Here is a 57671-nt window from a genome sequence, read left to right as displayed (position 1 = left end):
TGGCGGTGGTCATATTTATGACATATTCTTACCTTATGCTCAGCGGCTCTATTTGACCTTCATTGATTTAGAAGTTGACGGGGATACTCAATTTCCTGATTACGAGCAAGTTGCCGAATGGGAAGTGCTTGAAACTGAGTGTAACGAACCTGATGAAAGAAATAACCATAGTTATAAATTCGTAACTCTGAACAAAAAACTATGAGTTTCTTGCTAACAATTGTTTAGGTTGCTAAAATATAGCCAGTTATATGCTACGAATAAAGTATTAAAGGGTCTGTGTAATGAAATTAACTACCGTGCTACTGTCAGCTACTATCGCTGTTGCAGCTTTTTCTTTTAGCAAACCAGTAAGTGCAAACGATCAGTTGGCGCTTTCTATATGTGAATATATCGCTGCGGACGATAAAAATCGCATTCGTAACGTGTTGAAAACATCGCGCCTTAAAATGCGTAATGTTTACGATGCAATCCAGTGCAACGGTAACAACCTACTAAGACATGCTATTGCTAGCAACGCAAGTGATGCTGGTGAATACATTATTAAAAGTATTCCAAAAAGCGCATTAGAAGACGGTAAAGATTTAGCATGGGCTGAATCAAACCACGGTGGTTCAGCATTGATTGCTGTTATTAAAGAGCGTGCAGGCCTTTAATTGTAAAGTTTATGCAATATGAAAGAGCCCTTATTAGGGCTTTTTTTATGCCTGAGTTTTCTAACAATCCTAATTAGCGTGTAATTTTTCTACCTCTCTATTTTTTGATTAGAGTCAGCTTCCTTCCAATTTTTGTAATAAATTTCTGCTAGGGCTCTTGAGAAATCGAGCAATCGTGCCAATACTATTGTTAAGGGTAAACGCAAAAGAAGGATTGCATATGAAGATTAATTTATCTGGCCATCACGTAGATGTAACCGATGCTGTTAAAAACCACGTTCATGAAAAGTTTGCCAAGATCGCTAACCATTTCCCGTCGTTGTTATCCCTAGACATCATCGTCAGTAAAGAACACAAACAATTTTACACGGAGATAAGTACAAACTACGCAGGTAGCCGAATATCGGTAAAAGGTGAAGACGAAGTGATGTATCCTGCTATTGCTAAAGCGTCTAAAAAGCTCGATGCAGCGTTGAAGCACCGAAAAGGCCAGTTAAAAGCCAATAAACATCAGAAGCCGGTGAGTACAACGCCACCTATTGCGCACGAGATTATTCAGGAAATGGAGCTGAAATAATCTTAGTTTCAGATAAACATCAGGCCCTACGGGGCCTTTTTTGATACACTTCCTCAATCATCCTAGCTAGCCTTAATTACGAGCATATGCCAAATTACCAAGAAATTTTAGAACAGGCTGCGCAGCGAGTTCAACCGTTGTTACGCCAAGGCAAAGTTGCTAACTATATTCCCGCTTTAGCTGAGCAGCCATTAGAACAATTTTCTGTTTCACTGCATACGGTAGATGGCGAAACTTATAGTGCCGGAGATACTGAAGCCAAATTTACGATTCAATCAGTATCTAAAGTAATGACATTGACGTTGGCGTTACAGCGCTATGGCGACGAGCTTTGGAGTCGGGTAGGGAAGGAGCCTTCGGGTACTGCTTTTAACTCGTTAACTCAGCTTGAGTTCGAAAATGGTATCCCAAGAAACCCCTTTATAAATGCAGGTGCTATTGTAACTTGTGATGCACTTTACTCTCGTTTATCCGCTCCAATTCATACCATGCTAGAAAGCTATAGAGCGATGTCTGGTAACGACAAGCTGTGTATTAATAAGGTTGTGGCGCAGTCTGAGTATGATCACAGGTATAGAAATGCGGCGATGGCTTATTTGATGAAGTCATTTGGTAATTTTAATAATGAAGTTGAGGACGTGTTGTGGTCATATTTCAACTTTTGCGCAATTGAAATGAATACCACTGAGTTGGCGAAGTCATTTTCGTATCTGTCTAGTCAGGGATATTGCAACTTATCAAAACAGCGGATACTTACCAAAAAACAAACCAAGCAAATGAACTCGCTGTTATTTACAAGTGGTCTTTACGATGCCGCAGGTGACTTTGGTTATCGAGTAGGGATGCCTGGTAAGTCGGGTGTCGGAGGGGCAATAATCGCTATCGTACCTAACCGTTTTACAATTTCGGTATGGTCACCTGGACTTGATAAAGTTGGTAATTCTTTGGCTGGGATTGCAGCATTAGAGTATCTATCCAACGAACTTGGTACTGCTATTTTTTAAAGCCAAGGTATTTATACCAGCCAAGTTATAGAACATAAAAATAGCGACCGAAGTCGCTATTTTTACCAATCTTAAACGGTCTAAGGAGCGTTATTGTTCCCAGTATGATTGCTCTAGTGAGTCTTCACGCTCAGGTAGGCCTCTAGATAGCCTTGGTGAATGCTGAACGAGTACCTCATAGCTTGCACGGTTTGCATATTTACTTATCTGTGCCAGCGATGAATAAGTAATTGCACTTTGTTCATGTTTTGCTGAGTTTGGTACATTCAGCTTATGGTATTCATTGGCACAAATATCATGCAGAACAGCGGCAAGAGCGCAGTCACCTGCACCATTAGTATTCTTGATGATGTCTGGTCCACCCATATAAGGAGCTGTATGGCTGTATGCTCTGATAGGGTTCTCACACTGGGCTTTTTTCATTGCGCGTGAGAATTCGTAGCGATTAAATTCAGGAATAGCACCAGGCAGCAATGGGTATTCAGTCACACGCTTGCAGCAGTCATCAACATAACCCGCCATAAATAGCCCCTTGGGGCCCGCAGTACAAATGACCATATCAACCCAGTCCAATGCTTTATCCGCGGCGAGAAGTGGATCGCTAAAGCCTGTTATCGCCTCCCCTTCTTCTTCGTTCATCGCAAGGATATCAACATGTTTAGCAACGAAGTCAGCCCACCATTTTGGGTCTTGTTCAATTAAGAACTTAGTGCCAAGTGTTAATACAACGGGTACGCCAGCATTATTGGCATACTCAACCGCCTGCATCGTCGCTTGTGTCATGGTTTCGTCGCCACTCGTACGCATCAAGTAAGCGCTGATCACTAATGCCGAGGACTCTTCGATAAGCGTTTGGCAAATAGACTCAGGACGTAGGTGGTTCATTAACCCTGCGCTGATAGCAAAAGTACGCTCACCACTGTCATCAATAAGTGTAAAGCAACGACCAATGGGACCATCAACTGGCTGCAAGTAGTCCAGATCCACTCGGCTTGAGGTGTTACATAAAAATTTATAGGCGTAGCTGCCAATCTTTATGTTTTCACTCATCACCCCAAGTAGGACTGAGCGATCATCTGCTAGCACCGAATAGTTGTGCATGGTGTTACCTATGGTACCGCCGGCAAATTCATAGTCGATCATGTCATCACGTTTTAGCCTATCATAAAGGGCGTTGGTGACATCATTGTCTATCACTTGTGACATACCACGCTGTAAGTGGAACTCATCAAGAAAAGCTTGATCCACTTTCGCTTCGATATCAACGACGATTTGATCTATACCACAGATATAGCTCCTTTTTAGCCGATCATCAGCGTGTAACTGGTTAATAAGCGGATCTTTATCTTCCACCGGAAAATAGTGTTTATGCCTACGGCGTCCCGGAAATTTCATATTCTACCCGTGTGTTTTTGAGCTTACGAAATAAAAAAAGCGGCGAATTATAGCGTAAATCCAACCCTGTGAGCCACGGCAAAATTGCGAAAATTATCAATAATGTCCGCAAAATATTAAAAAGATGTTGGTAACATCCTGAGTTTGCTTATAAAAGCAGCTGTATTGGTGACTATGATTATTTAAGAATAGCAGCTTAACCAGAGCTCTGCTGGAGGTGATATACTCCAATTTAGATGAGGAAGATAATAAAATTACCATGTCAGAAGTAAAAGATGATCAATATTGGATGAAAGTGGCGTTAGCTTTTGCTGACAAAGCTGAAGCCGAAAACGAAATTCCTGTCGGCGCTGTTGTAGTGAAAGATGGTGAAATGATAGCTGCGGGTTGGAACCGTTCGATTACCTGTCATGATCCTTCGGCTCACGCTGAAATGATTGCCATTCGAGAAGCTGGCAAAGTCGTTGAAAATTATCGGCTGATAGATTGCACTTTATATGTGACGCTTGAGCCATGTCCTATGTGTGCCGGTTTACTGGTCCATAGTCGCTTAAGCAGAGTGGTGTTTGGGGCATATGACGCAAAAACGGGCGCTGCTGGTTCGATAATGAACCTGTTACAGCATGAAAAGCTCAACCACCAATTAGAAGTTACATCGGGCGTATTGAGTGAAGTATGTGGCGAAAAGCTGTCTGCATTTTTTAAGCGCAGACGCCAAGAGATTAAAGCGGCAAAAAAATTGAAAAACGGTAGTACTTAGGGCTGTACTACCGCTGTGGCTGCTTTTGCATCCCTTTGCTCTTCCATTTGGATTAGCGCAAAAATACGATGGCGCAGGAGCATTTTGCGATGTGCATTTTTCATCATTACACGGCGACGATTTGGCGACGTATACTTAGTGTTACGTTTAAATTGATGATTCCGACGTCTTCTCAACATAGAACCTCCGAATGTGAGAGATTAGTTGGGGAAACTCCCCAGATATTAATTTAGTATAAATACGCTATGCTTGTGACAGATTTATGACCTTTTGAAGCATTTATCAAGCCAGCTTAGTAAATATTAATTACTGTTGCTTTTCGACTTCTCTGACTTTGTCTGGATTATCAACAGGAGTCGTTTGCGAAGAGGCTTTACTGCTGTCAGGTAGGAGTGCACCGTTATCTTCCAACCACACAAGTGCATCATAATAGCGGCGGATATTATCTACATACGTTACCGCGACATCACCACGAGCATATCCATATCTTGTATTTCGATAGTAGCGCTTTTTAGTAAGTAGTGGTAGTCGTTTTTTAACGTCTGCCCAGTTATTCGGATCGCCTCCTTGATCTGCAGTAATGCTACGCGCATCTCGCACATGTCCCCAGCCCACATTGTAAGAAGCAAGGGCAAGCCAAGTACTATCGGGCTGCTGTATTTCTTCAGGCATACGGTCAAATAAAATACGTAGATATTTGGCGCCACCTTCAATATTTTGCTGGGCATTAAGACGATTTGTCACGCCAACTCTTTTAGCTGTGGGTTGCGTTAACATCATGATACCGCGGACCCCTGTAGGAGACTTAGCTCTGGGATCCCACATCGATTCTTGATAGCTGACCGCAGCAAGTAGACGCCAATCGATATTGTGCTGTTTCGAATAACTTTTAAACCACTTGAGATAGGTTGGTAGGGTGCTATGTACAGCTTCGACAAACGCTAAGGTGTTTACATAATTAAACTCTTCGATATGACCAAAATACTTCTCTTCAAGCGTAGCCAGAAAGTTGTTTTGTTGTACTCGAGCGAAAAATGCAGGTAGCAATGCATATAACGAATCGTCTTTTTCGTTACGCATCATCCACGCCACATGTTCATCTTTTGTAACTGAAAACGCAATACTGACGGTCGGGTGGTAGCGCCTAAATAGGGCCAGTGAATGTGAGTCTGTAATAGTGTAGTCAATCTCTCCATCAATGATAGCCTGCAGCAGCTCTTCCTCACCTTTATCTGAGACAACCTCCCAACTCAAATGAGGATGGCTTGTTTTAGCCTCTTCAAGCGCGATAACATGATTGCTGTGTGCAAGTACTGTAATTGGCGCTTTAATATCATCAAAGTCTCTTGGCCACTCTCTGCCTTGTTTGTACACGAGCTTTTGACTGATCATTCTATACGTTGGGCCAAAACGATATTTCGCTGTTCTTGATGGGTGAAAGCTCACCGCGGAGGCAACGATATCTAGGTCTCCGGCATCTAGCCGTGCAAATAACTCATCTAGATTAAAGTAAGGAACGATGTGTAATTCAACACCAAGCTCATTGGCAAATTCACTCGCCAGTTCATATTCAAACCCTTGTTCTCCAGTAGTACCTTGATAGTAGTTTCCCGGGCCCGCAAGCGTGCCAACACGTAATACCTTATTTTGTTTTACATGTTGCAACTGATTAAGAGGGGCTTTGTCGCACCCAACTAAACAGATGGCAACAAAGCACATAAAGACGTATTTAAACATGACCTAGGTTCTCTTTTGCGCTTGAAATCTCAACTTACCGCAGCAAAATCATAATTGCAAAAGCCGAATTAACTTAAGGTAATGATAGATTTGCATGATATTTTCTAGTTTTGGCAAATTAGTGTTAATTCCGCGCGCTATTTCCACTATAATGAGCGCCCAAAGATATCGTTCAATCCTTAACCCCGGATGAAAATACCTATGTTAATCCTACGTGGTGCACCTGCACTTTCAGATTTCAAAGTCCAAAAGATCCTTAAAACCTGCGCTGCAGCTCAATTACCAGTTACCAATGTTTATGCCGAGTTCATGCATTTTGCTGATCTAACGGCTGAGCTTTCAGAGGCTGAGTTAACTAAGCTCAACAGCCTGTTAAAGTATGGACCAACTATTACGGAGCACACGCCAGAGGGCAAACTGATCTTGGTAACACCAAGGATCGGAACTATCTCTCCTTGGGCTTCTAAAGCGACAGATATTGCAAACAACTGTGGTCTTACGCAAGTACACCGTGTTGAGCGTGGTATTGCTTATTATGTTGAGGGTGAACTAACACAAGCTCAGTTCGACGAAGTTGCACAGTTACTTCATGACCGCATGACCGAATCTGTTCATGCAGAGCTTGATGATGCAGCTAAATTATTCCGCACGGAAACGCCTCGTCCAATGTCTTCAGTGGATATTCTTGGCGGCGGCCGTGAGGCACTTGCGGTTGCGAACGTTGAGCAGGGCTTTGCACTTGCTGATGACGAAATCGACTACTTAGTAGAGAGTTTTGAAAAGCTTGGCCGTAACCCTAATGACATCGAATTGTTCATGTTCGCTCAAGCAAACTCTGAACACTGTCGTCACAAAATTTTCAACGCTGATTGGACTATCGATGGTGTAGAACAGCCTAAGTCGCTGTTTAAAATGATTAAAAACACCTACGAAACCAATAGCGACAACGTACTTTCGGCGTATAAAGATAACGCCGCGGTAATGACCGGCTCTAAAGCGGGTCGTTTCTTCCCAAATACTGACGGCGAATACGCTTACCACGAGGAAGATATCCACATTCTTATGAAAGTGGAAACGCACAACCACCCAACGGCGATTGCCCCATTTTCTGGCGCATCAACAGGTTCAGGTGGTGAGATCCGCGATGAAGGTGCAACCGGTCGTGGTTCTAAGCCAAAAGCGGGTTTAGTTGGCTTCACGGTTTCTAACCTTCGTATTCCTGGTTTTGAGCAACCTTGGGAAACTAACTTTGGTAAACCAGGGCGCATTGTTAATGCACTAGACATCATGCTTGATGGCCCACTTGGTGGCGCTGCATTTAACAACGAATTTGGTCGTCCAAATCTATTGGGTTACTTCCGAACTTACGAAGAAAAAGTAGAAAGCCATAATGGCGCTGAAGTACGTGGTTACCACAAGCCAATCATGATCGCTGGTGGTTTAGGTAACATCCGTGAAGATCACGTGCAAAAAGGCTCAATCCCTGTAGGTGCTAAGCTAATCGCACTTGGTGGTCCTGCAATGAACATCGGGCTTGGCGGCGGGGCTGCTTCATCAATGGCATCTGGCCAATCAAACGAAGATTTAGACTTTGCTTCTGTTCAGCGTGAAAACCCTGAAATGGAACGTCGTTGTCAGGAAGTGATCGACAAATGTTGGCAGCTTGGTGATGATAACCCAATTGCGTTTATTCACGATGTGGGCGCGGGTGGTTTATCAAATGCATTTCCTGAGCTTGTCGACGACGGCGGCCGTGGTGGTAAGTTCCAGCTGCGTAACATCCCGAACGATGAACCAGGCATGGCACCACACGAAATCTGGTGTAACGAGTCGCAAGAGCGTTATGTATTAGCGGTTGCAGCTGAAGACTTTGCTCGCTTTGAAGCAATTTGTAAGCGTGAGCGCGCACAATATGCGGTAATTGGTGAAGCGACAGAAGAGCGTCACCTAACAGTCGCTGATAGCCACTTTGATAATAATCCTGTGGACCTGCCACTAGACGTATTACTTGGCAAGCCACCAAAAATGCATCGTGACGTTGAGTCAAAGCGTGTAGTAGGTACAGCATTAGATACTACTGGTATTGAGCTTGAAGATGCAGCTAAGCGTTTACTTCGCCTACCAACGATTGCTGAGAAAACATTCCTTATCACGATTGGTGACAGAACCGTAACAGGTTTGGTCGCACGTGACCAAATGGTTGGCCCTTGGCAAGTACCAGTCGCTAACTGTGCGGTAACGGCGGCAACTTACGATACTTACCACGGTGAAGCGATGTCGATGGGTGAGCGTACCCCAGCGGCACTGCTTAACTATGGAGCATCGGCTCGTCTAGCAGTAGCAGAAGCGTTAACTAATATCGCTGGTGCTAATATCGGTAGCCTCAACAACATTAAGCTTTCTGCAAACTGGATGGCGGCTGCGGGTCACCCAGGTGAAGATGCAGGTCTTTACGAAGCGGTTAAAGCGGTTGGTGAAGAATTATGTCCGGCATTAGGCCTTACAATCCCAGTTGGTAAAGACTCAATGTCGATGAAGACTCAGTGGGATGAGAATGGCGAAGAAAAGTCAGTGACTGCGCCATTATCACTTATCATCACTGCATTTGGTCGTGTTGAAGATATTCGCAAAACAGTCACGCCTGAGCTTCGTACAGACAAGGGTGAAACCAGCCTATTCTTACTTGACTTAGGTGCTGGTCAAAACCGTCTTGGCGCGTCAAGCTTAGCGCAAGTGTATAAGCAACTTGGCGACAAGACACCTGATGTTGACAGCCCTGAGCTGTTAAAAGGCTTCTACAATGCGGTACAAGCATTAGTTGAGTCTGGCAAGCTTATCGCTTACCACGACCGCTCTGACGGTGGTCTATTCACCACTGCTGCGGAAATGGCGTTCGCAGGCCACACAGGTGTGAGCATTGAATTAGATGCGCTTCAAGGTACAGACTTAGAAGTGCTATTCAATGAAGAGCTTGGCGCAGTATTGCAAGTTCGCAATGACGATATCGCTGCGGTTGAAGCGGTGTTTGCTGAGCACGGTATTGCTGATATTGCACATCGCATCGGTACGCTAAACAGTGAAGACAAGGTTATCTTTACTCGTGGCGGTCAGGCAGTACTTGAAAATACTCGCACAGAGCTTCGCACTATCTGGGCTGAGACAACTTACCAGATGCAAGCACTACGTGATAACCCAGATTGCGCGAAGCAAGAGTTTGATGCTAAGTTCGATGACAAAGATCCGGGCCTAAACGTTAAACTAAGCTTTGATCTAAACGAAGATATCGCAGCGCCTTACATTGCAAAAGGGGTGAAGCCGCAAGTTGCTATCTTACGTGAACAGGGTGTTAACTCACATATTGAAATGGCAGCAGCGTTTAACCGTGCTGGCTTTGCGGCAATTGACGTACATATGAGTGACATCCTTGAAGGTCGCTTAACGCTAGAGCAATTCAAAGGCCTAGTGGCATGTGGTGGCTTCTCATACGGTGACGTTTTAGGTGCTGGTGAAGGCTGGGCTAAATCAATCCTATTCCATGACTCAGCACGTGAGCAATTCCAAGGTTTCTTCCAACGCCAAGATACCTTCAGCTTAGGTGTGTGTAATGGTTGTCAGATGCTTTCTACATTAAAAGAGCTGATCCCTGGCACGGAAAACTGGCCACGTTTTGTTACGAACAAGTCAGAGCGTTTTGAAGCGCGTTTCAGCTTAGTTGAAGTACAGCAAAGCCCGTCAATCTTCTTTGATGGTATGGCTGGCTCTCGTATGCCAATCGCGGTATCACATGGTGAAGGTCATGCTGAGTTTGCAAGTGAAGCAGCGGTACAAACTGCACTGAATTCAGGTTCAGTTGCTGTGAAGTTTGTTGATAACTACGGTGATCCAACCACTCAGTACCCAGCTAACCCGAATGGCTCTCCTGCTGGTATTACGGGCATGACGTCAACAGACGGCCGTGCAACTGTGATGATGCCGCATCCTGAGCGTGTATTCAGAGCAGTAGCAAACTCTTGGCACCCTGATGAGTGGCAAGAAGATAGCCCTTGGATGCGTATGTTCCGCAATGCGCGTAAGCTAGTAGGCTAACACGACATATATTTGAAAAAGGTCACTTCGGTGGCCTTTTTTATTCATGGCTCGATAATTATCTATCGGGTACACTGAAAGGGAAATAGCAATCATGTTTTAGGGATACGAATGAAAAAATGGCTTTGGAGCTTAGTGTTGATACTCAGTGTTTTAGTGGGTGTTTACTTTGCCAGAGTTCCTTTGTCGCTCTGGGCCATTAAACATTTTATACCAGTTAATGAACTTCAGATCAGTTGTCTTGACTGGCGTTTGTCGAGCTTCAATCGTATCCATATTACAAAAGCATGTGTGCAGACAGATGCGTTTAATGCCCAGCTTTATGACGCACAACTCAGCATGCAACAAGTCAATATTGAAAAAGCGGACATGCAACTTCTTCCGCCCAAAAAGTCAGGTGCAACTAAACCACAGCGCCTTGCGTTGCCACTCGACATCACCAGACCCAAAATGCATGTTGCTGAGCTGTCTATTTCTGGCAAGCCATTACCAAAGCCATTAGTTGTGTCGATTTCGGAGTCCGAACTGAATCAATTTGTAGTTTCAGGTGACATTGCTGCAGAAGTTACGTTGCAGCCAGAGCGTATTGCTGCAAATATTGACCTAAGTGGCAAGTACCTCAGTGCTTTGTTACCTCCTCAGATCCAAGCCCTTTCAGGAACTAGCAAACTTGAATTCGATGGTCTAGCTATGGACGCAGAGCTAGAACTTGAGACTTTAGTGGCGCTCGAACAGGATGAGTGTAAAGGTAGTGCTGCGTATATTGGTGCTGTGTCAGGGCGGTATGATTTAGCCTCGCAGCAGGGGAAGATAGCACTTGCCGAGCCGATTTCAGCGAAATCAACGCTTAATTGTCTTACTTCTGAATATAACAAACTGTTACCGACCACTTGGCAGCTCCGTTTACCGAGTGAAATTACTATTTCTGCCGATTCAATCGCGACAGATTTACTTGAAGTGACAGGTAAAGATAAACCGTTACAGCTTGAAGTGAACGAGTTGGCAGTCGACTTAACTGAGCCTTTCGTCAATGGTGATATTCGCCTTGAATTTGCCGATGAAAAGTGGGGCGCGCATACACTGGCGGGAGCGCTTAGTGCGCGGCCAAATTTTGTTGATATGAGCGGGGAAATCACAAGTGACCTTCAAAAGCTTACACTGCAAGATGTTATTGCTGAGAACCTTGAGCTCAATAGCCGCTTCAAAATATTGGGTGATCCAACCGAGCTAATTACAGTTGAGGCTCAGCCGAGCATATTCTCAACCCAGTTATCGACATCAGATTTGGTGATTGATAATCCATCTTTGACGCTTGACTTACATGCGCAGCTAGATGTGCCAAAACTCAAAAGTGGGCATTTACTACACAGAGTCTTACCTGAAGGAATGAGTTTTGCGATAACGCTTGATTCAACACTGCAAAACCTGAGTGTTGAGAATGTGACAGCAAAACAGAGTGCGTTGAGCGGGCGAGTTGTGCTTGAGCCTACACACGATTTTGATATCAACCTCACCTTAACCAGTACACAAATACAACAGCAGAATTACAAACTAAATGAGTTAGCGCAGACGCTCCACTGGCAAGGCTCAGTCGCGACAGGAGAAATCTTTTCAACCCTGTCTGGCGATACCAAGGTAGCAGAAGTTAACTTAGCCGATTTCAGTTTGAAAAACGTAAGCATTGATAGCAAAGGGCAGCAAAGCCGTGGATTGATGGCGTCACATGTGATTAATATTGATGGTGTAAAGGTGTTGCTTGAGCATCAATATTCAAGCTTAAAACATCCAGCACAATTACACGTGCCCAAGCAGCAGCTCACTCAACTTCAGCCATATATTGACGCGCTTTTACCGAACTTAAAAGTTACCCATGGTAACTTCTATGCAATACTCGAAGGGGATTTATCCACGCGCATATTTACCTTAGACGGGAGCGTTCAAAATGGATCTGCGTTATTTAATGAACGGCTTATTCAAAATGCAACGATTGATGTCTTTGGTCTATTAAGTTCAGCAGATATTCAACTCAAGCCAACCACACTGAGCGTTGAAGAGTTGAGAGCTGGTGTTATCGTTCAAGCAATAACAGGCCAACTGCTCAGCGAAGCAGGCGTGGCTAAACTAAAAGATATTAACGCACAAGTTTTTGCCGGTAACGTGGGGGTTGATGAAGTTAGTTTGGTCCCAACGCCGCAGGTCGTTCGAGTATCGCTAGATAAACTGAGTTTAGATCTTATTGCCGCCTCTGGGCATGATGCAGGCGTTGAGCTGAGAGGGCTGATCTCAGGCAAGTTACCAGTACAAGTGTCTTCATCTGGGGTACGTATTGAATCTGGTCATATCCATAATGTTGGTGAAGGGCTGTTAAAGGTTGAAAACAATGCATCAATTAATGCGTTAAAAGAGCAGCAACCTAGCTTACAAACGGTGATTGGTGTACTTGACGAGTTGACCATTGAGCAATTGAGTAGTGGCGTAAATTTAAATGAAGACGGCTGGTTGGACTTAGATGTTAAAATTACAGGAATTAACAAACTCCAACAACAACCAGTAAACTTTAACTATACACACTCAGAAAATGTGTTTACCTTATTACGAGCCCTACGCTTGAGCGACGAGATCACGCGCGAAGTGGAAAATGCGTTAAATAAAGAGGAGCGTTAGTGAATGAAATGGATGCTAGTGATATCAGCTTTATTGGTGTTGAGTGCTTGTACTCATAAGGTGCAAGTGGAAACCAAAGAGCCCATAACGATCAACTTAAATGTAAAAGTAGATCACGAGATCCGCGTGAAGGTGGATAAAGAACTCGACAACTTATTCAGCGAAGACAGTGAGCTATTCTAAGGAGGATTTATGAAGCTTAAAGCAATCTCTACCCTAATAATTGGGCTCAGTATGAGCTTCGCCGCATTCGCAATTTCTATTGACGATGCTAAATCACAGGGTTTGGTTGGTGAGACTACATCAGGCTATCTTGGTGTAGTAAAAAGTGGTCAAGGCGTACAGCAGCTAGTTGATGAAGTGAATGAAAAGCGCAAACAGAAATACCAGCAATTAGCGAAAAAGAACGGGATCACGCTTGAGCAAGTAGAGGCTTTAGCGGCTAAAAAAGCGTATAACAAAACGCAATCAGGTCATTATATTCAAGTAAATGGCAGCTGGGTGAAAAAGTAATACTTCCAAAATCTTACAAGAAAAGGCTGGCTAAACCAGCCTTTTGACTATTTAGGCTTGTGGCATTGCTGAAGCAAATGCTGCCAAAACGCTTCCCCTTTTCGTCTTGCCAGACGAATATTATTTTCCGGGATCTGCTCCGGGTCGTCATATTCAGCTAATGCTTGAGCCATGCTTTCTTCGCGGATCAAGTGGAGTGTAGGATATGGTGCTCGGTTAGTGTAATTTGCCGCATCATGCTCATCGCTATCAGCAAACACATAATCTGGGTGAAACGTAGCAATTTGATAAGTGCCTTCAAACCCTTGCGCGACTAATAAAGCGTTTGCTAGGTCGACGAGATCCAAAAAGTCGTCAAAATTGCTAAAACCCTTATCAAATATAACTAGTGTTGTTTCTCGCTCTGGCTCATGGTTTAACTCTGAGCACTGCTCTAACATATCCATCACGGCATCGTCGTGGCTTATCGCTTGAGACACGAAATAATGAATGCTGTTACTTTCAACTTCCTGTCGAGCAAACGGGCAAAAGTTGTATTTTACAATGACTTGGCTAACCCAGTTTTGCATTGTAGAGATGACTGTATTCATGAATTATTCCAAGCTCTTATTGATTAGTTTCATGGTTTTAGCAATAGCCCCGGTATTTTCAACTAGTACCGATTGAGCGTTAGCACCGATTTGCATTCGAAGCGATTTATTTTCAAATAGCGTAATAATTTGAGCGGCAAGCTTGTCCTCATCATCGATTATGATGGCACCTTGTTGCGCGATAAGTTGAGGGTATATATGCGCAAAATTATAGGTATGTGGGCCAGTTAAAATAGGTACGCCGTGAGCCGCCGCTTCTAGCGGGTTATGACCGCCGCGCTCAATCAAGCTACCACCAATATAGGCGATATCGGCACTGCCAAATAGCCACTTTAATTCCCCTAAAGTATCCGCTAACAAGACCGAGGCTTCTGTGTTTATGTTGTCGCTGCTCTTTCTGGTAAAAGCGATCTCTTGCTCACTGAGGTGGTCAGCAACTGCTTGAAACTGCTCGGGATGACGAGGCGCGATAATGAGTAACGCATTACTTACTTGCTTTAATACTCGCTGATGTGCAGCGATGACTTGTTCATGCTCCTTAGGGTGCGTAGATCCAGCAAGCCAAATTAACCGCTCGGGGTAATTTGCTTGAAACTGTTTTGCCTTTGCAGTTTCTTCTCCAGTGACTGAAATATCAAACTTGATTGAGCCGGTAATGTGAAGTTTAGATTGAACAAGCCCAAGCTTGATAAAACGCTCGCCGTCTTCTTCATTATGGGCTGCAAGCAGATCTATGTTGTGCATTAAGTCTTTCGTTAACCAAGCGTGCTTTTTATAACCTTGGTATGACTTTTCAGAGAGTCTGGCATTGACTACCAAGGTTTTACATTGGTTTTGTTTGGCATAATGAAAAAGATTAGGCCACAGCTCAGTTTCCATCACAATAAGGAGTTTGGGCTTCAAGGTATTGAAAAATTTTCTGACCGCAAAAGCAAAATCTATAGGTAAATAACAGACATGTACTTGTATATTGCTGTGAAAAGCTTTTGTTATCTCTTCTCTACCTGTTGGGGTGTTACAAGTGACAATGATTGGAGCAGCAGCTTGTTCTTTAAGTACTGATTTTATGAGAGGTGTGGCTGCAAGCACTTCACCAACAGAGGCGCAATGGATCACAACAGCATGTGGCGGCAGCTTGTTTAGATTAAAGCCTAAACGCTCTGTAAAATAAGCTCGATAGTCAGGGTTTTTCCTACCTCTAATAAAATACAGATAACTCAATAAAATAGGTGCTAATACTAGCAACAATAAGGAATATAGTCGCGCGCCATAGGAGTCGCTTAAGCTCAAAAATCAGTATTTTACCTTGTTCCTGGGCGAAATTGAATGAACAACACAATTTTACACAGTTCAACAGATGCCTATGGGCTTTTGGTTTGGTAGTATTTAGCGCATTAAAAGTAATGGAATAACAAAATGAATTTAGCTCGAGTACTCGCTTGCTGTAGTTTATTAGCTTCGAATCTCGCTTTTGCGAGCCCAACAGCCTATTTACCCATTGGGCAAGATCCGCTGTTGGAATATCAAATCGATAAAATGTTTGCGTTGACCGTTGGTACGCCTATGGCAAAGCCTTACCGTATCAGTGAAATCAAGATGCATTTGATGAAGCTTAGGCATATTGACGCCACATTACAGCAGAGTATTAGTCAGGGAATTGCACCTTATTTGCAGGATGATGCGTTGACGCAAAGGTCGATAACACTACGTGTTGATAGTGGTGAGGAAAAACAAATTGCCAACGACAGAGGTAATTACAGCGGTGAGTATGCTGAACTGGGGCTCGGTGGTGTTTGGCGAGGAGGCGACTCGAGTATTCTACAAATTGGTGCTGAGTATCGAGTAGATGCAAACAAACTTGTTCCATACAATACTTTTTATGGCATGTCCTACGGTAATTTGCAGCTTAATTTAGGATATAAAGAACATTGGTTTTCACCATTTAAGCATTCGGCTCAGGTATATTCTAATAACGCTAGACCTTCATTATCAGCTTCTTTGGGTTTAGTTGTGCCTATTCGAAATTGGTGGAACTTCGATTTTGAGTTGTTTTATTCTGAACTTGAGAAAGTCCATGACGGGATTCGTTTTCAAGGCACGCTTCACGATGGAACACCTAAAATAGCGGGTAGTCACTTTAGTATAGAGCCATTAGCTGGATGGAAAATCGGTCTAAACAGAGTCATGCAATTCGGAGGCGGGCCTAGAAAAGTAGATTTTAAGGACTTTGTTAAGGCATATTTTGACCCTGTTGGAAACGATAATAAGATAGGTGATCTCACTCAAGATGATGAACTGGGCGATCAATGGGCAACTATCACGACCAGCTTTACCACAAATTACGGCACTCAAGCACAATGGTATTTAGAATACGGTGGTGAGGATAGCAATAACCATAAAAACTATTTGTTTGGTAATACGGTTGTCAATGTTGGCGTTTTTCTCCCTCAAATGACTTCAACGACTTCATTACGCTATGAGTTTACTGATATGGAAAGCTTATGGTATGTAAACGAAATTTACGATACTTATGGCAATACGATCGACGGATTTGGCGTTGGGCATTTTGCTGCAAACCATCGCCAGTTCGATGATGGTGCACCGACGCAAATTCACGTTTTAGAAGGTACTTACCAATCAGATTATCGTTCATTATGGAGAGCTAAGCTTTCAATTATCGATAATGAAAGTAATTATTTGAATGAACTTGGTGAGCTTGGTGCTGAGTATGAACGAGGCTACGAGTTTGAGTTGGCGCATATTGGTGAAGCCTATAGCAAGCAAGTCGAAACGAAATTAACCTTGGGTAAAGATGTCTTCGGTGAGAATTACACTTGGTTATCAGTCCATGTATACTGGTAAGTATCACGCGGGACAAGCATAGAATAGTTTAGGAACAAATATGTCATTGAATGAACAAGTAGCACAAAGCTACTTCGCAAGCTTACAGCGCCATGTTGATGTTTTTGAAACAATGGCAAACTATCACCAAGAATGTGTCGAGCTACTTGAAGCATGCCAAAGCACGTTAGCAGCCGGTGGTAAGGTCATTTGGTTTGGTAATGGTGGCAGCGCGGCAGATGCGCAGCACCTAGCTGCAGAATTTGTGGTGCGTTACAAATTAGAGCGTGGTCCTTTGGCTTCGATTGCATTAACTACCGACACTTCAATTTTGACTGCGCACAGCAATGACTATCACTTTGACTCCGTATTTGAGCGTCAGGTTCAGGCACTTTGTAAACCGGAAGATATGGTGATTGGGTTAACCACATCAGGTACGAGCCCTAATATCAATTTGGCGCTTCAAGCCGCAAATGAAATTGGCGCGTTTACCGTGGCACTGACTGGTAGAACTGGTGGCAAAGTGAAGGATATTGCTAAATTACCGATTATTATCGCAAACGACGAGACAGCGCGTATTCAAGAAGCGCATATGTTTATTGGTCACTGGCTATGCGAAGCGGTCGATATGCTGGTTGCGGCGGAGCAAAAGGCATGAAGTTAACGGCGCTTCAACAGCTAAATCAAGCCAAGGTATTGGTGGTTGGCGATGTGATGTTGGATAGATATTGGCATGGAGATACCGGGCGCATTTCTCCTGAGGCTCCAGTGCCTGTGGTGAAAGTCAGCGCATTGGAAGACAAAGCTGGTGGTGCGGCGAACGTTGCCAAAAACATCGCTCACCTAGATGGTAAAGTGGGTTTGCTTGGGCTTATCGGCGAAGATGATAATGGCAAAACGCTTGAGGCTATCCTTACCAAAGAAAACATTGAATCTAGCCTAGTTAACGTCGTTGAGCTGCCGACTATCGCAAAAATGCGTGTGATCAGCCGTCATCAGCAAGTAGTCCGACTCGATTTAGAAGAGCCCTTTCAGTTATCTCACAGTCAACTCCTGCTTGAGCGTCTGAAACAAGAAGTTGATAAGTATGACTTTGTGTTGTTTAGCGACTACAACAAAGGCGCTTTGTGCGCCATTTCAGACATGATTGCGGTGGCTAAAGGTGCCGGTAAAACGGTACTTATTGACCCTAAAAATAGTGACTTGAGCCTCTATCAAGGTGCTGATTTTATCACGCCTAACTTAAACGAATTTAAACTTGCTGGTGGAGATATAAGCAGCGAGGAGGCACTCACCTCTAGTGCGCGTGAACTGCTGAAAACATCGGGGATCGGCGCTATGTTGCTGACGCGCTCCGAGCAAGGCATGTCTTTGATAACCAATACTGAAAAGTTTGATTTCCCAGCTCAAGTACAGGAAGTAAGTGATGTTACGGGAGCTGGCGATACCGTGATCGCCACGCTGACGACGATGTTAGGCGCAGGAATGTCAGCTAAAGACGCGGTGGAAGTTGCAAATATTGCCGCAGGCATTGCCGTGAGTAAGTTAGGTGCTGCAACGGTGTCACCGGAAGAGTTGAGTCGCAAACTGGGTCAATATCTTAGAGAAACGGGCGAGCACTACCAAACACCGTTTGAAGAAGTGCTTAAGCATATTACTTTTGCCAAGCAAAACGGCGAAACCATTGTGTTTACCAACGGCTGCTTTGATATTCTCCATGCAGGCCATGTGCGTTATTTAGCGCAAGCTAAAGCGATGGGCGACAGGCTCGTTGTTGGGTTAAATAATGATGAATCGATCTCGCGTCTTAAAGGACCTGAACGCCCAATCAATCCATTGAAAGAGCGAGCTATGGTGTTATCCGCACTCGCTTCTGTGGATTGGGTTATTCCGTTTGGCAGTGTTGAAGAAAATGACACACCAGCTAAGTTGATAGAAATGGTCAGCCCTGACATTTTGGTCAAAGGTGGTGACTATAAAGTGGAAGATATTGCTGGCGCAGAGCATGTGCTTAATCAAGGTGGAAAAGTCGAGGTGTTAGCATTTTTGGATGGCTGCTCGACTTCCAATGTGATTAAAAAGGCACAGTTACAAAAAAGTTAACGTGCGCTGCGATAGGCTTGCATTAATACTTGCCACTGATTTTCATCAAAATAAAAGGTCGGCCATTTGCCGGCCTCTTTTTTAAATGAACGTTGCAAACGCTCCATGTTTGCGTGCTGCCAACTTGAGTTTGGCTGCATGATTTTGCCCTTATCAAAATCAATTAGAAATACTTTGCCGTTGGCATCAAACAAAATATTGTTGATGTTCAAATCATCATGATAGGCTCCGGCTCGATGAAACTGAGCAATGGTGTGGCCGATACTTTCCAGTTCATTTGCACTAAGCGCTCTTGCTTGCAAAACTTCGCAAACACTGGTGGCTTCAGGCACCGCTTCGGTCAAAATATCTGCACGATAAATACCAAAATGAAGCGAAATTCTTGCGCCAAGTGGTGTTGGAACTGGTAAACCCATTAGCTGTAATTGCTCTAGCAAAGCAAACTCTTGATATACGCGAGTATTTTCTAGTTTGGTGAAAATATACTGATCACTCAACAGCTTGCCGATTAAGCCACCGCGATAATAGTGTTTGAGTACCGCTATGCCTTGATTAAACCGTACGAACCACGCCGTTGCTCGGCCTTCTTTCGAGCCGACAATCGCATTATTTTTCTGCCAATATTCAGGGTTAAACATTTCTTCTGAAATATCATAATCTAGGGCTGAAGGCGTTAGTAAATAGCTATGCGGCTGTTTGGTGATTTGCACAATATAGGATTCTTAAGAGTCAATTGTGACATTCTAACGATTTTTCACCCTCAGTGAAACTTGCAAACTTGTTTGATTAATTTAAGATCAAGCGCTTGTTACTTTCCATGAGAACTATTGTTTTGAGCAAATCCTTGACCTCTATTTGTATTTTGCGACTTTCTGCGATTGGCGACGTGTGCCATGCCGTGAGTGCTGTACAGGCGATCCAACGTGCACATCCGCAAGCGAAAATTACGTGGGTGATAGGAAAAGTAGAAGCTATGTTATTGGCTGACTTACCCGGTGTTGAGCTCGTCGTATTTGACAAAAAACAGGGTAAAGCCGCGCTCAAGGCGTTAAAGGCAAAGTTCAAAGGGCAAAAGTTTGACGTATTACTACATATGCAGGTTGCGTTAAGAGCCAATCTTGTTGCACGAGTTATTCCTGCAAAGCAAAAAATAGGCTTTGATAAAGGGCGCTCAAAAGAGTTACACAGCTTGTTTATTAATAAGCGGATCGCACCTCAACAGTCGCCACATGTGCTCGAAGGTTTCCAAAACTTTGCCCGTGCAATTGGGGCTGAGTGCGGTGAGCCGACATGGCAGATGCCAGTGACGGCAGCTCATCAAGCTGCGGCAAAATCGCTATTACCTGAAGGTAAGGTGTTTGTAATATCCCCCGCGGCAAGTAAAGCTGAGCGCAATTGGCTTCCTGAGCGGTATGCTAGGGTTGCAGATCATGCTGCTGCATTAGGGTTTCAGGTGGTGATAACGGGTGGTCCAACGGAGCTTGAGCAAAATTTAGCAGCCGAAATTCAACAACACAGCCAAGCTGAGTTATTAAACTTAGTGGGAAAAACTGACTTGAAAACCCTACTTTGTGTGTTGGAGCAAGCCGAATTAGTGCTAGCACCTGATACCGGACCTGCTCATATGGCAGTGACAGTCGGAACGCCGGTGATTGGTTTGTATGCTCACTCCAATCCAACTCGCACAGGGCCATACCTGTATCAAGACTATGTGGTTGAGGTTTATCATCAAAACCTCATTGCGCAAAAGGGCAAAACCGCAGACCAATTACCCTGGGGAACACGGGTAAAAGGTAGCGAACTCATGTCTCAAATTTCCGTTGATGCTGTAATTACGATGTTTGAGCGGGTAATAGAAGAACAGGGGATTGTGACAAATGCATAAGGCTGTATTTTTAGACAGAGATGGCGTTGTTAATAAAGATCACGCCTATGTTCATAAAATCGCGGATTTTGAGTTTATTGACGGGGTATTTAGTGCCTGTCAAGCATTTAGCAAAGCCGGTTATAAAATTGTGATCGTGACGAATCAGTCGGGCATTGGTCGAGGTTATTATGATGAAGCACAATTTCACGCCTTAAGCGAGTGGATGTGCGCGCAGTTTAAGGCACATGGTGTTGACATCGCTGGTGTTTATTTTTGCCCTCACCACCCTGAAAAGGCACAAGGCCGATATAAAGTAGAGTGTGACTGTCGTAAACCAGAACCCGGAATGCTGCAACAAGCGATAGCCGAGCATGACTTGGATCCCAAGCAAAGTATTATGATTGGTGATAAAGTCTCAGACATCAAGGCTGCCCGCGCTGCTGGCGTAAAAACAGCCATTTTAGTTGAGTCTGGGCAGAGTTTTAGTCAAGAGCAACAACAGCTCGCGGATAAAGTATGTGGTTCGTTGGCGGAGGTACCAGCCGCACTATGTTTGTCTGAGTAAAATAAAGTTTGCTGCCAGTTGTCGCAAATCGTGCATTTATTGTGTGAACCTTTTAAAATAAAGATATCTTTTTACGTACTAGGTATGATTGAATTGGTACGTTCCAATTAACTTGAGCTAATAAGCTTAGGCGTTAACTTTTGATAGTGAGAATGACATCCGCCTATGGCGATGCGTAGCTTACTATCACCGTGCAAAAAATGGAGACTCCCAGATGAGAGCATCGGCCTTCTACAGCCAGCTTCAGCAACAAATTGAAGAAGTAAAAGCTGAAGGATTATATAAAAAAGAGCGTATTATCACTTCTCAGCAGCAAGCTGAAATTGCAGTATCGACTGGCGAAAGTGTAATTAACTTCTGTGCTAATAACTATCTAGGTTTGGCGAATCACCCAGAGCTAATTAAAGCGGCGCAAGGCGGCCTTGATGATCATGGTTTTGGTGTTGCATCGGTGCGTTTTATCTGTGGTACGCAAGATATTCACAAAACGCTTGAAGCAAAGATCAGTGAGTTTCTAGAAACAGAAGATACTATCCTTTACTCTTCATGCTTTGATGCCAACGCTGGTTTATTCGAAACTATCTTAGGCCCTGAAGATGCGATTATCTCGGACTCATTAAATCACGCTTCTATCATTGATGGTGTGCGTTTATGTAAAGCTAAGCGTTTCCGCTATGCTAACAACGATATGGCTGATCTCGAGCGGCAGTTAATTGCTGCTGATGAAGCTGGTGTCAAAACCAAGCTTATCGCGACCGATGGCGTATTTTCAATGGATGGCGTTATTTGTAACTTAAAAGCGGTTTGTGACTTAGCGGACAAGTATGACGCATTAGTGATGGTTGATGATTCACACGCGGTGGGTTTTGTTGGTGAAAATGGCCGCGGAACACCGGAATACTGTGGTGTATTAGACCGAGTGGATATTATTACAGGAACGCTTGGTAAAGCACTTGGCGGTGCATCGGGCGGTTATACCTCTGGTAAGAAAGAGATCGTAGAGTGGTTACGTCAACGTTCACGTCCTTACTTATTCTCAAACTCGCTAGCGCCTTCAATTGTTACAGCTTCAATCAAAGTACTAGACATGATGAAAGAAGGCGATGCCCTACGTGCTAAACTATGGGATAACGCAGCTTACTTCCGTACTAAGATGGAAGCTGTTGGCTTTACTTGTGCGGGTAAAGATCACGCGATTATTCCGGTTATGTTAGGCGATGCCAAAGTGGCCTCAGAAATGGCTGACAGACTGTTAGCTGAAGGGATCTATGTGATCGGTTTCTCTTATCCTGTCGTGCCAAAAGGCCAAGCTAGGATCAGAACACAAATTTCAGCTGCGCATACGACTGAGCAGCTAGACAAAGCAATCGAAGCCTTTACCCGTATTGGTAAAGACCTAGGCGTCATTTAATTTTGCCACCGGCATTAAGCCGGTGCAGCTAACGAGCGAATACTATGAAAGCATTATCCAAGTTGAAAGCTGAAGAAGGAATTTGGATGGCGGATGTGCCAAAACCGGAAGTAGGGCACAACGATCTATTGATCAAAATCCGTAAAACAGCAATTTGTGGTACTGACGTACACATCTACAAATGGGATGAGTGGGCACAAAACACAATCCCAACTCCAATGGTTGTGGGGCACGAATACGTAGGTGAAGTGGTCGATATGGGCCAAGAGGTACGTGGTTTTAGCATTGGCGACCGAGTATCTGGTGAAGGTCATATCACATGTGGTCACTGTCGTAATTGTCGTGCTGGTCGTGTTCACCTATGTCGTAACACCATTGGGGTAGGCGTTAACCGCGAAGGTTCATTTGCAGAATACCTAGTTATTCCTGCTTATAATGCGTTTAAGATCCCCGACAACATTTCTGATGAACTCGCTTCTATCTTCGACCCATTCGGTAATGCAGTGCATACTGCATTGTCATTTGACTTAGTTGGTGAAGACGTACTAATTACCGGCGCGGGCCCAATTGGTATTATGGCTGCAGCAGTGGCTAAACACGTCGGTGCGCGTCATGTGGTGATCACAGATGTAAATGAATATCGACTTGAACTTGCCACTAAAATGGGTGCTACGCGAGCAGTAAATGTTGCCAACGAAAGCCTCGAAACGGTTATGAAAGACCTTGGCATGACAGAAGGGTTCGATGTTGGACTTGAAATGTCAGGTGTTCCTTCTGCATTTAAGGGCATGTTAAACAGCATGAACCATGGTGGTAAGATTGCAATGCTGGGTATTCCTCCTTCTGACATGGCGGTGGATTGGAACCAAGTGATCTTCAAGGGTCTTGTGATCAAGGGGATTTACGGCCGTGAAATGTTTGAAACTTGGTACAAAATGGCAAGTTTGATCCAGTCAGGCTTAAACCTTGACCCAATCATTACACATCAGTTCCATATTGATGACTTCCAGACTGGCTTTGATACGATGATTTCAGGGCAATCAGGTAAAGTTATTCTGAATTGGGATTAATGCTCAACTTTGCTTAGTGCATGAATGAGTAGTTATAATAGAAGGCGGCTAGGTCGGTACGGCTTAAGCCGTCTTTTGTTTTAGTATTAAATAGGTAACACATGTCTTTTAAACATATTTCAGTAGCAGATACGCAAGCGCTTTTAGGCAATGATGATGTAGTGGTAGCAGACATCCGTGATGAAAGTACTTTTGCACAAGGGCATATTCCAGGTGCTGAACATTTATCTAATGCTAATCTTGCGCACTTTATGCAGGAGAAAGAATTTGACCAGCCCATTGTAGTGGTGTGTTATCACGGTATTTCCTCTCAAGGCGCTGCTAACTACCTAGTTGAGCAAGGCTTTGAAGATGTTTACAGCATGGATGGTGGTTTTACGCAGTGGGCAAGTGAGTTGCCTAACGAGATTGAAAAGTGAAGTTAATAGCCCATTATCACAATGCACGACTAGCACAGGGTGCGGTCGATTATTTTAAGACGCAAGGGATCTATTGTGTTTTGCAAAGTCACGATGGGCAACAAGTTGAAGTTTGGCTAGAACGCGGTGACGAAGCTCTTGCTATGCGTCTTTGGCAAACGTTTTTGGAGCAACCCGACGCAGAATTATACCAAGCGGCTTCTTGGCAAACAGGAAGTACACAAGGGTTATTTAGCTACCAAGGCCAAAACTTAAACTTAGTAAAGCGCTTTTTGAGATTGAACTGGTTATTACAGGGCGTTTTTGGTGTCAGTATTATTGTTTTTGTCGCCATGCTATTTGGCGACGCTAGTGGCATCTTTTCTGCGCTACGTTTTTCCCTAGATAAACCTTGGACTTGGATAGCGCCTACACTCATACATTTTAGCGCCATACATTTAATTTTTAATTTAAGCTGGTGGCTTCATTTAGGGGCGCAAATCTCAGAAAAATTAGGGCTCTGGGCGTTAGTCTGTATTTACCTTGTAACGGGCTTAACCAGTAATTTTATGCAGTTCCTATTCGTTGACGCTAATTTTGGTGGGCTAAGTGGTGTGGTCTATGGACTACTGGGTTTTTGTTGGGTAATTGGTCATCGAAATCCTGCCGGAGCTGCTTTGGTTTCTAAGCCTGTAATTGGTTTTATGCTGCTTTGGATGTTGTTTGGGTTTACGGATATGTTTTTCATCAACATGGCTAACTGGGCGCACTTGTTTGGATTGCTATCAGGTATGTTGGTTGCGGTATTTTGGCCTATCAACAGGCAATTCAAAGAGAATAGCTAGTTACTTCGAACTCGGGAGCAAGCGCTTCCGAGTTCTTGTAAGAGTTGGCTCGCTTAGTGGTATAAATATTTAGTAAAAAGCACATCTCGAACAATTTCCTGCCCAGTCTCTTCTTTTAACAGTGTTTTTAGCTTTTCAGCACAGCGCTTCCTGATTTCTTCTCGGCCAGTTAATGACTTAATGGTTTCTTCGTTTTCTTTACTTAGGATCTGTACTATTGCATCTCTTAGTAAAGGTGTATGGTGTTCAACCACAGCGATATTTGCGACATCATTCAGCATTAGATCAACAGTGACTCGGACATAGCCAAGCTTTTTATTAGATTGGCCTATATAATTCGTGATGATATCTGGCTCAAACCCGAAATACCCAATAGTCGAATCCGCTTTTACAGGGGAAGCCGCGGTTAATGCAATGCACAAAGTGAGTACAACAGCCAACAGTCTCATGTTTTATCAGGTATCCTAATGCAAATTACTTTTTACTTAGTTTATACATAATTGCGTTGATTTTACAGCTGGCTTCAGCACAAACATAAACTTTTTAGAAAGCCTCGGCTCTGCTATGATGACGGCGAATTTTTAAAACGGAAATAGAACGTTGCCTTTGCTATTACCTTTAGAGCGCTCATGGCTGAAGAACACGCAGTTGATAGATATTGAGCCTGCACTTTCTCCCTATTTATTAGAGACCCAGTCTCTGACCGCAAGACTAAAAGAAACTTGTGAAAGATTTTCTGTGACTGTACTTGCTAATGAGTTCAGATGCGCCCCAGATGCGCTACGTACAGAGCTTTCTGAACAGGCTTGGTGTCGAGAGGTTACGTTAAATTGTAACGGTAAAGCGGTTGTATTTGGGCAAAGTTGGCTTAATGAGGAAGCATGTATTGTTGGTATGGATGCAATTGGTGAAACGCCGCTGGGTGAATTACTGTTTACTGATTTAAATTGGCAGCGCGGCGCACTCGAATACTTTCGCTTATCTACTTCTGACTATCCAGCGCTTATTGAGCTCATAACACCAACTCGCAATATCCCTGAGAGTTTATTTGCAAGAAGAAGCTGGTTTAAAAATGGCAAAGCAAAAATTTTAGTTTGTGAAGTCTTTATATCGGAAAGCTTTTATGATTAATAATCAGAAATGGCAGGCTTACAGCCAACTTATGCGATTAGATAAGCCAATCGGGACTTTATTGCTATTATGGCCCACGCTTTGGTCACTGTGGTTTGCAGCTGGAGGTGTTCCAAGTATCTGGCTTATTGCTATCTTCGCGTTGGGTGTATTTATAATGCGTAGTGCGGGCTGTGTTATTAATGATTTTGCTGATCGTAAGGTTGATGGTGCGGTGAGGCGGACCGCGACAAGGCCGCTTGCAAGGGGCGCTGTGACAAGTAAAGAAGCGCTAGGTTTATTTGCTATTTTGGTTGCAATCGCTTTTATTCTGGTGCTTTTTTTAAACTGGCAGACCATCGCATTATCGTTTGGAGCACTTGCATTGGCCTCTGTCTATCCCTTCATGAAACGTTATACAAATTTACCGCAAATCGTACTTGGCGCTGCCTTTAGCTGGGCAATACCCATGGCATTTATGGCAGTAAATCAGAATGTACCTATGCTCGCTTGGGTACTGTTTTTTGCTAATTTAATTTGGACGGTTGCTTATGACACTATGTATGCCATGGTGGATAGGGATGATGATTTGAAAATTGGGGTGAAGTCTACAGCGATTTTATTCGGCAAATGGGATCTTTGTATTATTGCGCTGCTCAACATCACATTTATCGCGATGATGGCGGCTGTTGGTGTAACGTTTGAATTGAATCTCGCTTTTTGGGGCGCCTTACTCGCCGCTTCTATACTGCTTATTAGGCAACAATATGCCATACGTAATAGAGATAGAGAGAGGTGTTTTTGGGCCTTTTTAAATAATAATTATGTTGGCTTGGTGATTTTTGCAGGCGTTGTGCTGGGGTTTTTACCGCTCTAAAGCAAGTTATTAAAAAACGGGCAAATAATTGAGATTATTTGCCCGTTTTTTTAGCAACTAATAAGTTACGGTCTGTTTGCTAGATGAAGATGCAGCATCTTCAATTAGCTCAAGCAAGTGGTTTATATGTGCATTCGAACCAATTTGGTGGTTGGTTTGTACAATCAATTGCTCTCTGTCCAATGCTTTATTGGTTTTTAAGAAAACTAGGTTAGGGTCTTGTGCGATTGTCTTTGAATGTTCAATACTCGCAATCGCAAAGCTATTGCTGTTCTTCAAGCCATCAATTACTTGCTCAATATTACCAATCTTAACGTTTGTTGATTTATTTAATGAATCAACAGCTTCATTTAGCATATTTTGAACTTGTTTTGACTGTGAGAAACAACCATACATTGGGTAATGGGTTAATTCAGCTTTTCGGATGCTATCTTGATTTGCGAGAGGGTGGTTTCTCGAAACGAACAAGACTAGTTGATCTGGTAGGTGAATATCACTCACTATGCTGTTGGCGCTCTGCAGATACACGCTGATATCAATTTCACCCAGTTGTAGCTTACGAGTAAGCTCCAACTCATCTTGCAACTGCATTTCAATCTTAACATTCGGATACTGAGCTAAAAATTGACCGCAAGAAACCGGTACGATGCTGCTAGCTTGAGTTGTGTAACCAATAATTAACTTTTGATTATCACGACCAAATAAGCTTTGCTTGATGGTTTTCTTGGTTAAATCCAGTTCAGATAAGGTTGTTTTGCAATACTTTAAGAAAAGCTCACCTTGTTCAGTGAGTTTTACTGAACGCGTAGAGCGTTTAACGAGTTCACAACCAATTTCATCTTCAAGGGTTTGGATGCTTCGAGTAAGCGCTGAAGTACTGATCTGGGTTTGTTCTGCGGCTTGTCTAAAATGTCTAAGATTGCCTAATGCTACGAACTGCTCGAGTTGTTCAAATCTCATGTGAAATTCCTTTTAATTTCAACTAAAACACATTTATTACGTCTTTTCCCAATAATAATACACGAAGTGGGAAAAAGAAAGTGAAGTTTTTACATTCTGATTACAAAGCTAGTCAGGATACCTGTCACGTATCTCAATAAATTGTTCCAGATTCTTTAGAAAAAGGTCAACTAATTTGGGCTCAAATTGTTTACCTTTCTCTTTGTTGACCAACTCAATCACTTTATCCAGTGGCCAAGCAGGCTTGTAACAGCGCTCGCTTCCTAGTGCATCAAAGACATCAGCCAGTGCTGTGATCCTACCAACAATGTCTATTTGCTCTGCTTTTAAGCCGTTAGGGTACCCTGAACCATCCCACTTTTCATGATGTTGATGAGCGATTAATGCGCCACATTGCAAAATTTCATTTGTTGAATTTTTTAAGATTTCAAACCCTTGCTGCGCATGGGTCTGCATAATTATCCATTCTTCATCAGTGAGTTTTCCGGGTTTATTTAGGATTTGATCTGGAATACTGATTTTGCCAATATCATGAAGTGGAGAGGCCAATTTAATGATCTCTGCTTGGTAGTTAGAAAGCCCATATAACTGCGCCAGCAGCATACTATAATGTGCCACTCGTTTTACATGGGAGCCCGTTTCTTTTGAGCGTTTTTCAACGGCTTCTCCCAGAATGTAAGAAAGCTCTTTTTGAGAGTCTTTGACGGTTTCACGCAACTTTAAGTTGTCGTAGGCTAGTGCGATATTGTTTGCAAAAAATTCAAGTAGCTGAAAGTCCATACTCTGAAGATCGCTATCCTTACTCACATAAAGCATCGTTTCACTTCCTTCTCGTGACGGGAAGTAACCAATATATTCGTTACGGGTTTTGAGCGATGCTTTTTTATTATGTGTTTCGATAAACAGGTTTTGTACGTTTTCAGGCAACGTAACGTGACTTGGCTCTACGCCAGCTCCTGAGGCTGCAAGTAGTTTAAACTTTGTCGGTTCGTTGGCTTGGTGATTTACCGCTGCTGCACAGTATATTTCCGAGTCAGATAATCCCATTACAGCGGATACATGGGATAATATAGTTGATGCAAAATCCTGAATATTGCTACACTTCAAAAAATTAGAGGATGCATCAATAATGCGTTCAAGTCCCATTTTGTGCTTTTCTATGGTTTGAATATCCCGATGAGCGCGTAAAGCGGAATAGAGTAGTGTTTTGAGTTTGACGGCTGTAAGCTCAGTTTTGTTTTTATAGTCATTAATATCGTAGTCACGAATGACTGATTCTTCCGGGGCTTCACCTGGCTGGCCTGTGCGCAGGACTAGTCGAATATCAAAGTTTGCTAACTCATTGCGAATATATCGCACCAAATCAAGTCCTGCATGATTACTTTCCATCACGACATCAATGAGACCTACAGAGATATTCTGCTCGGCAGCTAAGATGACTTTTGCTTCCTGTGCGGAGTAGGCGTGATGAAATCTCAGCGCCTTATTCTCAAATTTGAAGCCAGATAATACCAATTTGGTCACTTGGTGAATATCTTCTTCATCATCTACAACTAGAATATCCCAGTAGGTATCGGCCATTTTATTTGTAGGGCTTTCTTGCACTTCATCTGAGAACAAAAATCCGCTCACAGATCGCTCCTCTTTTTTATGCTGACTCAACGTTAGTATAGTCGGCAGTAACAAGGCCGCTAATCTTGTTGAGGTTTTTTCTCGATATTTTGCAATTCTAGTTCGATTGCATCGCAAGAAATGTGGATTTCATAAAGAGAAAGTAGCAATGACAGGGTCAAGCTACACAGGCTCGCACCAAATAATGTAACGCCAAGTAGGGATATTTCAAGAAATAAGGCAAACATTGAAGATGTGCAAAGTAAAAACGCGATTACGCCCCATACTTGCATTCGTCTGATCAGTCTAATTCGTTTTCTTAAATTTTCGATTTGCGCTTTAACCAAGGTTCTTATGGTGTCGCCTTCTCGGGCGTTTAATTCACGGATCAATTGTGCGAGTACCAAAAAACGATTGGTATAGGCGAGTAGCAATAAAGAAATTGCTGGGAATAATAGGCCCGGTGTTGTTAGAGTCATAATTGTATTTTAATGAAGTAGCTTGATGTTTAAGTGTGATGACAATGAATGATTTTATCAAGAAACAAATGAGCACATTGAGTGCGAATTCAATAGTGAAGATAATGCAATGAGTGAACAGTCTTTTCATTGGGTGCAATTGTGCGCTATCAGTGGCTTTGTTGAAGCGCATTTACTCAAAGGGCAACTAGAGCAAGCGAATATTCAGGTTCGCTTACAAGGTGAGCATTTATTAGGTGCAATTGGTGAAATTCCAGCAGAGCAAGCTGCTATCAAGCTCTTTGTTTATGCAATAAAATTACCCGAGGCTCAGGAAATATTGGTAAACTATAACAAATCACGTCATCGCAGTGCTGCCGAACTGTCGGATTGGCTATGTAACCACTGTGCAGAATTAAATGGACCAGCGTTTGAATATTGCTGGCAATGTGGAAATAAGCATGAGCAAAGCAAATAACTTTCAAAGAATTAGAGAGTTAAATTATCTTCAAAAGGCAGTCCTAGGTGCTGCCATTATTGAGCGTATGTTGCCAAATTACTCGCTATTTAGTGAGGCAACAGGTTTTGGCGACGAGCAAGTACTCAGAAATGCGTTGAATTTAATCTGGGAGAAAATATTACTGCCAAAGAGCAAAATTAGCTTAGAAAAGCTGGTTGAAAAGGTAGAGCCAAATGTACCTGAGCTCAGTGAGTTTGATATGTTTGGTACCTATCCCGCAATCGACGTAGCGACAGCGTTGTTAGGCATGTTGCAAGGTCTGATGACAAAAGATGAACATGAGTTTGTAAGCGTTGCCAAAATTTCTCAGGCAACGGTAGCTAAATACATCGAGTTTATGTTGATGGCGGAAGATATATCTCCAACGAATGAGTTAGTGCGTGAGCACCCACAGATGCAGTATGAAATTGAAATCCTCGCTGAGCTTATCGAGCATGTGGAAAATATGGGTCGTATTAGCAGCGAATCGGTGAAGTCGCTAAAGGCCTTGGCACTAGCTGACGGCCAAACAAATATTGGTTTGGAACTTGAGTAGTTGATTTCGTATAATCAGCGGCTGCAGTAAAGAGTTTGGAGAAAGTAACTTGCGTATTTTGGGTATAGAATCCTCATGTGATGAGACGGGTATTGCTATTTATGATGATGAGCAAGGTCTGTTGGCACATCAATTATATTCTCAGGTAAAAGTACACGCCGATTATGGTGGGGTAGTGCCTGAGCTTGCTTCTCGTGATCATGTACGCAAAACAATTCCCCTTATTGAAGCTGCTTTCGCGCAAGCGGGTTGTGGTCCTGAAGACCTTGACGGCATTGCTTATACCGCAGGGCCGGGCTTGGTCGGTGCTTTGTTGGTTGGCACCTCAATTGGTCGCTCGTTAGCGTTTGGTTGGGGGATCCCAGCCGTTGCCGTACATCATATGGAAGGCCATTTGCTTGCCCCAATGCTTGAAGACGATAAACCAGAGTTCCCATTCGTTGCGCTGCTAGTCTCTGGTGGCCATACCATGATGGTCAAAGTCTCAGGTATCGGTGAGTATGAGGTACTTGGTGAGTCAGTGGATGATGCCGCTGGTGAAGCATTTGATAAAACTGCCAAGCTACTCGGTCTTGATTATCCTGGTGGTCCAATGCTTGCGAAAATGGCGACACAGGGCCAAGCGGGGCGATTTACTTTTCCAAAACCGATGACAGACAGACCAGGTCTGGATTTTAGTTTCAGTGGATTAAAAACCGCAGCGGCAAACACGATTCGTAATGAAGGCGATGACGAGCAAACGAAAGCAGATATCGCCCATGCCTTTCAAACTGCGGTCGTCGAAACGCTAGCGATTAAATGCAAGCGGGCACTGAAAGAAACAGGCATTAAAAGCCTAGTGATTGCAGGTGGCGTCAGCGCCAATACTGAACTTAGGCAAAAGCTTGAGCGCATGATGCTTGGTATGAAAGGGCGAGTTTATTACCCGCGCACTGAATTTTGTACAGACAATGGGGCGATGATAGCTTATGCAGGAATGCAGCGCCTAAAAGCAGGTCAGCATGCGCCACTTGATATGAAGACTAAACCGCGTTGGCCGCTGGATAGTCTAGAAAAAGTCTAGTCTTTAGACTTTTTCCCCACCTTGGGCTCTTTACCACTTAAGAGCCTTTTAATATTTGCCCTATGACGAATAATAATCACCACAGTTAAAAAGCTTACCGGCACCGTATAAAGCGGTTTTATCCACCACGTGTAGAGTGGAGCAGCTGCGACTGCGACAATCGCTGCGAGTGAAGAATAGCGTGTTAGCGCTAGCACCACGAGCCAAGTACTGATCAATAACCCACCCAATGACAAGCCGATGGGTAATAGCGCGCCGAATGCTGTTGCTACTGCTTTACCACCGTTAAAGTGGAAGAAAATAGGATAAATGTGACCAAGGCATGCGCTTACGGCTATTGCACCTAGCCATACAGGCTCTATTTTCAGAAAGTAGGCTCCCCACACTGGGATGGTTCCCTTTAGAATATCGAAGACGAGCACCAGCGCAGCTGGGATCTTTCCTCCCAACCTTAATACATTGGTTGCGCCCGGATTATTAGAACCATTAAAGCGTGGATCTGGTAGGTTGAATAACCGACACACCAGAATCGCTGAGGAAATCGATCCCAATAAATAAGCACATACGCACATTAAACTGATTAACACTGTCTTCCTTATTTTTTATTGCGTTGTTTTGGGCTATGATCGGCGGTCTTAAGTCCTGCACAGATCGCGAGTTGCGATTAGAAAATGCGGGTGAATTACAGCGATAAACATGTTTGGAGTTTACATGGATAAAGTCTATATCTCACAGCTACACGTCGAAGCCATAATAGGAGTGTACGACTTTGAAAAAGAAAGTAAACAAAGCCTTTACTTTGATGTTGAGATGTTGACCGATATTAGCGCTGCTGCTCGTCATGATGATATTAATTTGGCGGTTGATTATGCCAAAGTGAGTGAGCGTATTATTGCGCATACCCAAGCAAAACCAGTTGAGCTATTAGAAACCTTAGTTGAACAACTTGCTGCAATGATCCTAAATGAATTTAATGTACAACAAGTGCTTATAAAAGTGAGTAAACCTGCTGCCGTGCCACAAGCACAAACGGTTGGTGTAGAAATTGTGCGTAAGAAGTAGAATTATCATGGCACAAATTTTTATCAGCCTCGGCTCAAATATAGAAAAAGAAAAAAACTTGCTGAGTGGCTTGAGCGTATTGATAGAACACTTTCCCGATTTTCAACATTCAAGTGTTTTTGAGAGTGAAGCCGTCGGGTTTGCAGGAAATAACTTCTATAACTCGGTCTTTGCGGCACAAACACCGCTGTCTTTAGATGAAGTGTATAAACTGCTCAAGTCGATAGAATACGATCATGGTCGTCGCTGTAGTGAAAAGAAGTTTAGTCCACGCACATTAGATCTCGATATTCTCTTTTATGACCACCTTATTTGTTCATCACCCGCTCAGTTGCCTCGGGATGAAATAACCAAAAATGCCTTCGTGCTTCAGCCATTAGCTGAACTAGCTCCTGATTTTATCCATCCTGTTGAGGGTAAAACCATTGCTCAGTTATGGCAGGAGTATCACAACCCAACTCAAAAATTATGGAAAGTGGAGTTTCCCAAGCAATGAGCTTTATTGAGATTGTCGTCCTTGCAATTATTCAAGGTCTCACTGAATTTTTACCTATTTCGAGTTCTGCCCACTTACTGCTACCTTCTCAGGTACTAGGTTGGCAAGATCAGGGTCTTGCCTTTGATGTTGCTGTTCATGTTGGGACTTTGTTGGCTGTTGTTATTTATTTTCGAAAAGACATTGTCAGCCTACTGGCAGGATGGTTCAAGTCGTTCTCAGGTACGCATTCGAAAGAAAGCCGGCTGACTTGGTGTATTGTGGTTGCCACCATTCCATTCGTGATCTTAGCCCCACTACTTAAAGACATCGTAGAAGTTTATTTACGTAGTGCATGGGTGATTGCAACATCGACGATAGTATTTGGTTTACTGCTTTGGTATGCCGACGTGAAAGCGAAACAAATCAAAGACGAATTTGCCTTAAACTGGAAAAGCGCGCTGATATTGGGACTTGCGCAAATTACCGCTGTTATTCCCGGCACATCGCGTTCAGGTATTACCATCACCGCAGGTTTATTACTCGGGCTTGATAAGAAAAGCGCGGCGCGCTTTTCGTTTTTAATGTCTATTCCGGTCATTTCAATGATGGGACTGTATTACAGTTTTGAGCTTGCTACAGGCGATGAAGTGGTTGATTGGAATGCGCTATTAAGTGGTGCGGCACTGTCGTTTATCTCAGCTTATGCCTGCATCTTCTTTTTCCTGAAAATCATAGAGCGCATGGGCATGATGCCATTTGTCATTTACCGCTTGTTACTTGGGGTAGGGCTAATCGCTTTCTTGAGCCTAAGTTAATCTGGGCTTTGGATAAGTCAGCAAGGTTAACAGAAAAGCCAGCTTGATGAAGCTGGCTTAGACTGCATTAAGCAATTTGCTTTTCCGCAAGGCATAGTTCCATGGTCGCCTTTAATAGCCTATAAAGGTTTATCGACGCGTCAATTTCTTCTTTGCGGTTTGTTAAGCTCTCAATATTTAAGCCCAGCGAAATATCTAGATGTGAGCAGCTTTTTAAGATTTGATCTAGATTCTCTCTACAAATACGAATTGACTCACTTAGTGTGTTTTCTGCATCTAACATGCGCCATTTGGTTGCTTCAGGTACTGAGATCCCCAGCCACTCCATAAACTGCAAGGTCTTTTCTCCACCACATGGAGTAAAGGTAAGAATAATGCGTTTTGGTGTTTGCCCTTGCTGTTTACAAGTGCGGGCATAACTTGTGATTAGATCTATGGTTGCCTGAGCGTCATACACCGCTTGTGATACAAAGAACTGGCAGCCTTGCTCTGTTTTATCAATTAATCTTTCGTGTTCATTGCGCTTACTGGCGTGACGTTCTGCGATGGTTACACCACCCAAGAAAAAGTCATCTTGGTGATGCTTCAATACATCATAGGCTTCAGAAAGCGGTAACTTAATATCGCCTTGTGAAGACGGACTGCCCACTAATACTAGATTGTTTAACCCATATTGCTGTTTGGTGCTGCTTAACCAATTGCCAAAAGCTTCACTATCGCGCTGTGCCACACTTTTATACGTAATTACATCAAGGTGTGATAATTCGCGGATCAACTGGCTATATTCACACGGATCAACGGTGTGCTTAAAAGGAAATGGACGTGGTACTTGAGTACGGCTGCTTTCATCTTGAATGTCATAGATGATCACGCCGTCGTATTCAATCTCATGTAAACGACCCAAAAGCTTAGCGGCAATTGATTTTAACTGCTCTGGGTCAGTGCCAATCTTAGGTGGTGTGGTACCAATTAAATATACCCCTTGGTTAGGGTCAATGATTTTCTCTTGAAGCGTTAAAGCCATAATCCTCATTCCACAAAAGCATTTCTGTATCTCTTTATTAATATAGCAGCCATTTAGACGTCTAGATAGATTTTTTAATGAAAGAATTTCAATAATTATGAATTTATCTCAAGCACTCTAATCAAAATTTCATATTTGTTTACACATTAGGATGGTAAATCACCTTGGAAATTAGCGAATTAGTATGGCTTTGGGGCATAATCAGGAGGTTTACTAACGTAAGTGAACACGACTTACTTAGAATAAAAAATATGATTAGGACCAAATTCATGAAATTCAAATTACTAGCAACCAGCTTTGCCGTAAGCTTAGCGCTTAGTGGCTGTGCAGCGACGAATTCAGACCAAGCTCAACAGTCAGCTGTAAGTACTCAAGCTGCCCAATCCAATAAAGTATTCGCCCAAGATTATGTTTTGGAAGAGCTAGAAAACGGCCTTCGCGTCATGGTAGTTAAAACTAACTATCCTGATGTGGTATCGCTACAAATTCCGGTTTCTGTTGGTTCGCGTAATGAAGTAGAAGCGGGTAAAACCGGCTTTGCTCACTTCTTTGAGCATATGATGTTCAAAGGCTCAGAAAAGTATCCACAAGACGTTTATTCGGACATTTTGAAAAATTCAGGTGTTGATAATCGTGCCTACACCACCAATGACTACACGAACTACCACCTAAATTTCTCGAAGCAGCATTTAGATAAAGTATTAGAAATCGAAGCGGATATCTTTCAAAACCTGACTTACAGTGAAGAGCAGTTTCGTACCGAAGCACTAACCGTGAAAGGTGAATACCTTAAAAATAATGCCAGTCCAATTCGAAAGCTACTTTCTGCGGTAAGAAAAGAAGCATTTGACAAACATACCTATAAACACACGACAATGGGCTTTTTTGAAGACATCGAAGCAATGCCAGATCAAATGGCCTATGGTAAAACCTTCTTTGAGCGTTTTTACAAGCCAGAATACGTATCGCTTGTTATTGTGGGTGACGTAGATCCAAAAGAAACCATGGCTATGGTGAAAAAGCATTGGGGTAATTGGAAAAAGGGTGACTACCAAGCTGATATTCCTGTTGAGCCAAAGCAAGAAAAAGCGCGTTATGTTCACGAAAAATACGATGGCTTACCGGGCCACTGGTTGCTAGTTTCGTATAAAGGCGCTGCATGGGAGCCGAAGAAAAAAGACCGTGCGGCACTCGATCTCATCTCGCAGCTGTATTTCTCTGAAAACTCAGCGCTGTATCAAGAGCTTGTGGTAGACAAACAGCTTGCAAGCCAAATGTTTACTTATAATCCTGAAACCAAAGACCCTGGTCTTCTGCATGTTTTCGTTAAAGTTGAAGACGAAAAAGATTTGGCAACCGTGCGTGATGCAATCAATAACACTTACGCAAAAGCACGTACCGAGCTGGTAGATGAAAACAAACTTGCTGCACTTAAATCAAACCTAAAGTACAGCTTTATTAACGGCCTTGACTCATCACAATCTATTGCTTCGACACTCGCGCGCTATATGCACTTTGAGCGTGACCCTGAAGTGATAAATGAGCTATATGCAAGTGCTGATAAAGTCACTGCAAAAGATATTCGTGATATTGCCAATAAATACTTTGTGGACAGCAGCCGCACCACGGTGACTATGTCTGCACTTGAGTCTGTTTCTGGTTTTGATAAGGAAGTTAACTTAGATAAATTAGTCGCAAAAATGGACAAGCCAGTTACGCGTCATTTCAACGTGTTAGACAAGACCAATAATTCACCGCTGGTAGATGTGAATTTTCTTTTTTACACAGGTGCTGCCGCAGATCCTGAGGGTAAAAAAGGTCTTGCTGCGCTTACTGCGGCTATGATTGCCAAGGGCGGAAGTGAGTCGCAATCATACAAAGAAATTCAAAAGGCGCTGTACCCGATCGCTGGTAGCTTTGGTTATCAAATCGATAAAGAAATGATTTCTTTACGTGGTCGTATTCACAAAGACAATGCTGATCAATGGTATGGCATTGTGAGCCAGCAGCTCTTGAGCCCAGGGTTCAGAGAAGATGATTTTAAACGTCTGAAAAAAGAGCTAATTGATGGCATCAAGGCTGGTTTGAAAGCGTCAAATGATGAAGAGCTAGGTAAAGAAGTGCTTTATCACGAGCTGTACAAAGGCCATCCATACGAAAGCTATAACTTTGGTGATTTATCAGACTTGGAAGCAATTACTCTAGATGACGTTAAGGCTTTTTACGCTCAGCAGTTTACTCAAGCTAAACTCAACCTGGGTATCACAGGTGCACTCGATAAACAGCTAAAAGAAGCGATGTTTAACGACCTTGCGGCTTTACCTAAAGGCGAAGAAGCGCGTTTACAAGTGCCTGATGCCCCTAAGTTATCTGGTCATCATGCAACCATCGTAGAAAAGAATGCAAAATCAACAGCGGTCTCTTTTGGTTTTCCAATCGACACGGTTCGTAGCAGCAAAGATTGGGCTGCGCTTTGGTTAGTGCGTTCATACTTTGGTGAGCACCGCAGTTCAAACAGCCACTTGTACCAGCGTATCCGTCAGGTTCGTGGTATGAACTATGGTGACTACGCTTATATTGAATACTTCCCTCGTGGTATGTTCCAAACTAAGCCAGATGCAAACCTAGGTCGTAGTGAGCAAATTTTCCAAGTTTGGTTGCGCCCACTTCGTTCTAACAACGATGCCCATTTTGCAACGCGTACGGCATTGTTTGAACTCGATAAGCTGATCAAAGAAGGGATGAGCCAAGCAGACTTTGAAGCAACACGTAACTTCTTAATCAACTTTGTGCCGCAAATGGTGGCGAGCCAAGATAGGCAGCTAGGTTATGCACTTGATAGCCAGTTCTATAATACCGACGAATTTGTTGCCTATGTAACAAAGCAGCTAGCGTCGCTGTCTGTTGAAGATATCAACCGTGTTATCAAAGAGAATTTGCAAACCGAAGATATTCACTATGTGTTTATCACAGGTGATGCGAAAGATATGGCGAAGCGTCTAAGTGCTGAGCAGTCATCTCCTATGACTTATAACACGAAAAAGCCTGACGCATTACTGGCTGAAGATGCTGAAATTGCTACATACCCGCTCAATATTCCAAGTAAGAATATTAAAACGTTAGATGTAGAAAAAGTGTTTGAATAGCTATTATTCAGCTTAATAAAAAATGGCGGCTAAAAATTTAGCCGCCATTTTTTTGTGTCAAAACCACGCGTAGTTTTAGGTTATGGTGTTGAACCACTCCACTGCAGCGGCTATCCAAATTAACGAACTAATTAATAGTGTCAATGTTACGGCCGCTGATGCCATATCTTTTGCACGACCAGATAGCAAGTGGTGCTCGGTACTCACTCTATCTGTCAGCGCTTCGATTGCCGAGTTGATAAGCTCGATGACTAATATCAGCAATACGCTACCAACCAATAAGGCCCATTGAGCAATACTTTGTGCCAATATGATTGATAAAGGAAGACTCACCACCAGTAACCACGTTTCTTGTCTAAATGCCGACTCTTCTTTGTATGCCGCTTTCATTCCTTTCGCTGAGCAATGCGTTGCTTTTATTATTCGCGCAAGCCCTGTGCCATTTGGTTTGTTGGTATCCGTTGTCTTGATCTTTATCGACATATTCGCGATCCTGCGTTGGTAGTGTTCAATGGGGCGTTATTATACGAAGATCTGTCTAGTTCGACAGTACTAAATTGTAAGAATCTTTGGTCTAATTTGGTGTATTTAAAACGGCATTAAAATATGTTGGTTATTAGATATAACCAAGAGTTTGAAGTCTGATTTTTTATAATACATGACACTTAATGACTCTAAGCGTTACACTATGAGCAGTATCAGTATTATCGGAAGTTTGTCACATGAGACATGAGATTTGGAATAAGTTACGCGAAGAAGCCAATGAATTGGTTGCTCGCGAACCATTACTTGCTAGTCACGTTTACTCGAGTATTTTAAATCACGAGTGTCTTGGTTCTGCATTAAGCTTTATCGTTGCAAATAAATTGGCGGATGCCGTGGTGTCAGCATTTACAATTCGTGAGCTATTCGATCAAGCCTTTGTGCACTGCGATACCATGCTGACTCATGTTGCACATGATATAAAAGCCGTTAAAGATCGCGACCCGGCTGCCGATAGTTATCTCAACGTAATCTTAAATCTGAAAGGTTTTCATGCAATCCAAGCACATAGATTGGCATACTGCCTCTGGCGTCAAGACAGAAAGGAGTTGGCTCGCTTTATACAGAGTAGAACCTCTGAAGTATTTGGTGTTGACATCCATCCTGCTTGTAAAGTCGGTCATGGTATTATGTTTGACCATGCGACTGGTATAGTTATTGGTGAAACCGCAGTTATTGAAGACAATGTTTCTATCCTGCAATCAGTCACACTGGGTGGTACGGGTAACGAGCAGGGGGACCGTCACCCGAAAATTCGTGCCGGCGTATTGATTGGTGCGGGTGCCAAAGTACTTGGCAACATTGAAGTAGGAGAGGGCGCTCGAATTGGAGCCGGTTCCGTTGTGCTTAGCCCTGTTGCACCGCATACCACTGTGGTGGGCGTTCCAGCTAAGGTGGTTGGTAAGCCGTCGTGCCCATGTCCTGCAGAGAGTATGAACCAAAACTTCTTAGAAGACGATGATAGGCTCGAAAATGAGTCTATCACTTCGGCGATGCTGTAAGGTTATTAGATTAAAAATGGGGAAATCACTTCCCCATTTTTATATCCTCTTATTGGGTTGCTTTTACCGTAGACACCACCTCACCATCAGCAAGTTGTGTGATTATCGGCTTTTCTGGGTCGACATCCGCCACAGACTTAATCACTTTATCTTCCTGCTTGGCAATACTATAACCCCGAGCTAACACCGCCAGTGGGCTGACGCTGTCTAGTTTTGCGCTTGATACCGCGAGTTGATGTCTTTGTGTGTTAAGCTTTTGCTCCATTGCATACTGCAACTTATCACCGAGTTGTGCGACCAATTGCTTGAATTGAGCGATCCTTTGCTCTGGATGTAATCGGTCAAATCTATGCTGCAGTAGATGAAATTGCGATTGCTTTTGACGTAAGTGATGGGCTTGAGCACGAATTAATCGCTGTTCTAATTCATCAACTCGCTGTGTTTGCTGCATTAGTTGATTTTTAGGATGTTGTAGCTGCAGTCGGGCTTCAAAGTTTGCCAAACGCTGTGATGCACCTTCAAGGCGACGTTTAAAAGCTTGATTGAGATATTGTAGTAACTGTGAAGTACGCTGTTTTAGCGCTTCAGAGTCTGGGCTCACTAATTCGGCGGCCGCCGATGGGGTTGGCGCTCTGATATCTGCGACATAGTCGGAAATGGTAGTATCTATTTCATGCCCTACTGCGCTTATCACCGGAATTAAGCTGGCAAAAATGGCCCTTGCGACTGGCTCCTCGTTAAAGCTCCATAAATCTTCTAATGAGCCGCCACCTCTACCAACGATCAATACGTCTACCTCGCGCCTAGCATTCGCCTGAGCGATTTGTTTGCAAATCTGCTGCTTGGCTTCATCGCCTTGCACTAGGGCTGGGTAAATAACGACTTGTAACTGTGGGGCGCGACGTTTGAGTACAGTCAAAATATCCTTGATGGCAGCGCCTGTCGCTGAGGTGACGACCCCCACGCGATTAATGACACTTGGCAAAGGCTTTTTGTGACTAGCCGAAAACAGGCCTTCTGCGGCTAGCTGCATTTTAAGGGCGTCAAACTGTTGCTTGAGCAAACCTTCACCGGCAGGGGCCATTTGTTCGACTATCAATTGATAGTCGCCTCGAGGCTCATACACTGACACTCTAGCTTGTACCATTACCTGCTGACCGTTGGCTGGGCGATGGTTACAATAACGATTATTACCTCGCCACATGGCTGCTTTTATCTGGGCTTTGTCATCTTTTAGAGAAAAATACCAATGCCCTGAGGCCGGAGCAACAAAGTTTGAAATTTCTCCGGTGAGTTGTACAGAGGCAAAACCTTGTTCTAAGAGCGCGCGTATTTCTCTGTTAAGTCTTGATACAGAATAGGTTTTGTTATTATTGGGGTATCCCATGTTGGCCTCCATAAAAAATTCACAGTCACTTTATCACATTTTTTGCTAAATTTTATTTACTCCCATAAGGAACGCTGATAAAATTCGCACGCAATTCCTTATACTCAGTTCACTTGAGAGAAGCCGCGAACATGCTAAGAATTGCAAAAGAAGCCCTTACCTTTGACGACGTACTTTTAGTACCAGCTCATTCAACTGTTCTTCCTCACACCGCAAACCTGAAAACGCGTTTGACACGTGGGATTGAATTAAACTTACCGCTTGTTTCCGCTTCAATGGATACAGTGACAGAAGCGCGCCTAGCGATCGCTCTGGCACAAGAAGGTGGTATTGGTTTTATCCACAAAAACATGACTATCGAAGAGCAAGCTCGCAACGTACGTAAAGTTAAGACGTATGAAGCGGGTATTATCTCTTTCCCTGTGACAGTTACTTCTGATCTTACCATTGCAGAAGCAATGGAGCTTGCACAGGACAAAGGGTTCTCAGGTTTCCCGGTTGTTGGTGCAAACAACCAACTTGAAGGGATCGTGACTAGCCGTGATATGCGTTTTGAAACTAAGCTAGAAAAAGCGGTTTCAACGGTCATGACCAAGAAAGATGACTTAGTGACAGTAAAAGAAGGGGCATCTCGTGAAGAGATCCTTGGCCTAATGCACGAACACCGTATCGAAAAGATCCTTGTGGTTGATGACGCATTTGCACTAAAAGGCATGATCACTGTTAAGGATTACCAAAAAGCGCAAGATAAACCAAATGCATGTAAAGATGAGCAAGGCCGTCTTCGTGTTGGTGCTGCTGTTGGTGTTGGTGCTGGCACTGATGAGCGTATTGCTGCTTTGGTTGAAGCGGGTGTTGATGTACTACTAATCGATACTTCTCACGGCCATTCTCAAGGCGTTATTGATCGCGTTAAAGCAACGCGCGAAACTTATCCAGAACTACAAATCGTTGCAGGTAACGTAGCAACAGCTGAAGGCGCAATTGCATTGGCTGATGCTGGTGCAGACGCCGTTAAAGTGGGTATTGGCCCAGGCTCTATCTGTACTACTCGTATCGTTACAGGTTGTGGTGTACCACAAATTACTGCGATTTCAGACGCAGTAGAAGGCCTAAAAGGTCGTGATATTCCAGTGATTGCCGACGGCGGTATCCGTTTCTCTGGTGATATCGTAAAAGCGCTAGTTGCTGGTGCTGCATGTGTAATGGTGGGTTCAATGCTGGCGGGTACTGAAGAGTCTCCTGGTGAAGTTGAACTATACCAAGGCCGTTACTACAAGTCTTACCGTGGTATGGGTTCTCTTGGTGCGATGAACCAAAAAGAAGGTTCATCTGACCGTTACTTCCAGAAGAGTGATGCTGCTGACAAACTAGTACCTGAAGGTATTGAAGGTCGCGTAGCATACAAAGGACCGATCGCAACGATTATCCATCAGCAAATCGGTGGTATTCGCAGTGCAATGGGTTTAACTGGATGTGCAACCATCGAAGAATTAAATACTAAGCCGCAGTTTGTACGTGTGACTTCTGCGGGTATGGGTGAGTCTCACGTACATGACGTGCAGATCACCAAAGAGGCGCCTAACTACCGTATGGGTTAAGCCTCAAGGCGTGTTTCTGGGCTAGCAAGTTGCTAGCCCTTATTACTTTTGATAGAGACGCAATGCGGCTTTATCCTGTTTAGTTCCTAACTAACGAGATTATCAATGAGCAAAGATATCCACGATTCCCGAATTTTGATCTTAGACTTTGGTTCGCAATACACTCAGCTAATTGCACGTCGTGTACGTGAAATTGGTGTTTACTGTGAACTTTGGGCTTGGGATGTGACAGAAGAGCAAATCCGTGAGTTCAATCCGCAAGGTATCATTCTATCAGGTGGCCCAGAGTCAACAACGCTTGAAGGTAGCCCAAAAGCACCAGATTACGTATTCGAAGCCGGTGTGCCTGTACTGGGTATCTGTTACGGTATGCAGACGATGGCAATGCAGCTTGGTGGTCAGGTACATAGCTCAGATAAAAAAGAATTCGGCTACGCAAAAGTAGAGAAAGTGGGTGACTGTAAGCTATTTGAAGCGATTGAAGATCACATCGAAGATGGTGCAGGTTACCTAGACGTGTGGATGAGCCATGGCGATAAAGTTGCTAAAATTCCAGACACGTTCAAAACTTCAGCGAGAACGGATACTTGCCCACATGCGGCAATGTCTTGGGAAGAAAAGCGTTTCTACGGTGTACAGTTCCACCCAGAAGTAACGCATACTCAGCAAGGTTTGCGATTACTAGAGCGTTTTGCAATTGATATCTGTGGTTGTGAAAAACTATGGACGCCTGAGCAAATCATTGAAGATGCAATTGAGCGTATCAAAGAGAAAGTAGGGGATGACGAGGTTATCCTTGGGTTATCTGGTGGTGTTGATTCATCAGTGGTTGCAATGCTTATTCACCGTGCGATTGGCGACAAGCTAACCTGTGTATTTGTTGATAATGGCCTGCTGCGCTTGAACGAAGGCCAGCAAGTAATGGATATGTTCGGTGATAAGTTTGGTCTGAACATCATCAAAGTAGAAGCTGAAGAGCGTTTCCTTAACGCGCTTAACGGCTTAAATGACCCTGAAGACAAACGTAAAGCAATCGGTCACACCTTTATTGAAGTGTTTGATGAGCAAGCAAGCCAACGTGTGAATGCGAAATGGCTAGCGCAAGGTACAATTTACCCTGATGTTATCGAATCGGCAGCATCTAAAACAGGTAAAGCGCATGTGATCAAATCTCACCACAATGTGGGTGGATTACCTGAAGATATGGAGCTTGGTCTGGTTGAGCCACTACGTGAACTATTTAAAGACGAAGTTCGCAAGATTGGTCTAGAGCTTGGCCTACCATATGACATGCTTTATCGTCACCCGTTCCCAGGTCCAGGTCTTGGTGTTCGTGTACTTGGTGAAATCAAGAAAGAATACTGTGACTTACTGCGCCGTGCTGACGCTATCTTCATTGAAGAGCTACATAAAGCGGATCTATACCACAAAGTGTCTCAGGCATTCGCCGTGTTCCTACCAGTACGCTCTGTTGGCGTGATGGGCGATGCACGTAAATACGATTGGGTGATCTCACTACGTTGTGTTGAAACTATCGACTTTATGACAGCACGTTGGTCGCATTTACCATACGAGCTACTAGGCCACGTTTCAAACCGTATCATCAACGAAATTGATGGTATTTCTCGCGTGGTTTACGATGTATCAGGTAAGCCGCCAGCGACAATCGAGTGGGAATAAACTTGGTTGTAAAAACCTAACCTAGCTTTCGTTAGATTAATAAAAAGCCAGTCAGTATTTCTGACTGGCTTTTTTATGAATTCTTACTTTCTTAAAAAACCTTGCGGAGGTATTTGGTTTCTTCGCAGTGATGTTTATAGTGATGCTGGCCTGCTATTTTTTGGAGGCCGTGGCTGCATAGCACCTCATTTCACATATATCAAACCGATTATGGTGAAGCTGTAACTTGTTTCTGAACATAAACGTTTTAGGTCGCCGGCTTTATTAGGCGAATTTCGCATAAAAATTTCTATGGGCTAACGCTTGCCTAACCGGCGAAAAATAGCAGGCTACAATTAGCGACAAAGGAGCGCAAGCCTGCTGTTTTGCGTCCTTTGGTTTAGGCACTTGTTAGGTAACCAACTACCCCGACATAAACAGAACCAAGATAGATAACACAAATATTGCATTAGCTTTCCAAACACTGTTCTTTTTTGCGAACTTTAGAACTGATAAACCAGCTAAAATGGAGGTTAGTGTAATGAGAACAAACTTCAAGCTATGCGCAACATATGCTTGGTGTGTTTTATATTTCATTCCACCATTTGACACCATTGCTTCAGATCCGAACCTATATTCTTCAATCATTTTCGGCTGCTCTATAATTCCGAGCATGTAATATTCCCAGCCTACAACTAACAGCAATACCGATAGATAGGCAAAAAGTAGGGAAAATAAAATTTTGCTCAAAGCTCTCATGGTTACCTAACAATTTAGTATTTATGCGACACGCAGTTTGTGTTGCATAATCGCTTGTTGGACTGAGCCGCTACCCGCTCGATGTCTCAGAGTTGGTGTTATTTATGCTAAGGGAATTTGCTTTTTGGAGGCTCTCACTTTCCTAGCTAGTGTATTCAGTTTAGCTAGTGTTATGTAAGCTTTCCCTGCATTGCTCAGCGCTCATTATGTATTCATTACACCTAAATTTACCTTAATAAGCAATTATATTTTTTAGCGTACAGAGGCCGCTAGCCTGAGCAATTAAGCAGGTTAACTAATTGATTTTGAGCAGCTATCAAGCTGCTAACTCGTTCGGTCTACTTTGGTCGGTGTTGCATCTAACTTGAATACGCCAATTAGCCGCAAGATACCTACCTTACAATGCTGACAAGGCCAATTCGGTATCAATGTCACATTTTCTGTCTTTGGCTTCTCTATTTATGCTTTAATGCGTTTTAGAATGTACTGCGATGAGTTGGAGGCACAAGATGGATAGGATTACCTCGGGTCCGCGACGGCTGAGTGTTGAAGAGATACAAGAGCTTCGTCTTGGTATGCAAGACGAAGCTTGGGCCAAAGCTGAACTAAAGCGCCGATCAGCAAAAAATCAAAAAGTTCTGCGCATGGTATAGGTGATGGTATCGAGAACAGGGAGCTTTCTAACTAGCTGCTATGTAGATATATTTTCTTCTGTTGATCTTCAAGTGGGAATAATGACTCTAAAATGAGTTAGCATCAGCTTAAGAAAATGGCCAATATGATAAATATTCGCCATTTTGCTTGTTTTAGAAGCAGTTGAATCAAAAAAGTGATTTTTTCACTTTACCTTTCAAAAAAGCGCTTTATAATGCGTCGACATTGCAGGGGCGTAGTTCCAATTGGTAGAACAGCGGTCTCCAAAACCGATGGTTGCGGGTTCGAGTCCTGCCGCCCCTGCCACTTCTTATTTTGCACTTCGCATATTTTCAAAGTAAACTCCCTAAAAAATTAAACTGCTTAGCTATGAATCCGATTTACGCAAATATTCTCGATATTGTACCGCTAAAGCTAAATTCTACATTTGCACATCTTGACCCTAACGCTGTTGTTGCTACTGGTGTGAATGAGCTTCAGCAGGTCGTTTTACCAGCTGTTTTGTTGCAGGACTTTGAATTGGCAATGGGTAGAAAAATTGAGGTTGTCATGGGCAACACGATTGCACTTGAGAATAATCAGTTAAGTTTGCCGTGTGCACAACTAAGTACAACTCAAAAGCGTGAGTTGTGGCAATTAATCTGGAGTCAGCAAGATGCAAGTTAAGCAAGGTGGTTTACTGCAGTTTCCACTTAATGAGATTATGCAAGTAGAACAAGCCTGTCATGCTTTTCCTTGGAGTGAAAAAACCATGCAGTCTTGCCTTCACGGTCGTTACTTTAACACGGCTATTGTCGATGGTAATACGCTGGTGGGCTTCTACGTTGCAGAGCGTGCGGGCCCAGACTTAACCTTGATGGATATTTGTATTCGTCCTAACTACCAAGGGAAGGGCTACGCGAAGCCATTAATGGAAGATTTATTAGCGCAAGCGGAGACCTTGCAGGCAGAAAATATCTTCCTTGAAGTAAGAGCGTCAAACACTGCAGCAATCGCGTTATATCATCGCTATGGCTTTGTCGAAATGGGCTTGAGAAAAAACTACTACCCGAGCGCGAGTGGTCGTGAAGACGCCATGCTCATGGCTTTACCATTAGCCTAAGTGACTATTATCTGTTGGCTGGTCTATTGATAGTGTATAGCGCATAGCCTCAGTGAGCTTCAGCAAATAGTAATGGCGGTTACTGTTTTGTGTTTTTTGCAAACTTGTTTCTAGTTCTCCTGCGGCTTCATGAATACTCATAAAGCCAAAGCAACCTGCGCTGCCTTTGATGCTATGTGCCAGCGATCTTAAAGATTCCCACTCTTGTGCTTCATAGAGCTTTTGTAATTCATCAAGCTGAGATGGCAACTTTTCAACGTAATTTCGGCTAATCTGCAAGAACTTTTCGGTTTGTAGCAAAACATCCCAAGAAGATGATTTATTATTTTGAATTTCAAGATACTGAAGTAGTAATTTGCCCAATAGCTCTTTATCTATAGGCTTGCCGAGTGTTGCATCACATCCGGATTTAATATGGTTGTCTATATCATGTTTCATCACGTTTGCGGTAAGTGCGATGATTGGTCCATCATACGCAGAATGTCTAAGCATTTGTGTTGCTTCTTCGCCACCCATGACGGGCATCTGCATATCCATTAGGATCAGCTGATAGTCTTCAACCAGCGCCATTTCAACGGCTTCAGCACCGTTATTAGCAATATCAGGAACTATGCCCCAGTTAGACAGTAGCAGCGTAATAAGCTCTTGGTTGTCAGGGTTATCCTCAGCGACTAATACTTTGGCATCGAACTCTTTCACTGCAGCGACCGCTGTTTTATCTTCTTCAGGCTGCTTTCTTCGTTCCAGCGCATTAAGCCAAGTAAATGTGCGGTCACGGAAGTTACCTGAAACTTCAATCGAAAATAAGCTACCAGCACCCGGTTGGCTTTGAACATGAACATCACCACCAAGCAACTGAGCTAAGTTTTTAGAAATACAAAGGCCAAGCCCCGTGCCCCCGAAACGTCGAGTCGTGGTTGTATCTGCCTGCTCAAAAGGTTTAAAAGCACGTTGTAGCTCACTTTGTGACATGCCAATACCTGTATCTTTAATACTAAAGATAAACATCTCCGATTCTGGCTTAAATTCTACTTTGAGGTGAACGCCACCGTACTCGGTAAACTTCACCGCATTTGTCGCGATATTAAGCAATATTTGCTTTAAACGGGTAATATCTGTGTAGAGTTTGTTAGGTAACGGTAGGACAAACTCGGTGGAAAAGTTAAGTAGCTTCTCATTGGTCATTGGCTCAATGATGGATTCAACATCATTGATGAGCGGCATAAGTATGACTTCTGACTCTTCAACATCTAGTTTTTCAGCTTCAATTTTCGAGAGGTCTAAGATGTTATTAATTAGCTCTAGAAGATGTTTAGAGTTCCTTAAAATGGTGTCTAGATGCTGGTTCGCAGTTATTGAGTCTGGATGCTGTATCAGTTGTTCGGTAAAGCCCATAATTGCGGTGAGAGGGGTACGGATTTCATGACTCATATTGGCTAAAAATCGACTCTTAAGTTGGTTAGCCTGCTCGGCTTCAACGATAGCCACTTCAAGTTTTCTATTGGTCTTCTCAAGCTCTTTGGTTCTATCTTCCACTTTTTCTTCTAAGTGTTCTTTATAATCTTCAAGTTCCCTTTGGAAGTTACGAATTTGCCCTATCATATGGTTAAAATCTTTAAACAATATCCCAACTTCGTCAGTATTGTGTTCTGGCAGCGCGACCATTAAGTCGCCATCACCGACTCGTTGGCTGGCTTCACCAAGTAATTCAATAGGATTAAGAAGAAGATTACGTACAACAATAAAGATTAAAATTGGCAAGGTAACAATAGACAAAATAACGATTAACGCGGTGATTAAACTGATTGTTTTGCCAGCCTGATAAAGTAGAGATTTTGGAATAGTAGAAATGTAAAAGTACCCGCCACTCAGTTGCGCGCTATAGGTCATTCTTTCTATATTATCTATGCTACTTATCTTCATTGCATCTAACTGTCCTAATTCAGCAATCGCGCTAATAGCTTCAACTTCGCTGGCACTTAAAAAGTGGCCAATAAGGTTGTTATCTGAACTAAAGAGTACCTCACCATCAATGCTCATCAAGAGGTTGAGTGTGTTGTCATAGGGCGCTTCGAGAATGCTGGTGCTAAGTAAAGAGGGAGAAACCTGAACGACAATGTAACCTTGCTGTTTGGGTTGTTTTAGCTCGTAGTCAACGCTATAAACCTGCTGGACAAAATAGAGTTGTGTCCCTGAGCTGGATGCAACCATAAACTGATGTTGTCGGAGGTTACTCTGCATTATTTGATTCGCAAAAGGGTATAAGTTTGGCGCTTCTCCTAAATTACTGGAGTAAAAGGCTGAGCTGCCACCTTTGGGGGATAACAGGTTGATACTAATAATATCTGGGTAGGCTTCACTATAGCTCGCAAATACATCCATTAACGCACCCAAGCGCCTGGTCTTTTCTAGCCTTTCAAGATTAGCTGAATTGAGAAAGTCACTGAGTACAGGAGAGGTAGAAAGTAGCTTAGTTGTAGATTGATAGATTTCAATGTAATTGAACATCTTTTGCTGTTGTTGCTCTACAAAGCGGCTGACAATAAGCTTTGCTTGTTTTTGTGTTGAACTTGTTACATTAGTAAGTGTGAATCCGCCAAGAAACAGCAAGGGAAGTATCACAAGTGGTGTGATATACCATAGGAGTCGAATACTTAACTTACTTGTTTTCATGGATGACTAGCTACCTTGCTACACGAAATTCAGGTTACAAAAACATAGGCCAGATTATTATCAAAATTGAATTAATTCTCAAACCAATTAGAAAGGTGAAATACCTTCGATTCGCATTGCAAAACCCTTCATTTAGAATAGCCAAACAGTAAAGTTTTAGGCTTTTCTTATATAGATTTAGGTTTCTTAGCGGTAGCAAGACGCGAGAGCGGTGCTACTAAAGCTATTTCCCTACTTCAAATAGCTCATTTACTTAATGCAACTGGTATTAAATCATAAGCACGAAGAAGTGAATACTCAAGTTTGCTCAATTGCGCTGAAAATACGATAAAAGGGGTAAAAATAAAAGCCTCCGGCTGGAGGCTTTAGGAACATTATGCTAAATAGGCTTAGAAGTTATACTTCAGACCCAAAGAGAATCTGCGTCCATTTACGTCATAAAATTCGCCAGAGTCAAACGTCTCAGGCGTACGAGGTGGCTCTTTATCAAATAGGTTGCTAACGCCTAAACGAAGTTGTAGGTCTTCTAGCACATAAGACTTATACATAAAGTCTACCGTGGTATAAGAAGGCACTTCGTTAAAGTTGTTGGCTTCAATTGTCCAACCTTTGTCATCAACAGTGCTATGACGATAGTTCACGGTTAGCGCGTAAACTGACTCATCTTGCGAATATACTGCAGTGAAACGACCTTTCCAACGTGGAGAGTCGTCAGTAAGTCCTGTGAAACTACGCAGGTCGTTGGCTAAGCCAGTTGAGTTTTGAGTATCTTTTGCAATGTATGTTGTAGCTAATTTCAGCGCCATTTCACCATTCATCGCGTCGAATCGGTATGCTGACTCAAAGTCGTAACCTTTTTTAACGATTTGTGCTGAGTTAATTGGGCGCTGATAGAAGTGTTCGATATCACCGTTTTCACCACGTATTACGTTTTTGCAAAACAGGTTGTCAAGTGACTCGCTTTCGTAGCAGTTTTCTACAGTATTTTCACGATCAAAATATTGAATTGCTCCATCTATTTCAAATGACCAGTAGTCTACTGTAAAGTCAAGGCCTTCAATAAATTCAGGAGTATAGATAAGACCAACTGTTAAGTCGTTAGAAACTTCGTTTTCAAGCTCTGTATTACCAACGATTGAACCTTCTAGGCTGCCACCGGCCAGCCACTCTGAAGATGGCATCCAACCTTCAGGTAAACCATCTGCTTGACAGTTTTTAATGATATTTTTCTTATACTCGTAGCTATCGCTTAGCTTTTTGATACTGTCTGCACGACAAATATCAGCACGGCCAGAACTGAACTGAGTTGATGCAGGTGCAAACAGATCGCCTAAACTTGGTGCTCTAACAGATTTTGAGCGGTTTACACGTAATCTTAGTTCTTCTGTTACGCCCCAGTTTAGTGCAAGTTTCCATGCATCATCTTCGCCTGTTACAGAGTAATCCATGTAACGATAAGCACCTTCGAAGGTCAAATCTAACGCAAGGAACTCGTCAACAAGAATTGGAACAGAAAGCTCCATCGACAGTTCATCGACTTCAATTTCACCATGCATAGGCAAACTTGAGTTACCGAAGATCAGGCCTTTTGCCATGTTCTCAGATGGTGTCTTTTCAGCCACTTCACGGCGATGTTCAGCTGTGAATGCTGCGCTTACATATCCTGCTGGTAGTTCGAATAGTACACCGTCAACGGTTGCTGCAAAAACAGCTTGGTCATGTCTTGCAAAACGAGTGGCAACGGTTGAAATATAACCCATTTGCTCTGCGGTTGCCGAAGTCGCCCCCATCGGATTAAACGGTACACAGCCATCGATTTGACCAATGATGTCACCTTCGCTGTTACGCTTAGCACATACCGTTTGACCATTGATCACTGTTGCATCAACCGCGTTTAGTAGGTTTTGCTCAAGCACTTCGCCTGTCCATGTAGTATCTTGCTCTACGCGGCCAAACTGGAAGTAAGTGCTGTAACCCCAGTCATCATTAATGATGCCTTCAAGACCAATAGATGAACGGAATACTTCGCGCTCCTGCTCGTAATTACGGTCACCCCAAAGGTTTGAGTTTGCTTGATATAATGTAACGCTATCAATACCCTCCACCAAGTTACCGTCTTTATCTGTGTAGGTAACATCATCCATGATTTTGCCCATTTCGTCACTGACGAACGCATTATCGCGGTGAATTTTATAAGCGAAGAACGCAGGGCCACTTTGAGTTGTTGACTCTGTTTTTGACCAAGTAGCGTCGAAGGTTAATGCGTGATCATCATTGATCTCGTATGTACCGTAGGTAGAAGCAATAACACGCTCTAGCGGGGTTCTGAAATAGCTTTTTGCGCCTTGCGTGAATACACCGTCACCCATGTTATATTCGTCATGGAAGTAGCGACCTGCAGCAAGCTCTGAAATTTTAGGGTTTGGATCAGGGATTAAACCTAGACCATAGTTAAATGGCTGCAACGAGCCATCTTCTTGGAAGGCAAAGTGGTTGTTTAAATACACATCGCGGGTCTTATCTGCACCAGGAGCGATAGCAAAGAAGTCACCTTTTTCAGAGTAGCGAGCAAGGGCTGTTTGACCGTTTAGCGCGATATTACCTGGAATACCATCTTTACTTCCTGTATCAGCAGGGTTAGCAATAGAGCGCATTGAATTTCTGTAGAAATCGCGGTCTAATTTTGCGTAACTTTCGTTCTTTGTGTAGTTCAACGATGCAATGAACGATAGCTTATCTAGTTCTTGGCCACCGGTAATTGAGAATGTGTGGTCTTCACCGCCTTTTTGCTCAGGCTTTACAGTCGAAATATCAACTTCTATGCCATCGAAAGACTTTTTAGTGATGATGTTTACAACACCAGCAACAGCGTCGGCACCATATACCGCCGCTGCACCACCAGTTGCAATTTCAACGCGCTCAATAATGCTAGTAGGGATGTTGTTTAAATCTACGGCTGTATCACCAACGGAACCCGGCACAAAGCGACGACCGTTCACTAGTACTAATGTACGCTCAGAACCTAAACCACGTAGGTCAGTAGTATTCAAGCCTGAAGCATAAATAAAGCTAGTTGTGTTTTCTGGAGATAAACCAACTGTTGCTTGAGGCATTTCAGCTAAAAGGTCGTTTACGTTTGTAATACCTTGGTTTTCAAGCTCTACGCCACCGATTACGGTAACAGGAGTAGGAGACGTTAGGTTAAAGCGCTTGATACGAGAACCAGTAACTTGAATACGTTCAACTGATTTGGTTTCCGTCTGTTCATTAGCAACAGCTACCGAACTACTTACCGCTCCGGCGATTAGCGCCATTTGGATGCTGGCAGTAACTAGATTTAACTTCTTCAACATTTTGACCCTTATTTACTTTGTTTATAGCGATAGCCCTGTTCATTCTCAAAACAGGCGTTTCGCAATATAGGTGCTGAGTTTTTACCATAAACAATTGTTAAATATGGATTTTGTGATGATGTTGAAGGTGTGTATAGAACGTTTAATCTGTGATTTTAGTGTGTTTAATTTGATTTTTTATTTTAAAATCAATTGCTTATTATTTGTTGCTGTGTAATGTATTTTTTACGGTGAGTAAGTGCTTACAATGCTTGTTAGTAATTTAGAAACAATTATTTTATCTTTGATTGGGTTGGTACAAGTTTTGGTACTAAATTTGAACCGATTTGTAGCCAGGTTTGTAACTTGAGTGTAATTTGTGGTGTGTAAAAAGTGCTCATTTAGCATTTTTGGCTTTATTTTGTGGGGAACTTTTTGAGATAGGCTAAAGAGTAGCCTACCTTTTAACTCGTTCGGACTAAACTCGTATAGCTTTTAAGCGACGCAACTTTAATTGTTCTTGGATTGTTTGGCCTTGGTATCCTTCGGCTATTATCTCTTGTACATCAATGTTGCTAGTTGCTAAAAAGTTCTGATTAAGTTTGTCACAAAGCACGCTTAATTTATCACTTACCTTGCTACAAATATAACAAAATCGCGCTAGCTTGTGTGGTCTGCGCCATGCATCAATATTTTGTAAAATATTGAGCCAATCTTCTGCTGCTTTATTGTCTTTGTGTAACAAGGTTATATTTGAAAGTAATTCCTTACTACATTCAATATAAAGATTAGGAACCTTAAATTGTTTTGCTTCATCTAGAGATGACAAGGTGGCACCTGAGTAAAAAACAGCAAGGCTAAACTGGGCGAAAACATCAAATTCATTGTTTCCTTCAAGTTTCGAGAGCGCGTTTTGGAATTTCCTGTATACCGTTTTATCCCACGCTAGAATATAAGGAGCAACCAACTTAAGCGCACCTAGCGTTGAAATAGTATCTAGAAAGTGCCCCAGACCGTTATCTTGTATTGTTTTCTCTATTTCTAACCAAATACGTTCTCTTGTTAGGGTTTGTAACTCGCCATGAGCAACCATAGTTCTCATCAGCTGCCAAGTTTCTGTAGCTATTGTGAAATTATAATCTTGATAACGAGCAGCAAACCGAGCTACTCGCAGCACTCGAAGTGGATCTTCACTAAACGCTTTGCTCACATGGCGTAATATTCTGCTTTCTAAATCTTTTTGACCGCCATAAGGATCGATTAGTGAACCATCATCATCTTTAGCTATTGCATTAACGGTAAGATCTCGGCGAAGTAAATCTTCTTCCAGTGTGATCTCAGGGCCGAAGTCACAAATAAATCCGGTATATCCTTGACCGCTTTTACGCTCTGTTCGAGCAAGAGCATGTTCGTCTTTGGTGATAGGATGTAAGAATACGGGAAAGTCGCTGCCGACTTGCTGATAGCCAAGCTCGCTCATTTGCTCAGGTGTGCTGCCAACCACCACATAATCTCTTTCTTTTATTGGTCGTCCTAGCAGTTCGTCTCTAACTGCACCGCCGACGAGATAGATTTTCATTTGCTATTTTCCATTTTCTGCGATTCGAGGTTTTATCTTGAACCGGATTTTGCCATTATAGAGCGCATCATAACAATAAAGAGACAAGTCGTGTATTTACGCTATTTTGGTTTAACTGAAAAACCCTTCTCGATTGCGCCAAATCCTGAATTTTTATTCCTTAGCGAACGTCACAAGGAAGCACTTGCACATTTAACCTATGGGTTGGGTGACGCGGGTGGTTTTGTACTACTAACTGGTGAAGTGGGTACGGGTAAAACAACAGTCACACGGAGTATGTTGGCTCAATTGCCAGAATCGACACAAGTCGCATTTATTCTTAATCCATCGCTATCGGAGCTTGAATTGCTTGCGACGATTTGTGACGAGTTGGGGATCAATTATGACAACAGTAATGCGACGTTAAAATCACTCACTGATGTCATAAAGCATAGGTTATTAGAGAACCACCACAGCGGTGGGCATACTATGCTGATCATTGATGAAGCTCAGCATTTAGCACCAGAAGTGTTAGAGCAGCTAAGACTGCTGACAAACTTGGAAACAGATCATAAAAAATTGCTCCAGATAGTATTAGTAGGTCAGCCTGAGCTACAGCATTTGTTACAGCGTAACGAGCTGCGTCAATTGGCACAAAGGATCACTGCGCGTTACCACTTGTTACCACTTAGCGAATCACAAGTGTTTGCTTATATACAGCACCGATTGCAAAAAGCCGGTTGTCAGCAAGCTTTGTTTCACCATGATGCGGTAGCCTATGTACATCAAGTGACAGCAGGGATCCCAAGATTAATAAATTTGCTGGCCGACAGGTGTTTATTGGGAGCGTACTCGGCCTCACAAACTCAGGTAACAAAGGCAATTGCTGTTCAAGCTGCAAAGGAGGCGCTACCCACTAATTTAGTACCAGTAGCAAGACAAGAAAAGAGTCGAGTGCCACTATTTTTTACAGCTTGGCTTGGTGTGTTATTTGTTGCAGGCTTTGGCTTGGCAAAATTGGTGTAGAGGGAAACATGTCGTATTTAACAAGTGCAATGAAACAGTCGCAACAAGGCTCAGATGCTGAACAGGACTATTTGAGTCAACGCCAAGACGCCCAGCTCATTTTTTATAAGAAGCTCGTCATCTATGCTGGTGCAGGTATTTTATCTTTAGTATCACTTGGTGCTGGTTACTATATAGGTAAGATCACTACTTCAGAAAAAGCACAGTTACAACTGACTTCAGAAGTTGAGCCTACAAGTGAAAGTAAGATAGCGCTTTCAGCTACACTTACACCGGAGCAACCGGTTGCGGAAAACCAGCAAGCGCAAAATGCCCATATTGCCAGTCAAGAGGTAAGTACACCTACTATTGACCAGGCGCAAAACAGCAATATCAATCTTAACTCAAATCCAGAAACAAAAGCAGCTGAGCCTGAGCAGCACTTTCAGTGGGTATCTGTGCAAATTGGCGTTGATAATCAAGGTAAACCTTTATATCAACAACAATTAGTCCCTGTGGGATCTGTTAAGGCGGCTTCAGTCGTGCCACATCCGACTCAAAATACAGTGCAAACAACTCAAGTTATTCAAGATTCATCCCCTGGAGAAATTCAAACGGCAGGTGAGTATGCCGGCTATCGCGTATTTGGTGCTAAACCAAAACAGCAAGATGATGAACTTGCCGGGGTATCGGAGGAGCTGAAAAAAGCGTTTGCCGAGGCGGTGAAGGAAACCGCACCGCATGAAGAACCTGAAGTGTTATCTACCACCAAAGATTCGGCTTCTGCTACACCCATCGCGCTGTTGCCTGCTCAATTGCAAAATAGTATTCCAAGCTTGCGGTATCAAGCGCATATTTATGCTACTGACTCTCATGAAAGGTGGATAAAAATCAACAATAGACCTTTATACGAGGGAGATAGTTTAGGGGCTTTAACCGTTGTAGAAATTACACCGGAGCAAACACGTTTTGATTTCGACGGCATTGAATTCAGTCTCGAGGCAATGGAGGACTGGCTGCCTTAATATCAAGGCAGCATTGAGTGTTTAAAAAACCGGATAAGATCAAGCTTGAATTCTTCAGGCTTGATCGCTGACTCTAGCTCATCGCTTACTTTTTTCGCGCTTAAATCGATATCTTGAACTTCAATGTAATGCATGTGCTTAGCGTGATAAAATACTTTCACGACAGGCTTTAAAGGCGTTTTGGGGTTACTTTGGGCAATAACACCGACCTTACCACTAGTGAGTTTTACTAAGGTGCCCACAGGGTATACGCCAATGCAAGCAATAAACCGGCTTAGTAGTTGTTCGTCAAAATGGTGAGGGCAGCCTTCACGCATTAACTTAAAAGCTTTAATTGGTGTCATGCCCTCTTTATAGACGCGCTCGGCGGTCAATGCATCATAAACATCCACAATAGCGGCCATTCTGACATGCTGTGGTAGTTCGTCCGCGGTTTTGCCATAAGGATACCCGGTGCCATCTAGGCGCTCGTGGTGATAGCCCGCAATTTCGCATGCAACTCGTCCTAGACCTGCATTGAGCACAATATCAAAGCTATATTTTGCGTGTGATTTCATAATGCCGTATTCATCTAAGCTCAACTTTCCAGGCTTATGTAAAATATTGTCGGGAATTTCTATCTTACCAATGT

54 protein-coding genes and 1 tRNA gene (2 of these 55 running past the window's edge) are annotated in these 57671 nt (G+C 43.1%); 36 read left to right on the top strand and 19 right to left on the bottom strand.

What is annotated here, in order from left to right:
- The 4 genes from folA to glsB all read left to right on the top strand — a co-directional run.
- On the top strand, positions 1–205 hold the end of the coding sequence (gene folA / locus DRB05_RS09965; protein WP_339143843.1) for a type 3 dihydrofolate reductase. It extends 287 nt beyond the left edge of the window; 205 of the gene's 492 nt are visible here — the last part of the coding sequence; its start codon lies beyond the left edge, outside the window; it ends in the stop codon at positions 203–205.
- A 79-nt stretch (positions 206–284) separates the two neighbouring features.
- Entirely contained in the window at positions 285–656 is a 372-nt protein-coding gene (locus DRB05_RS09960) for a DUF3718 domain-containing protein (protein ID WP_128726806.1), read from the top strand.
- A 220-nt stretch (positions 657–876) separates the two neighbouring features.
- A complete protein-coding gene (raiA, locus tag DRB05_RS09955) occupies positions 877–1233 on the top strand; it encodes a ribosome-associated translation inhibitor RaiA (RefSeq protein WP_010374586.1) in 357 nt (118 codons plus the stop codon).
- 86 nt (positions 1234–1319) lie between these two features.
- A complete protein-coding gene (gene glsB, locus DRB05_RS09950; RefSeq protein ID WP_128726805.1) occupies positions 1320–2237 on the top strand; it encodes a glutaminase B in 918 nt (305 codons plus the stop codon).
- 90 nt (positions 2238–2327) lie between these two features.
- On the opposite strand, the gene DRB05_RS09945 is transcribed toward glsB, so the two are convergent.
- Complete coding sequence (locus tag DRB05_RS09945) at positions 2328–3632, bottom strand: inosine/guanosine kinase (RefSeq protein ID WP_128726804.1); 1305 nt, start codon at positions 3630–3632, stop codon at positions 2328–2330.
- A gap of 259 nt (positions 3633–3891) precedes the next feature.
- On the opposite strand from DRB05_RS09945, the gene tadA reads away from it, so the two are divergent.
- Positions 3892–4392, top strand: a complete 501-nt coding sequence (gene tadA, locus DRB05_RS09940; RefSeq protein WP_128726803.1) for a tRNA adenosine(34) deaminase TadA — start codon at positions 3892–3894, stop codon at positions 4390–4392.
- Here tadA and DRB05_RS09935 read toward each other — a convergent pair.
- Together DRB05_RS09935 and mltF are read right to left on the bottom strand one after the other, a co-directional pair.
- On the bottom strand, positions 4389–4571 hold the full coding sequence (locus DRB05_RS09935) for a hypothetical protein (RefSeq protein WP_128726802.1): 183 nt from the start codon (positions 4569–4571) through the stop codon (positions 4389–4391). The two genes, tadA and DRB05_RS09935, sit on opposite strands and share 4 nt — an antisense overlap.
- A gap of 127 nt (positions 4572–4698) precedes the next feature.
- A complete protein-coding gene (gene mltF / locus DRB05_RS09930; protein WP_128726801.1) occupies positions 4699–6129 on the bottom strand; it encodes a membrane-bound lytic murein transglycosylase MltF in 1431 nt (476 codons plus the stop codon).
- 201 nt (positions 6130–6330) lie between these two features.
- Between mltF and purL the strand changes: the two genes are divergently transcribed.
- The 4 genes from purL (at position 6331) to DRB05_RS09910 (ending at position 13392) form a co-directional block, all read left to right on the top strand.
- Positions 6331–10215, top strand: a complete 3885-nt coding sequence (gene purL, locus DRB05_RS09925; RefSeq protein WP_128726800.1) for a phosphoribosylformylglycinamidine synthase — start codon at positions 6331–6333, stop codon at positions 10213–10215.
- Between the two features lie 111 nt (positions 10216–10326).
- On the top strand, positions 10327–12879 hold the full coding sequence (locus DRB05_RS09920; protein WP_128726799.1) for a YdbH domain-containing protein: 2553 nt from the start codon (positions 10327–10329) through the stop codon (positions 12877–12879).
- 3 nt (positions 12880–12882) lie between these two features.
- Positions 12883–13062 carry a YnbE family lipoprotein gene (locus DRB05_RS09915; RefSeq protein ID WP_010374602.1) on the top strand — a complete coding sequence of 60 codons (180 nt, stop codon included), beginning with the start codon at positions 12883–12885 and terminating at the stop codon, positions 13060–13062.
- Between the two features lie 9 nt (positions 13063–13071).
- The gene (locus DRB05_RS09910; protein WP_128726798.1) at positions 13072–13392 is read left to right on the top strand and encodes a YdbL family protein; all 321 of its coding nucleotides are present in this window, start codon (positions 13072–13074) and stop codon (positions 13390–13392) included.
- A 47-nt stretch (positions 13393–13439) separates the two neighbouring features.
- On the opposite strand, the gene DRB05_RS09905 is transcribed toward DRB05_RS09910, so the two are convergent.
- Positions 13440–13982, bottom strand: a complete 543-nt coding sequence (locus DRB05_RS09905) for a DUF1415 domain-containing protein (protein ID WP_128726797.1) — start codon at positions 13980–13982, stop codon at positions 13440–13442.
- A 3-nt stretch (positions 13983–13985) separates the two neighbouring features.
- Positions 13986–15272 carry a lipid IV(A) 3-deoxy-D-manno-octulosonic acid transferase gene (gene waaA, locus DRB05_RS09900; RefSeq protein WP_128726796.1) on the bottom strand — a complete coding sequence of 429 codons (1287 nt, stop codon included), beginning with the start codon at positions 15270–15272 and terminating at the stop codon, positions 13986–13988.
- A 126-nt stretch (positions 15273–15398) separates the two neighbouring features.
- Here waaA and DRB05_RS09895 point away from each other — a divergent pair, with 126 nt between their 5' ends.
- From DRB05_RS09895 to hldE, 3 genes are read left to right on the top strand one after another with little or no spacing between them, the layout of a single operon-like run.
- Positions 15399–16844 (top strand): capsule assembly Wzi family protein, encoded by a 1446-nt coding sequence (locus tag DRB05_RS09895; protein ID WP_128726795.1) that lies wholly within the window; start codon positions 15399–15401, stop codon positions 16842–16844.
- Positions 16845–16884: 40 nt separating this feature from the next.
- A complete protein-coding gene (locus DRB05_RS09890) occupies positions 16885–17481 on the top strand; it encodes an SIS domain-containing protein (protein WP_039491395.1) in 597 nt (198 codons plus the stop codon).
- Positions 17478–18926 (top strand): bifunctional D-glycero-beta-D-manno-heptose-7-phosphate kinase/D-glycero-beta-D-manno-heptose 1-phosphate adenylyltransferase HldE, encoded by a 1449-nt coding sequence (gene hldE / locus DRB05_RS09885; RefSeq protein ID WP_128726794.1) that lies wholly within the window; start codon positions 17478–17480, stop codon positions 18924–18926. The genes DRB05_RS09890 and hldE overlap by 4 nt, the downstream gene beginning before the upstream one ends.
- On the opposite strand, the gene DRB05_RS09880 is transcribed toward hldE, so the two are convergent.
- Positions 18923–19636 (bottom strand): 3-deoxy-D-manno-octulosonic acid kinase, encoded by a 714-nt coding sequence (locus DRB05_RS09880; RefSeq protein WP_128726793.1) that lies wholly within the window; start codon positions 19634–19636, stop codon positions 18923–18925. The genes hldE and DRB05_RS09880 overlap by 4 nt on opposite strands.
- 107 nt (positions 19637–19743) lie before the next feature.
- Here DRB05_RS09880 and DRB05_RS09875 point away from each other — a divergent pair, with 107 nt between their 5' ends.
- The 6 genes from DRB05_RS09875 to glpG all read left to right on the top strand — a co-directional run bounded on the left by DRB05_RS09875 (position 19744) and on the right by glpG (position 25082).
- Positions 19744–20811 (top strand): glycosyltransferase family 9 protein, encoded by a 1068-nt coding sequence (locus DRB05_RS09875; RefSeq protein WP_128726792.1) that lies wholly within the window; start codon positions 19744–19746, stop codon positions 20809–20811.
- On the top strand, positions 20804–21358 hold the full coding sequence (gene gmhB, locus DRB05_RS09870) for a D-glycero-beta-D-manno-heptose 1,7-bisphosphate 7-phosphatase (protein ID WP_128726791.1): 555 nt from the start codon (positions 20804–20806) through the stop codon (positions 21356–21358). Before DRB05_RS09875 ends, gmhB begins: the two co-directional genes overlap by 8 nt.
- A gap of 214 nt (positions 21359–21572) precedes the next feature.
- A complete protein-coding gene (locus DRB05_RS09865) occupies positions 21573–22769 on the top strand; it encodes a glycine C-acetyltransferase (RefSeq protein WP_128726790.1) in 1197 nt (398 codons plus the stop codon).
- A 44-nt stretch (positions 22770–22813) separates the two neighbouring features.
- Entirely contained in the window at positions 22814–23839 is a 1026-nt protein-coding gene (gene tdh / locus DRB05_RS09860; protein ID WP_128726789.1) for an L-threonine 3-dehydrogenase, read from the top strand.
- 101 nt (positions 23840–23940) lie between these two features.
- On the top strand, positions 23941–24258 hold the full coding sequence (glpE, locus tag DRB05_RS09855) for a thiosulfate sulfurtransferase GlpE (protein WP_128726788.1): 318 nt from the start codon (positions 23941–23943) through the stop codon (positions 24256–24258).
- Positions 24255–25082: a rhomboid family intramembrane serine protease GlpG gene (glpG, locus tag DRB05_RS09850; RefSeq protein ID WP_128726787.1), complete on the top strand. Its 828-nt coding sequence runs from the start codon at positions 24255–24257 to the stop codon at positions 25080–25082. Before glpE ends, glpG begins: the two co-directional genes overlap by 4 nt.
- 53 nt (positions 25083–25135) lie before the next feature.
- Here glpG and DRB05_RS09845 read toward each other — a convergent pair whose 3' ends face one another.
- Positions 25136–25531: a flagellar basal body-associated protein FliL gene (locus tag DRB05_RS09845; RefSeq protein ID WP_010607624.1), complete on the bottom strand. Its 396-nt coding sequence runs from the start codon at positions 25529–25531 to the stop codon at positions 25136–25138.
- Between the two features lie 157 nt (positions 25532–25688).
- Here DRB05_RS09845 and DRB05_RS09840 point away from each other — a divergent pair, with 157 nt between their 5' ends.
- Together DRB05_RS09840 and ubiA are read left to right on the top strand one after the other, a co-directional pair.
- The gene (locus DRB05_RS09840; RefSeq protein WP_240036231.1) at positions 25689–26213 is read left to right on the top strand and encodes a chorismate lyase; all 525 of its coding nucleotides are present in this window, start codon (positions 25689–25691) and stop codon (positions 26211–26213) included.
- Complete coding sequence (ubiA, locus tag DRB05_RS09835; RefSeq protein ID WP_128726785.1) at positions 26206–27069, top strand: 4-hydroxybenzoate octaprenyltransferase; 864 nt, start codon at positions 26206–26208, stop codon at positions 27067–27069. Before DRB05_RS09840 ends, ubiA begins: the two co-directional genes overlap by 8 nt.
- Before the next feature lie 57 nt (positions 27070–27126).
- Here ubiA and DRB05_RS09830 read toward each other — a convergent pair whose 3' ends face one another.
- From DRB05_RS09830 to DRB05_RS09820, 3 genes are all read right to left on the bottom strand, one after another.
- Complete coding sequence (locus DRB05_RS09830) at positions 27127–28029, bottom strand: LysR family transcriptional regulator (protein ID WP_128726784.1); 903 nt, start codon at positions 28027–28029, stop codon at positions 27127–27129.
- A 108-nt stretch (positions 28030–28137) separates the two neighbouring features.
- Positions 28138–29661: a DUF3369 domain-containing protein gene (locus DRB05_RS09825; protein ID WP_128726783.1), complete on the bottom strand. Its 1524-nt coding sequence runs from the start codon at positions 29659–29661 to the stop codon at positions 28138–28140.
- Positions 29662–29720: 59 nt separating this feature from the next.
- A complete protein-coding gene (locus tag DRB05_RS09820) occupies positions 29721–30119 on the bottom strand; it encodes a DUF2721 domain-containing protein (RefSeq protein WP_128726782.1) in 399 nt (132 codons plus the stop codon).
- 109 nt (positions 30120–30228) lie between these two features.
- On the opposite strand from DRB05_RS09820, the gene DRB05_RS09815 reads away from it, so the two are divergent.
- From DRB05_RS09815 to tsaD, 3 genes are read left to right on the top strand one after another with little or no spacing between them, the layout of a single operon-like run.
- The gene (locus DRB05_RS09815) at positions 30229–30576 is read left to right on the top strand and encodes a DUF2007 domain-containing protein (RefSeq protein ID WP_128726781.1); all 348 of its coding nucleotides are present in this window, start codon (positions 30229–30231) and stop codon (positions 30574–30576) included.
- Positions 30560–31153 carry a YjaG family protein gene (locus DRB05_RS09810; RefSeq protein ID WP_010374628.1) on the top strand — a complete coding sequence of 198 codons (594 nt, stop codon included), beginning with the start codon at positions 30560–30562 and terminating at the stop codon, positions 31151–31153. The genes DRB05_RS09815 and DRB05_RS09810 overlap by 17 nt, the downstream gene beginning before the upstream one ends.
- Before the next feature lie 49 nt (positions 31154–31202).
- A complete protein-coding gene (tsaD, locus tag DRB05_RS09805; protein ID WP_010607631.1) occupies positions 31203–32216 on the top strand; it encodes a tRNA (adenosine(37)-N6)-threonylcarbamoyltransferase complex transferase subunit TsaD in 1014 nt (337 codons plus the stop codon).
- Here the strand turns inward: tsaD and plsY are convergent.
- Positions 32213–32803: a glycerol-3-phosphate 1-O-acyltransferase PlsY gene (gene plsY / locus DRB05_RS09800; protein WP_029215929.1), complete on the bottom strand. Its 591-nt coding sequence runs from the start codon at positions 32801–32803 to the stop codon at positions 32213–32215. The two genes, tsaD and plsY, sit on opposite strands and share 4 nt — an antisense overlap.
- 124 nt (positions 32804–32927) lie before the next feature.
- On the opposite strand from plsY, the gene folB reads away from it, so the two are divergent.
- Genes folB through DRB05_RS09785 form a run of 3 tightly spaced genes read left to right on the top strand, consistent with a single transcriptional unit; the run spans position 32928 to position 34571 of the window.
- Positions 32928–33278, top strand: a complete 351-nt coding sequence (gene folB, locus DRB05_RS09795; protein WP_017216518.1) for a dihydroneopterin aldolase — start codon at positions 32928–32930, stop codon at positions 33276–33278.
- A gap of 7 nt (positions 33279–33285) precedes the next feature.
- Positions 33286–33774, top strand: a complete 489-nt coding sequence (folK, locus tag DRB05_RS09790; RefSeq protein ID WP_128726780.1) for a 2-amino-4-hydroxy-6-hydroxymethyldihydropteridine diphosphokinase — start codon at positions 33286–33288, stop codon at positions 33772–33774.
- Positions 33771–34571: an undecaprenyl-diphosphate phosphatase gene (locus tag DRB05_RS09785; RefSeq protein ID WP_128726779.1), complete on the top strand. Its 801-nt coding sequence runs from the start codon at positions 33771–33773 to the stop codon at positions 34569–34571. Before folK ends, DRB05_RS09785 begins: the two co-directional genes overlap by 4 nt.
- Before the next feature lie 67 nt (positions 34572–34638).
- Here DRB05_RS09785 and DRB05_RS09780 read toward each other — a convergent pair whose 3' ends face one another.
- Entirely contained in the window at positions 34639–35595 is a 957-nt protein-coding gene (locus DRB05_RS09780) for a methylenetetrahydrofolate reductase (protein WP_128726778.1), read from the bottom strand.
- A 269-nt stretch (positions 35596–35864) separates the two neighbouring features.
- On the opposite strand from DRB05_RS09780, the gene DRB05_RS09775 reads away from it, so the two are divergent.
- Positions 35865–38741 (top strand): pitrilysin family protein, encoded by a 2877-nt coding sequence (locus tag DRB05_RS09775; RefSeq protein WP_128726777.1) that lies wholly within the window; start codon positions 35865–35867, stop codon positions 38739–38741.
- Between the two features lie 75 nt (positions 38742–38816).
- Here DRB05_RS09775 and DRB05_RS09770 read toward each other — a convergent pair whose 3' ends face one another.
- A complete protein-coding gene (locus tag DRB05_RS09770) occupies positions 38817–39224 on the bottom strand; it encodes a diacylglycerol kinase (RefSeq protein WP_128726776.1) in 408 nt (135 codons plus the stop codon).
- A 239-nt stretch (positions 39225–39463) separates the two neighbouring features.
- Here DRB05_RS09770 and cysE point away from each other — a divergent pair, with 239 nt between their 5' ends.
- Positions 39464–40285, top strand: a complete 822-nt coding sequence (gene cysE / locus DRB05_RS09765; RefSeq protein WP_095729844.1) for a serine O-acetyltransferase — start codon at positions 39464–39466, stop codon at positions 40283–40285.
- 49 nt (positions 40286–40334) lie between these two features.
- Here the strand turns inward: cysE and xseA are convergent, their stop codons facing one another.
- Entirely contained in the window at positions 40335–41672 is a 1338-nt protein-coding gene (gene xseA, locus DRB05_RS09760; RefSeq protein WP_128726775.1) for an exodeoxyribonuclease VII large subunit, read from the bottom strand.
- A 131-nt stretch (positions 41673–41803) separates the two neighbouring features.
- On the opposite strand from xseA, the gene guaB reads away from it, so the two are divergent.
- Positions 41804–43273 carry an IMP dehydrogenase gene (gene guaB, locus DRB05_RS09755; protein WP_102057463.1) on the top strand — a complete coding sequence of 490 codons (1470 nt, stop codon included), beginning with the start codon at positions 41804–41806 and terminating at the stop codon, positions 43271–43273.
- Between the two features lie 105 nt (positions 43274–43378).
- Positions 43379–44953: a glutamine-hydrolyzing GMP synthase gene (guaA, locus tag DRB05_RS09750; RefSeq protein WP_088529796.1), complete on the top strand. Its 1575-nt coding sequence runs from the start codon at positions 43379–43381 to the stop codon at positions 44951–44953.
- 402 nt (positions 44954–45355) lie between these two features.
- On the opposite strand, the gene DRB05_RS22830 is transcribed toward guaA, so the two are convergent.
- Complete coding sequence (locus tag DRB05_RS22830; RefSeq protein WP_205125731.1) at positions 45356–45691, bottom strand: hypothetical protein; 336 nt, start codon at positions 45689–45691, stop codon at positions 45356–45358.
- Positions 45692–46200: 509 nt separating this feature from the next.
- On the opposite strand from DRB05_RS22830, the gene DRB05_RS22695 reads away from it, so the two are divergent.
- From DRB05_RS22695 to rimI, 4 genes are all read left to right on the top strand, one after another.
- Positions 46201–46344: a hypothetical protein gene (locus tag DRB05_RS22695; RefSeq protein ID WP_162499748.1), complete on the top strand. Its 144-nt coding sequence runs from the start codon at positions 46201–46203 to the stop codon at positions 46342–46344.
- 230 nt (positions 46345–46574) lie between these two features.
- Positions 46575–46651: transfer RNA gene (locus DRB05_RS09745), tRNA-Trp, on the top strand.
- Between the two features lie 63 nt (positions 46652–46714).
- On the top strand, positions 46715–47011 hold the full coding sequence (locus DRB05_RS09740) for a hypothetical protein (protein WP_128726774.1): 297 nt from the start codon (positions 46715–46717) through the stop codon (positions 47009–47011).
- On the top strand, positions 47001–47447 hold the full coding sequence (rimI, locus tag DRB05_RS09735; protein WP_128726773.1) for a ribosomal protein S18-alanine N-acetyltransferase: 447 nt from the start codon (positions 47001–47003) through the stop codon (positions 47445–47447). Before DRB05_RS09740 ends, rimI begins: the two co-directional genes overlap by 11 nt.
- Here the strand turns inward: rimI and DRB05_RS09730 are convergent.
- The 3 genes from DRB05_RS09730 to DRB05_RS09720 form a co-directional block, all read right to left on the bottom strand.
- Positions 47439–50120, bottom strand: a complete 2682-nt coding sequence (locus DRB05_RS09730; protein ID WP_128726772.1) for an ATP-binding protein — start codon at positions 50118–50120, stop codon at positions 47439–47441. The two genes, rimI and DRB05_RS09730, sit on opposite strands and share 9 nt — an antisense overlap.
- A 389-nt stretch (positions 50121–50509) precedes the next feature.
- Positions 50510–53473, bottom strand: coding sequence for a TonB-dependent receptor (locus tag DRB05_RS09725; protein ID WP_128726771.1), 2964 nt, complete (start codon positions 53471–53473; stop codon positions 50510–50512).
- A 457-nt stretch (positions 53474–53930) separates the two neighbouring features.
- The gene (locus DRB05_RS09720; RefSeq protein WP_128726770.1) at positions 53931–55031 is read right to left on the bottom strand and encodes a tRNA nucleotidyltransferase; all 1101 of its coding nucleotides are present in this window, start codon (positions 55029–55031) and stop codon (positions 53931–53933) included.
- 90 nt (positions 55032–55121) lie between these two features.
- On the opposite strand from DRB05_RS09720, the gene DRB05_RS09715 reads away from it, so the two are divergent.
- Both DRB05_RS09715 and DRB05_RS09710 read left to right on the top strand, forming a co-directional pair.
- Positions 55122–56036, top strand: coding sequence for an AAA family ATPase (locus DRB05_RS09715; RefSeq protein WP_128726769.1), 915 nt, complete (start codon positions 55122–55124; stop codon positions 56034–56036).
- A gap of 8 nt (positions 56037–56044) precedes the next feature.
- Complete coding sequence (locus DRB05_RS09710) at positions 56045–57040, top strand: general secretion pathway protein GspB (RefSeq protein WP_128726768.1); 996 nt, start codon at positions 56045–56047, stop codon at positions 57038–57040.
- Positions 57041–57042: 2 nt separating this feature from the next.
- On the opposite strand, the gene DRB05_RS09705 is transcribed toward DRB05_RS09710, so the two are convergent.
- Positions 57043–57671, bottom strand: partial view of an HD-GYP domain-containing protein gene (locus DRB05_RS09705; RefSeq protein ID WP_128726767.1) — the 3' portion only. 583 nt of this gene lie beyond the right edge of the window; 629 of the gene's 1212 nt are visible here — the last part of the coding sequence; its start codon lies beyond the right edge, outside the window — the gene reads right to left on this strand; its stop codon occupies positions 57043–57045.

Origin of the sequence: Pseudoalteromonas sp. A757, assembly GCF_004103285.1 — a bacterium.
Taxonomy (GTDB): domain Bacteria; phylum Pseudomonadota; class Gammaproteobacteria; order Enterobacterales; family Alteromonadaceae; genus Pseudoalteromonas; species Pseudoalteromonas galatheae.
The sequence above is the reverse complement of the archived record's forward strand: the minus strand, read 5'-3'. Positions and strand labels throughout refer to the sequence as shown.

Excerpts from the sequence above, each read along its gene's own strand:
- DRB05_RS09960 (WP_128726806.1), top strand. The coding sequence starts at position 285 with ATGAAATTAACTACCGTGCTACTGTCAGCTACTATCGCTGTTGCAGCT.
- raiA (WP_010374586.1), top strand. The coding sequence starts at position 877 with ATGAAGATTAATTTATCTGGCCATCACGTAGATGTAACCGATGCTGTT.
- glsB (WP_128726805.1), top strand. The coding sequence starts at position 1,320 with ATGCCAAATTACCAAGAAATTTTAGAACAGGCTGCGCAGCGAGTTCAA.
- DRB05_RS09945 (WP_128726804.1), bottom strand. The coding sequence starts at position 3,632 with ATGAAATTTCCGGGACGCCGTAGGCATAAACACTATTTTCCGGTGGAA.
- tadA (WP_128726803.1), top strand. The coding sequence starts at position 3,892 with ATGTCAGAAGTAAAAGATGATCAATATTGGATGAAAGTGGCGTTAGCT.
- DRB05_RS09935 (WP_128726802.1), bottom strand. The coding sequence starts at position 4,571 with ATGTTGAGAAGACGTCGGAATCATCAATTTAAACGTAACACTAAGTAT.
- mltF (WP_128726801.1), bottom strand. The coding sequence starts at position 6,129 with ATGTTTAAATACGTCTTTATGTGCTTTGTTGCCATCTGTTTAGTTGGG.
- purL (WP_128726800.1), top strand. The coding sequence starts at position 6,331 with ATGTTAATCCTACGTGGTGCACCTGCACTTTCAGATTTCAAAGTCCAA.
- DRB05_RS09920 (WP_128726799.1), top strand. The coding sequence starts at position 10,327 with ATGAAAAAATGGCTTTGGAGCTTAGTGTTGATACTCAGTGTTTTAGTG.
- DRB05_RS09915 (WP_010374602.1), top strand. The coding sequence starts at position 12,883 with ATGAAATGGATGCTAGTGATATCAGCTTTATTGGTGTTGAGTGCTTGT.
- DRB05_RS09910 (WP_128726798.1), top strand. The coding sequence starts at position 13,072 with ATGAAGCTTAAAGCAATCTCTACCCTAATAATTGGGCTCAGTATGAGC.
- DRB05_RS09905 (WP_128726797.1), bottom strand. The coding sequence starts at position 13,982 with ATGAATACAGTCATCTCTACAATGCAAAACTGGGTTAGCCAAGTCATT.
- DRB05_RS09895 (WP_128726795.1), top strand. The coding sequence starts at position 15,399 with ATGAATTTAGCTCGAGTACTCGCTTGCTGTAGTTTATTAGCTTCGAAT.
- DRB05_RS09890 (WP_039491395.1), top strand. The coding sequence starts at position 16,885 with ATGTCATTGAATGAACAAGTAGCACAAAGCTACTTCGCAAGCTTACAG.
- hldE (WP_128726794.1), top strand. The coding sequence starts at position 17,478 with ATGAAGTTAACGGCGCTTCAACAGCTAAATCAAGCCAAGGTATTGGTG.
- DRB05_RS09875 (WP_128726792.1), top strand. The coding sequence starts at position 19,744 with ATGAGAACTATTGTTTTGAGCAAATCCTTGACCTCTATTTGTATTTTG.
- gmhB (WP_128726791.1), top strand. The coding sequence starts at position 20,804 with ATGCATAAGGCTGTATTTTTAGACAGAGATGGCGTTGTTAATAAAGAT.
- DRB05_RS09865 (WP_128726790.1), top strand. The coding sequence starts at position 21,573 with ATGAGAGCATCGGCCTTCTACAGCCAGCTTCAGCAACAAATTGAAGAA.
- tdh (WP_128726789.1), top strand. The coding sequence starts at position 22,814 with ATGAAAGCATTATCCAAGTTGAAAGCTGAAGAAGGAATTTGGATGGCG.
- glpE (WP_128726788.1), top strand. The coding sequence starts at position 23,941 with ATGTCTTTTAAACATATTTCAGTAGCAGATACGCAAGCGCTTTTAGGC.
- DRB05_RS09845 (WP_010607624.1), bottom strand. The coding sequence starts at position 25,531 with ATGAGACTGTTGGCTGTTGTACTCACTTTGTGCATTGCATTAACCGCG.
- ubiA (WP_128726785.1), top strand. The coding sequence starts at position 26,206 with ATGATTAATAATCAGAAATGGCAGGCTTACAGCCAACTTATGCGATTA.
- DRB05_RS09830 (WP_128726784.1), bottom strand. The coding sequence starts at position 28,029 with ATGAGATTTGAACAACTCGAGCAGTTCGTAGCATTAGGCAATCTTAGA.
- DRB05_RS09820 (WP_128726782.1), bottom strand. The coding sequence starts at position 30,119 with ATGACTCTAACAACACCGGGCCTATTATTCCCAGCAATTTCTTTATTG.
- DRB05_RS09815 (WP_128726781.1), top strand. The coding sequence starts at position 30,229 with ATGAGTGAACAGTCTTTTCATTGGGTGCAATTGTGCGCTATCAGTGGC.
- DRB05_RS09810 (WP_010374628.1), top strand. The coding sequence starts at position 30,560 with ATGAGCAAAGCAAATAACTTTCAAAGAATTAGAGAGTTAAATTATCTT.
- folB (WP_017216518.1), top strand. The coding sequence starts at position 32,928 with ATGGATAAAGTCTATATCTCACAGCTACACGTCGAAGCCATAATAGGA.
- folK (WP_128726780.1), top strand. The coding sequence starts at position 33,286 with ATGGCACAAATTTTTATCAGCCTCGGCTCAAATATAGAAAAAGAAAAA.
- DRB05_RS09785 (WP_128726779.1), top strand. The coding sequence starts at position 33,771 with ATGAGCTTTATTGAGATTGTCGTCCTTGCAATTATTCAAGGTCTCACT.
- DRB05_RS09780 (WP_128726778.1), bottom strand. The coding sequence starts at position 35,595 with ATGGCTTTAACGCTTCAAGAGAAAATCATTGACCCTAACCAAGGGGTA.
- DRB05_RS09775 (WP_128726777.1), top strand. The coding sequence starts at position 35,865 with ATGAAATTCAAATTACTAGCAACCAGCTTTGCCGTAAGCTTAGCGCTT.
- DRB05_RS09770 (WP_128726776.1), bottom strand. The coding sequence starts at position 39,224 with ATGTCGATAAAGATCAAGACAACGGATACCAACAAACCAAATGGCACA.
- cysE (WP_095729844.1), top strand. The coding sequence starts at position 39,464 with ATGAGACATGAGATTTGGAATAAGTTACGCGAAGAAGCCAATGAATTG.
- xseA (WP_128726775.1), bottom strand. The coding sequence starts at position 41,672 with ATGGGATACCCCAATAATAACAAAACCTATTCTGTATCAAGACTTAAC.
- guaB (WP_102057463.1), top strand. The coding sequence starts at position 41,804 with ATGCTAAGAATTGCAAAAGAAGCCCTTACCTTTGACGACGTACTTTTA.
- guaA (WP_088529796.1), top strand. The coding sequence starts at position 43,379 with ATGAGCAAAGATATCCACGATTCCCGAATTTTGATCTTAGACTTTGGT.
- DRB05_RS22830 (WP_205125731.1), bottom strand. The coding sequence starts at position 45,691 with ATGAGAGCTTTGAGCAAAATTTTATTTTCCCTACTTTTTGCCTATCTA.
- DRB05_RS22695 (WP_162499748.1), top strand. The coding sequence starts at position 46,201 with ATGGATAGGATTACCTCGGGTCCGCGACGGCTGAGTGTTGAAGAGATA.
- DRB05_RS09740 (WP_128726774.1), top strand. The coding sequence starts at position 46,715 with ATGAATCCGATTTACGCAAATATTCTCGATATTGTACCGCTAAAGCTA.
- rimI (WP_128726773.1), top strand. The coding sequence starts at position 47,001 with ATGCAAGTTAAGCAAGGTGGTTTACTGCAGTTTCCACTTAATGAGATT.
- DRB05_RS09730 (WP_128726772.1), bottom strand. The coding sequence starts at position 50,120 with ATGAAAACAAGTAAGTTAAGTATTCGACTCCTATGGTATATCACACCA.
- DRB05_RS09725 (WP_128726771.1), bottom strand. The coding sequence starts at position 53,473 with ATGTTGAAGAAGTTAAATCTAGTTACTGCCAGCATCCAAATGGCGCTA.
- DRB05_RS09720 (WP_128726770.1), bottom strand. The coding sequence starts at position 55,031 with ATGAAAATCTATCTCGTCGGCGGTGCAGTTAGAGACGAACTGCTAGGA.
- DRB05_RS09710 (WP_128726768.1), top strand. The coding sequence starts at position 56,045 with ATGTCGTATTTAACAAGTGCAATGAAACAGTCGCAACAAGGCTCAGAT.